Source organism: Paraburkholderia ferrariae NBRC 106233 (assembly GCF_000685035.1).
Lineage (GTDB): Bacteria > Pseudomonadota > Gammaproteobacteria > Burkholderiales > Burkholderiaceae > Paraburkholderia > Paraburkholderia ferrariae.
Genome location: NZ_BAYB01000055.1, coordinates 1 through 43,980 on the forward strand (window position 1 = coordinate 1; position 43,980 = coordinate 43,980).

Consider the following 43,980-nt stretch of genomic DNA (forward strand, 5'->3'; position numbering starts at 1 on the left):
CCGCGCTCCTGCAGGACGACGAGCTCCTCAACGCCGCGTGGCTCTCGCTCAAGATCGGCCTCATGACCGCGTTCGCCTCGGTCATCATCGGCACGTGGTCCGGCTATGTGCTCGCACGCATGGGCCGCTTCAAGGGCTTCGCGCTGTTCGCCGGCATGATCAACGCGCCGCTCGTGATTCCCGAAGTGATCCAGGGCATCTCGCTCCTGCTGCTCTTCGTGGCCATGGAGCAGTTCCTCGGCTGGCCGAAGGGCCGTGGCGTGCTGACCATGTGGATCGGCCACGTGATGCTGTGCGTGTCCTACGTGGCGATCATCGTGCAGTCGCGTGTGAAGGAGATGAACAAGTCGCTCGAAGAGGCCGCGCTCGATCTCGGCGCCACGCCCTTCAAGGTGTTCTTCGTCATCACGCTGCCGCTCATCTCGCAGGCGCTCATCTCCGGCTGGCTCCTCTCGTTCACGCTGTCGATCGACGACCTCGTGCTCTCCGCGTTCCTCTCGGGACCGGGCTCGACCACGCTGCCGCTCGTGGTGTTCTCGCGCGTGCGTCTTGGCCTGAATCCGGAAATGAACGCGCTCGCCACGCTCTTCATCAGCGCCGTGACGATCGGCGTGATCGTGGCCAATCAGGTGATGATGGCCCGCGAAAAGAAGCGCATGCGCGACATGCAGATGGCTTTCGCGCAGCCCGATCCCGCCGAAGCCGAAAAGCCCGTTGCACCCGTGGGTGCCGTGGGCTCGCCGCTCGGCCGCAAGGCGGCTTGAGAAGCAACGCAACGACGCTCGAACCGGCCGGCCTGTGACAGCAGGCCGGCCGCCGGCGGAGCCTGAAAGACAGCCGGAACAGTATCAGCCTCAGCACCAACCTCAGCACCAAGCACAACCCGAAGCACAACCTGAAGTAGAACGCGAAGCGACAACGCGCGATCAACGTGAGAACGAATGGCGTGCGGACCGTGGGGACGGGCCGTGCGCCAACGGGGTTTCCGAAAACCACACGCCGATGTCTTTGCAAAAACGACCCACAAGGAGAATTTTGATGAGGAAGAAGTTAATCTGTCTGCTGGTGGCCGGGGCCCTGCCGGGTCTCGCGATGGCCGACACCACCAGCGATCAGATCAAGGCCCTGCAGCACGAGCTCAACGCGCTGCAAAAAGAAGTGAAATCGCTGAAGTCGGAGCTGGCCGAATCGAAGAGCACCAGCGGCACGGCCAAAACCGCGGCGGCGGCCACCGCCACGGCGGCAGCGCCTGCGCAGGAAGTGGATGTGTCCTCGCCCGACTACGGCAAGGCGCCGGCGCATCTGACGAACGACGAACTGGACTCGATCAAGCAGCAGGTTGCCAACCAGCAGCTGAAGGTGGACTCGCTCTCCGACGCGGCCAACACCGGTCCGATCGCCGGCCTGTCGATCACGGGCTACATCGACCCGAGTTACATCTACAACCGTGCGCCGGGCACGTCGTCGTTCCTGTTCGCGAACCACGAAAGCAATTACAACTACTTCAACAGCACGTTCGGCGACCTCTACCTCGACATCAAGAAGACCTTCGGTGTCGGGCCGATGGCGCCGTCGGCCGAAGTCACCCTCATGCCCAACCGCGGCAACGGCATCACGCTGCTGGCCAACGAGCATGGCGACATCGGCAACAACATCCTGAACACGGCGGTCATCACCGTGCCGGTGACGGCCACGGGCACGTTCGTGGCCGGCCTGATGCCGAGCTTCGGCGGCTACGAGGTGCAGCAGTCGAACCAGATGCTCACCCTCACCCACAACCTGCTCTACGACTTCTCGGATCCGGGCAGCTACGTGGGCGTGGGCTGGAACTGGTCGCCTGACGGCAGCAACTGGGCGTGGAAGTTCATGGTCGGCAACGAGCAGTACCGCACCTACGGCGCGGTCACGCAGACGGGCCAGAACGCGCTGGGCGACCCGATCACGACGAGCAACAAGATCCCGACCTTCACGGCCCGTACCGACTACACGTGGTCGAGCGCGCTGGATATCGGCGGTTCGGTCAACATCGGCCGCCAGACGCTGCCGAGCGCGTTCAACGCCGGGACGGGTACCACGAGCTACGGTATCGGCGGCCAGGCGACGGGTTCGGGCGGCTACTTCTTCTTTGGCGAAGCGGACGCGACCTACACGCTCGCGGACACCCAGTACAACGCCGAAGTGGACTACGGCCAGCAACAGCGTGCAGCGTTCAACGGCGGCAACGCGCAGTGGTACGGTCTCTCGCTGCTCGCGCACCACAAGTTCAACGCACCGGTGGTGGGCCGCATGGGCGTGACGGCGCGTTACGACGTGCTCTCCGACGGCAAGAACGGCGGCGGCGGCGGCGGCATTGCGCTCAACAGCAACGGCATGGACCCGTACAACGGCTTCGGCATCGGTTCGCAATGTATCGCGGATGCGCAGGCGGCCGGCACGTCGAGCTTCAACTGCAAGGGCGCGACGCACCAGGACGTGGCGCTCGACCTGCTGTTCTTCCCGACGCAGCAGATCACCGTCAAGGTCGAATACCGTCACGACTGGGCCACGCAGAAGGTGTTCCTGCGCGACGACGGCTCGTACACCAAGAGCAACGACCTGCTGGGTGCGCAGTTCATCTACTCGTTCTAATGAGGTCGCGGCGGACGGCGGCTTGTGCGGCGCCGTCCGCTTTTCATTTGCAATCCTATTTTTATGCTCAAATTCGCCAATCAGCCACACGCTCCGTCTTACTACGCCGCCACCGTCAACGACACCACCCGCCATCCGGTTCTGGAAGGCACGATCGACGCCGATGTCTGCGTGATCGGCGCCGGCCTCACCGGCGTCTCGGCGGCGCTCAACCTCGCCGAACGCGGCCATAAAGTCGCGCTCCTCGAGGCGTCGAAGGTCGGATGGGCAGCCAGTGGACGCAACGGCGGGCAGCTGATCGGCGGCTTCGCGTGCGACATCGATACGTTCAAGCCCTTCGTCTCCGATGCCGAACTCAGGCAGATCTGGGACATGGGCCTCGAAACGCTCGACATCGTGAAGGCGCGCGTCGCGAAGCACAACATCGAATGTGCGCTCACCCCCGGCTACTTCACGGCCGCGAACAAGCCGCGCGACGTCGATGCGCTCAAGGCGTGGCGCGACGAAGCGGCGTCGCGCTTCGGCTATGACAAATTCCAGTACGTCGACGGCAACGGCGTGAGCGAGTACGTGCAGTCGTCGCGCTATCCCGGCGGTCTCTACGATCCCGATAGCGGCCACCTGCATCCGCTCAACTACACGCTCGGCCTCGCGCGCGCGGCTGCCGAAGCCGGCGTGCAGATCTTCGAGGACAGCGGCGTCACGCGCGTGCGCGACGAAAACGGCGGCCACGTGGTCGAAACCGCACGCGGCAACGTGCGCGCGAAATTCGTCGTGCTCGCCTGCAATACCTACCTCGGCGCGCTCGCACCGGAGCTCTCGCGCAAGATCATGCCGGTGGGCACCTATGTGATCGCCACGTCGCCGCTCGGCAAGGCGCGCATGGACGCGCTCATGCCCGCGCAAACCGCCGTGTGCGACAGCCGCTTCGTTCTGGACTACTTCCGGCCCGCGCCCGACACGCGCCTGCTGTGGGGCGGCAAGGTCAGCTATTCGACGTTCGCGCCGCCGAACCTCGGCGAGGCGATGCGCCGCGACATGCTCAAGACCTTCCCGCAGCTCGCAGACGTGAAGGTCGATTACGCGTGGGGCGGCTACGTGGACATCACGATGAACCGCGCGCCGCATTTCGGGCGCCTCAAACCTACGGTGTATTTCGCGCAGGGCTTCTCGGGGCACGGCGTCAATACGACCGGCCTCGCGGGCAAGCTGATCGCCGAGGCGATCGACGGCCAGGCCGCGCGCTTCGACCTGTTCGGCAAGATTCGCCACCGCGATTTCCCCGGTGGCGCTACACTGCGCACCCCGGCCCTCGTGCTCGCGATGGCATGGTATCGAATGAAGGACCTGCTCTGATGACCGCTAATCTCGACGCCCAGGCGGACGCGCTCGCCCGCCACTCCTACTACGAAGCCACGGCCACGCGTCCCGCTGCGGACGACCCGGTGCTCGAAGGCGTGCAGGAGGCCGATGTCTGCGTGATCGGCGCGGGCTTCGCCGGCCTCTCGGTCGCGCTGGAATGCCGCGCGCGCGGCCTCTCGGTGATCGTGCTCGACGCGCACCGGCCCGGCTGGGGCGCATCGGGGCGCAACGGCGGCCAGACGCTCGTGGGCTTCGCCAAGGACGAGGTCCTCGAAAAGCAACTGGGCGCGGAGGGCGTGCGCGCCGCGTGGGCGCTTTCGATCGAAGGCGTGGGGCTCGTGCGCGAGCGCATCGCGCGCTACGGCATCGACTGCGATTTCACGGCGGGCTACCTCACGGTCGCGACGAAGGAGAAACGCGTGCCCGGCCTGCGCGCGTGGATGGATGCCGCGCGCACGCGCTGGGGCTACGACCGGCTCGAATGGCTCGACGCCGGGGCCACGCGCGAGCGTGTGGCCTCGGAGCGCTATCTGGCCGGCGTGTACGATCCGTTCTCCGGTCATCTACATCCGCTCAAGTATTGCCTTGGCCTTGCCGACGCGGCACGGCGCGAAGGCGCGCGGCTCTTCGCGCACACGCGCGCGGTGGAAGTCGTGCGCGGCGAGCGGCCTCTCGTGAAAACGCCGCGCGGCGAGGTGCGCAGCCGCTTCGTGGTGTCGTGCTGCAACGCGGTGCCGGGCGGCGTGCTGCCCGCTGCTGTCGCGGCCCGCATCGCGCCCATCGCTTCGTACATCATCGCCACCGAGCCGCTTGGCCGCGAGCGTGCCGATGCGCTGATCGCGCAGCGCGCGGCCGTGTGCGACAACAACTTCTTCCTCGATTACTTCCGGGTTTCCGCCGACGACCGCATGCTGTTCGGCGGCCGTGCCGATTCCACGGGCGCGGCGCCCTCGGAACTGGCCGAGGCCATGAAGAAGCGCATGATCGGCGTGTTTCCGCAGCTTGCGGGCACACAGGTGGAGTATGCGTGGGGCGGCTTCGTGGACGTGACGCGCAACCGCGCGCCCGACTTCGGCGCCATCGATCCGAACTACTACTACGTGCAGGGCTTCTCGGGCCATGGCGTGGCGCTGACCGGCATTGCCGGGCGCGTGGTGGCGCAGGCCATGGCGGGCGAGCCGGCTTCGTTCGATCTCTTTGCACAACTAAGGCATGCGCGCTTTCCGGGCGGCCCGGCGTGGCGCCGGCCTGCGCTCGAGATCGGCATGCTGTATCACCGCGTGCTGGAAATGCTGTGAGATTGCGCGGGGCGGGTTGCCCCGCCTCTGCCGCCCACCGGTTCAGCGGCGCCGGATAGCCTCGATCTCGCGGATGGCGGTTGCCGTACCTGTCTCCGCCGCCATTCGTACATCCAGGTCCGCGGCCCGTGCCTTTGTATCTGGCCGGCCCAGCCTGAGATCAGTGCAGCGTTGGCGCGGCCTGCAACCAGGCGTCGGCGGTGGTTTGCGCAACGATCCAGCGCATGGCTTCGGTGTCGTACACCATCCAGTTTCCGTCGCCAGCCTGATGGCGCTTGAGTGTCGCCATGTTGGGCTTCGCCGTCTGCAAGGCCGTGTCGAGGGTGCGCAGGAACGTGACGTTGTCCATGGCCTCCATGCGCCGGATCGACTGTTCGTATGTGTGCGCACCGATCTGTGCCCATTGCGCACGCATGTCTTCGAACACCCATTCGCCGAAGCCGAAGCTCGCCTCCACATCGCGGCCGGCCGCGCCCCGCTCAGGCAGGTCGAACGTGAGTTCGAAATACCGCAAGCACGGCGCGCCGCCCGTGATGATCAACGCGCCCTCTTCGTCGCAGGCCAGGCCGAAGGCCACGGCGCAGTCCACGGTGCCGTTCAGTTCCCGAACCAGGGCGTACAGGTCGAACAATTGCAGCGGCATGCACTGCCAGCTGTTCGGGCCGCCATCGGACCCATGCGCATTGCGCAACGTGGCGTAGATTTGCGCGTGCATGCGCGAGACGAACAGGGCAACGCCGCTATGTTCGCCAGTCCCAACCCATGCGGGCTCGAACAGACCCGAACCGTCGGGACGATGGTGTCGGCGAAGGACGACCCAAAGGGTCAGCGGTGCAGTGTAGTCTGTCGGCATGGAACCACGTGGAGAAGTTTGGGCAAAGACGTACCGGATGCGCGGCAATTGCTATGGATTGCGAATTATTCGAGTCGGAATCCGAAGTTGAATTCGACCTTTCATATCTCGTTTGAGATAAAAATAGCTACGCGCAAATTAACATGGATTTCACCCGGCGCACGCGCCTCGCGCACCATGTTTGATCTATGTCCAGGTTTTCTGCCTCCGGACCGGCTTTCTGCGCATCCTGGCCGGCTCGGGTACGCTTGAGGAACGTCTCGCTGCGGCCCGGCCGGCGTCACGCGGCGCCGGGCCGCAACATTCCGCACCCATCTGGCATCATCGGCTTTCGCACAAGGAGTAACAGCAATGGACTACGTCAGGTTCGGCTCGACCGGGTTGGAAGTTTCGCGTTTGTGTCTCGGCTGCATGACTTACGGCGTGCCCGAGCGCGGCACGCATCCGTGGACACTCGGGGAGGACGCGGCCCGCCCGCTCATCCGCCAGGCGCTCGACGCCGGCATCAACTTCTTCGACACCGCCAACACCTACTCGGACGGCACCTCGGAAGAAATCGTCGGCCGCGCGCTGCTCGACTTCGTGAAGCGCGAGGACGTGGTGATCGCGACCAAGGTGTACAACCGCATGCGTCCCGGCCCGAACGGCGCGGGCCTTTCGCGCAAGGCGCTCTTCGCCGAAATCGACAACAGCCTGCGCCGCCTCGGCACCGACTATGTCGATCTCTACCAGATCCACCGCTGGGACTACTACACGCCCATCGAAGAAACGCTCGAAGCGCTCAACGACATCGTGAAGGCGGGCAAGGCGCGCTATATCGGCGCGTCGTCGATGTATGCGTGGCAGTTCAGCAAGGCGCTCTACACGTCGTACCTGAACGGCTGGACTCCGTTCGCGAGCATGCAGGACCACCTGAACCTGCTCTACCGCGAGGAGGAGCGCGAGATGCTGCCGCTGTGCGCCGACCAGGGCATCGCCGTAATGCCCTGGAGCCCGCTTGCGCGCGGCCGCCTCACGCGCGACTGGAATGCCACGAGCGAGCGCGAGAAAACCGATGCGTACGGCCGCAAGCTCTACGAGGCCACGGCCGACCCGGATCGCGCGATCGTGGAAGCGGTCTCCGCCATCGCCCAGGCGCGCAACGTGTCGCGCGCGCAGGTGGCGCTCGCGTGGGTGCTGCAGAAGGAGGAGGTCACCTCCCCCATCATCGGCGCCTCGAAGCCGCAGCATCTGGACGACGCCGTGGCGGCGCTCTCGCTCGAACTCACCGACCAGGAGGTCGATGCGCTCGAAGCGCCCTACGTGCCGCATGCGGTTGCGGGACACGAGTAATCAGACGGCGCCGCCCGCAGGCCCCCGCATGTCCCGGATGATCCGGGCGAGCGTGGCCATCAAGGCATCGGCAACGCGCGGCGGCGTTTCCGCATAACCCAGCAGAAAACCGTTGTACGCCACCGCGTCCGCCGAAGGCAGGCAATACACGCTGAGCGGCGACAAATGCAGGCCATGCGAACGCGCGGCCGTGCTGACATCGACGTCGCGCAGCGGCGCGTCGAGGCGCACGCTCAGATGCATGCCGCCGGCATCGGCGGAAATGGTCATCGCGCCCGCGAGATGGCGGCCGATGGCCGCCACGAGACCGTTGCGGCGCTCTTCGTAGAGCTTGCGCATGCGCCGCAGGTGCCGCGCGTAGCGGCCGCTTTCGATGAACTCCGCAAGCGCCATCTGCTCGGCCACGCGACCCTGGCGTTCGAGCGTGCCGACGGCCATCGACACCTGGTCCGCCACGTCCGGCGGCACCACCATGAAGCCGAGGCGCAACGCCGGAAACATCGTCTTGCTGAAGGTGCCCAGATAGACCACGGGCGTGTCGTCGGCGAGCCCCTGGATGGAGGGCAGCGGCGGCCCGTCGTGGCGCAGTTCGCTGTCGTAGTCGTCTTCGACGATCCATGCGCCGCACGCCCGCGCGTGCTCGATCAGCGCGAGACGGCGCTCGAGGCTCAGCACGCAGCCGAGCGGATATTGATGCGAGGGCGTGAGATACACGAGGCGCGGCGGCGCTTCGTCCCAGTCGGTGGCGCGCGGCGCCATGCCGGCGGCGTCCACGGGCACCGGCACGAGTTCAAGCCCCGCCGCGAGCAGCGCCGAACGCGCGCCAGGATAGCCGGGATTTTCGATCCAGACGCGCTCGCCGTAATCGGCAAAAAGACGCGCGCAGAGGTCGAGGCTCGCCTGCGTGCCATTGGTAATGAACACCTGCTCCGCCCGGCATCGCACCCCGCGCGACACGCGCACGTACTGCGCAATCGCCTCGCGCAACGCCGGATGGCCCGCACTGTCGCCGTAGCCCAGATCGTTCGCGCGCAAGCTTCGCATGGCCCGTTCGAGCGAGGTGCGCCATTGCACGAAGGGAAACGCGTCGAGCGCGGGCACGCCAGGCCGCAGCGCGATGGCCCCGTCGCGCGTGCGGCGCCGCGGCGGCAGCGCGCGCACCCGGCGCGCGAGCGTGCGCGAAGCCGCGGCCTGTTGCGCCTCCTGCATGGCGGACACCTGCTGCGCGCCGCCGCCCGGCGTCACCGCATTGACGATGGAACCGTGGCGCGTGGCCGAAACGAAGCCCTCCTCCACCAGACGTTCATAGGCGTACAGCACCGAATTGCGCGCAATGCCCAGTTCTTCGGCGAGCGCGCGGCTCGCCGCCAGCCGCGTGCCGTCGGCGAAGTCGCCGTCGAGGATCGCGCGGCGCAGGCTCTCGTAGAGCAGATCCTGCTGCGTGAGCCTGCGCGCCGCGCCGCGCGCGTACGTGGCCATCATCAGGGCGTAGTCCAAGCGGTGGCTCCAGATTTTTTCGCTGTCGTGGGACTAACAATGGTGCCACAGTTCGCTTACGCTGGGAGCCCGCATCGAGTGGAGAACGGCATCATGGCAACACGGCTCACGGCGGCGCGCCCATACACAGCGAGCACCGCGCGACGGTTTGGCGTGGCTGCCGCCCTCGTACTCGTGGCGGCCATCGCTGCCTTCGCGTACTGGCAGGCGAATCCCGTGAAAGCTGCGCGTGCGGCCTACGCCGCCTGTGCCGGGCACGCCGCCGCCGAACTCCACGCACCCGATCCGCGCGTGCGCCAGCAGGCCACCGACACGCTGGTGGAATGCGCGTCACGGTCGTGACACGGCTCGCGTAATATGCAGCTACCCTGAACAGAGGAGAACGAACTTGTCTGCAACGCTGGAAGTCCGCCCGGTCACCCCCGCCGACTACGACGCATGGCGTCCGCTCTGGGACGGCTACAACCGCTTTTATGGCCGCTTCGGGCCGACGGCGCTGCCCGAGGCGCTCACGCACACCACCTGGTCGCGCTTTTTCGACGGCATCGAGCCCGTGCATGCGCTCGTCGCGCTGCGCGGCTCGCGCGTGGTCGGGCTCGTCCACTACATCTTCCACCGCAGCACCACGCTCGACGCTCCGATCTGCTATCTGCAGGATCTCTTCACGGTCGAGGAGGAACGCGGCAAGGGTGTGGGACGTGCGCTGATCGAGGCCGTGTACGCCGCCGCGAAGGCCGCGAATTCGCCGCGCGTGTACTGGCACACGCACGAAACGAATCGCACGGCCATGCGCCTTTACGACAGCGTGGCCGAGAAGCCGGGCTTCGTCATGTACCGCAAGAACGTGTGACGCCGCGCGCGATCACGCGTGCGGCTCAGTCGAGATCGGCGACGAGCGAGGCGCGGGCCTCGCCGTCGATCGTCCGTGTCGGCACGCGGTAGTTCGGGTGATCGCACCCGAGGGTCAGCGCCGCGCCTTCGCGCAGGCGCGCCTTCATCGCGGGTGTCAGCTCGAAGCGCACGAAATGGACCGCCGAGGTCTTCTCGGCGTTCTCGCGTTCAAGGTCTTCGTCGGCGATCGCGTAGGCCGGCGCTTCGCCTTCCACCTGCACGAACACGCGGTCTTCGATGCCGATGAGCCGCGCCAGCGCCGCGCGGCGCTCGACCTCGTTTTCGTACTCGATCTGCAGCGTGGCCTTCAGGTTGCTGCCGCTCGGCACGAGCGGCAGATACGCGTCCAGTTCGCTCTGGATGCCCGCTTCGTCGAAAATCTTCTCGATGTGCAGCATCTCCTGGATCTGGTAGCGGATCGTCGCCTCGTCCTCGAAGAGGAACGTCAGGTGATTGCCGAGCGTGACGGCACGCCGCTTCTTGTGTTCGATGATGCGGTTGCGCATGTCGTTGCGCACCCTGGCGTACGCCTCCAGGGTCAGCAGCGAGTTTCTCGCGATAGTCATCGTCAGGACCTCTTGCAATGTATGGGGGCGTTGCTTCGTATGCCTCGGCGGTAACGCGGATCAAATACCGTAGGCCCGGCGCAGCAGCGTGAGCGGATGCGCAAGCGGCGGATCGCCCAACTGGTTTTCCGCCATGCCCTGCGCGATGTGGTGGCCCGCCAGCGCGCAATCCGAGGAAATGAAGCTCGGCTTGCCGTCCGCTCCGCTGCCCGCCATCTGCTTGAACACGGGCAGGCCGATCTTCATCGACATCGCGTGAAACTCCTTCTTCACGCCGAAGGTGCCCGCGTGCCCCGAGCAGCGCTCGACCACGTTGACCTTCGTTTCGGGCACGAGCGAAAGCAGATCGGAGGTCTTGCGGCCGATGTTCTGCACCCGCGCGTGACAGGGCACGTGATACGACACCTTGCCGAGCGGCGTGCGGAAGTCGGTCTTGAGCAGGCCGTCGCGGTGGCGCGAGACCAGATACTCGAACGGGTCCCAGAACGCTTCGCTCACGGCGCGCGTGTCGGGGTCGTCGGGGAACATGAGCGGCAGTTCGTGCTTGTACATCAGCACGCAGCTCGGCACCGCGCCCAGCAGCGCGTAGCCTTCGCGCGCGTACTGCGCGAGCACCGGCATGTTCTGCGCTTTCTTCTGCGCCACGCCGTCCAGATTGCCCTGTTCGAGCAGCGGCATGCCGCAGCACGCCTCGCTCTTCACGAGCACGTAGGGAATGGCGTTGTGATCGAGCACGGCCAGCAGGTCGTGGCCGATGCCCGGTTCGTTGAAGTTCACGTAGCAGGTCGCGTAGATCGCGACCTTGCCCGGCGTGCGCTCGCCGTCGCGCACCTCGGTGGCCAGCGCGCGCGGCGCCGCGCTGCGGAACCTGCGCGGCGCGAAGTCGGGCAGCCACGCCTTGCGGTCCACGCCCAGCGTGTCTTCCATCAGGCCGCGCATGGCCTTCGTATGGTTCACGGCATTGACCGTTTGCGTAACGACCGGGATGCCGGCGAGATGGCCCAGTGCGTCGGTATTCGACAGCACGCGGTCGCGCAGCTTCACCTCGCCTTTGCGGTACTCGATCGCCTTCGCGCGCAGCATGAGGTGCGGGAAATCCACATTCCACGGATGCGGCGGGACGTAGGGGCACTTCGTCATGTAGCAGAGGTCGCACAGATAGCATTGATCGACGACCTCGCCGTAGCGGGCCTTGTCCACGTCGTGCACTTCGCCGCTGTCGGTTTCGTCCACGAGATCGAAGAGGGCGGGAAATGCGCCGCATAGCGACACGCAGCGCCGGCAGCCCGCGCAGATGTCGAATACGCGGGTCAGCGCCTCGTCCAGTTTTTCCTGGTCGTAAAACGCTTCGGACTGCCAGTCGAGCGGATGACGCGTGGGCGCTTCGAGACTGCCTTCCTTGTGGGGCATGACGTCTCCCGTTCTAGTTATTTATTGAGGGCGCGAGCGTAGCCGCACAGGCACGCCCGCGCTGCGCGCCGGTTGTGGGTCCGGCGCGCGAGCGTCGTTGCGCTTCAGTCCACCAGCGCTTCCAGCGCCTTCGAATAGCGGTTCGCGTGGCTGCGCTCCGCCTTCGCGAGCGTTTCGAACCAGTTCGCGATTTCGTCGAAGCCTTCTTCGCGCGCGGCCTTGGCCATGCCGGGGTACATGTCGGTGTATTCGTGCGTTTCGCCCGCCACCGCCGCCTGGAGATTCAGGCGCGACGAGCCGAACGGCAGGCCGGTGGCCGGATCGCCCACGGCTTCCAGATATTCGAGGTGACCGTGCGCATGGCCGGTTTCGCCTTCGGCAGTCGAGCGGAACAGGGCGGCCACGTCGTTCTGGCCTTCGACATCGGCCTTCGCCGCAAAGTAAAGATAGCGGCGGTTTGCCTGCGATTCGCCGGCGAATGCATCCTTCAGGTTTTGTTCCGTCTTCGAGCCTTTTAGCTGTGACATCTGTTCCTCCATCCATCGTCTGATATGTGGGGACGCAGCGCAGCGTTTCGTGCGATGCAGCAGAACAAAGCAGGACAACAAAGCGGGCGCGCTGCATCTATCAATCTAGGAGGTGGCGAACGCCTTTCCCCAATTGTCATTTTCAATCCCCCCGATAGCCGGCGGCGCGCGCCCTACCGCAATTCGCATGCCGTCAACATATGCGTCGCGCAGATCCGGCGCAAGGCGGCATGCAAATTGCCGCCTTGCGTTCGCCCACAGGCGTTCTACAGTGAGGAATTGCCCCCTGACATGCTCTCGCGGAGCTGACATGCGACTTACGATCCTGATCAACGGTCCCGATCCCACCGTCAATCACGACTACGCCGTTCTCTGGCTGGACACCGATCAGCGGCGCTGGTCGCGCGAATCGCACGATGGCATCGAACTACCCGAATGGGGCGAACTGCACGACACCGACGGCGTGACCTCGCTGCGCGCGCCGCTAGGCGACGCGGCGGTCTGCACGCTGCGCGGCCTGCACGTGAACCGCCGCCAGGAAATCAGTTCGGCACACGGCGACGCCACCTGGTCGTGCGAGGCCACCCACGCACCCATGGAAGGCCAATGGCGGCTGCAAGCCGTGGACCGCCAGGCCGTGCGCGCCGAACACGCCTTGTTCGCAGGCTGAATACGCAGCGCGGCATCGGCGTCATTCGTCCTGCTTCGATTCCTCCCGGAATCGTTTTCTCCCGATTGCCCACGGTGCGGCGAACGCCGCGCCGTGGCGCGCCACGCTACGCCCCTGATCCGAACTGGGCGCTGCACTGAGCACTGAACCGGGCACCGAACCGGGCGCGCGCCGCATCGCTGGCTGCGCGCGAACGCGCCCGCTATACTTTCGGGCCGCCTACACCTGCCTCCGTTTTTCCTGTCTTGCCGATGAAGAAGCTGTTTGCCTCACTGCTCATGGCCGTGGCGAGCCATGGGTTCGCCGCGCCTGCCTGTTCCGGATTCGTCCCCGACGGCCAGTTCCCTACGCTCGCGAATCCGCGCATGGCGCCGCAAACGCGCATGCTCTGCTACTCGGATTTCGTCGTGCTGCATTCGGGGATCACGCACGGCCCGCTCTGGTCCGCCGAGCACCTCACACGCGATCACCTCGAAGCGGCGAAGGACATGACGCGCACCAACCGCTTCTTCGAAGACGACCGCCTGCCCGAAGGCGAAGGCGCGACGCTCGCCGACTACAAGCGCAGCGGCTTCGATCGCGGCCACATGAGCCCGGCCGGCAACCGCTGGAATCCGCAGGCGATGGCGGAATCGTTTTCGCTTGCGAATGTCGTGCCGCAAAACCGCGAGAACAACCAGCGGCTGTGGTCGCATATCGAAACGGCAGTGCGCCGTCTCGCGACCCGGTACGGCGAAGCCTATGTGGTGACGGGGCCGCTCTTCACGGGCGCGCAACTGCAAACCATCGGCCCGACGCGGGTGCTCGTGCCCACGCAGATCTTCAAGGTGGTGTATGTGCCCTCGCAGCAACTGGCGTTCGCCATCGTTGCCGACAACACGAGCGCCGACCATTACGAGGTGCGCTCCGTGCGCGCGCTGGAGGAGCAAAGCGGCATCCGCTTCCCCGGTATTCCCGCGGATGCGGCCGCCGAAACGAAGGTGTCGTTCAACGGCCGTGCGTTCTCCGTGCGCAAAGGGTTCTGGTAAGCGCGGCGTGGGCGCCCACGCGCGGCTGACTGAAGGCCGGGCGCGAGTTTCTATAATGCGGGGGCGCGGCCGCGTTGCCCGCGATGGCCGCTCGAGGAGGATCAGAAGGTGTTCAACGCATACGCAAACGACGACGATGTCCTGAACATTCAGGGCGACGCGTTCACGCTCGCCAACGGCACGACCCGCGTGACGCTCTCGGGCACGCTCGAACTCACGCGCGACAAGCGGGGGCTGGCAGCCGCGCTCGCGCTCAAGGCCGCGCTGGACGACGTCGTGCAAAAGCTCCAGGCCGACGCGCACCTGCCCGCGAAAATTGCCGGCGAGCCCGATCAGAAACCAGGCGTCGTCGATAACCCGTTCCGCTGAAAAGCGCGCTTACGGGCAGTCGCTCGGCGCTTCGTCGATCGAGCGGCCCGACCGAATAGATCGAGCCGCCCCCCATCTGCCCCCAATCCGCCTGTGTTCCCGTTATCTCAATCCCGCCTGGCGTGTTGTTTCGCCAGGTGAGGCACCCCGCCACCCGCAAGACTTTGCGGTATAGCGGGCGCGCACGGTTGCATGTTGTCGCCGGCCGACACCATCGCTCAAGCAACCGGAACGAATACCGACGATTCCCCTGCCTGCGCAATACGCAAACCCGGCCTGCCGCTCCGACGCCCCTTCTTTCGGTAAAGCCGCCCAACCTGAGCCCAGTGACAAAATGATCGATTCAATCATTTATAGGGGTTTTCACCACGCTTGAAATGACCGATTCAATCATATATTCTTCGCCAGGCGATCGAGGAATTCGGCCCGGCCCGCCTGGCAGTGCGCCTCAATGATCGATTCAATCAACGACAAACAACCACCCTGGAGACGAAACAGATGAAAAGATCGGCAGCCTTGCTGGGTTTGTGCGGAATCGCGATGGGCGCTCATGCGCAGAGCAGTGTCACGCTCTATGGCTTGATTGACACCTCGATCGTCTACACGAACAACCAGAAAGGAGCAGCGAACTATCAGATGTCGAGCGGCGTCGAGTCCGGCAGCCGCTGGGGCCTGAAGGGCGCTGAGGATCTGGGCGGCGGCTATGCGGCCCTCTTCCAGCTGGAGAACGGTTTCAGCAGCACGGTCGGCACACTCGGCCAGAACGGTCGGGAGTTCGGCCGCGCAGCCTGGGTCGGCGCGGCCACGCCCTTCGGCAGCATCACGGTCGGCCGGCAGAACGAGCCGTCCGCGGACTTCGTCGGTCCGCTTGTCGCTTCGAACCAGTGGGCGGGCGGTATCGGCGCGCATCCCGGCGATACCGACAACCTGTACATCAACTCGCGCATCAGCAACAGCGTGAAGTTCACGAGCCTCAAGTACGCGGGCTTCAGTGCGGGCGCATTGTTCAGCTTCGGCGGCACGCCCGGCGACTTCAGCAACAACCGTATCTGGAGCGTGGCAGCGGGCTATACGCAGGGGCCGCTCGCGCTCGGCGCGTCGTATATCGACACTTCGCGCCCGAATACCGCCCTGTGGGACGGCACTGCCGGCGCGGCGCCCATCTCGCCGAACACGTCGCCCATTTTTTCGGGTTATACGTCTGCGCGCACCCAGCGTGTGGCGTCCATGGGCGGCAACTACACGTTTGGCAGTGCAAAGTTCGGGCTTGTCTGGTCAAACTCGCGCTTCGAGAATCTCGGCTCGGGCGCGGCCTCGGCGCCCATCGCAGCGTACGCAGGCAAAACCGCCGTATTCAACAACGCCGAAGTCAACTTCAGCTATCAGTTCACGCCGGCATTCCTGATGGGCGTAGCGTATGAGTACACGGACAGCAGCGGCGCCGGTGACGCCCACTACAACCAGGTCAACCTCGGCGGCGACTACTTCCTGTCCAAGCGCACCGACATTTACCTGACGACGGCCTGGCAGCGCGCAAGCGGCATCGATTCGACCGGCAAGGCGGCAGTCGCGGCGCTCTGGCCGATCACGGCTTCCAGCGATTCGCATCAGATCGTCGCGGCACTGGGCTTGCGCCACCGGTTCTGACCGGTCCGCGCAAGGTAACAACGATGACGGAAGGCAGGCGCCAGCCGTCAGGCCGCCTGGCGCAGCAGACCGGCGCCGGCGGCTGCATGGAGATATTGAACATGTCTGTCACATTCAAGGGCATCATCCCTGCCCTGATCACGCCGATGACCGCCGACGAGGAAATCGACGAAGCCGGCCTGCGCACCCTGGTCGACCGCCTGATCGACGCGGGCGTGCATGCGCTCTTCGTGCTCGGCACCAATGGCGAATTCATTGCGCTCTCCGAGGCGGAGAAGCTGCGCGTCGCGCGCATCGCCGTCGATCAGGCCCGCTCGCGCGTGCCGGTGATCGCGGGCACCGGCGCCTACGCGACGCGCGACGTGATCGCGCTCAATCAGAAGATGCGGGACGTGGGCGTCGATGCGGTTTCGGTGATCACACCGTACTTCAACGGTGCATCGCAGCCGGAGCTGTACGCGCACTACGCGCGCATCGCCGCTGCCACGCCGCTGCCCGTGATGCTGTACACGATCCCGGCCAAGGCGGGCGTGACGCTGGCGATCGACACCGTGCGCCGTCTCGCCGAGATCCCGAACATTCGCGGCATCAAGGACAGCGGCGGCGACTTCGACCGCCTGCTGCAGCTCATCAACCTGCGTCGCGACGACTTCGCCGTGTTCACCGGCACCGACTCCATGATCCTCTGGACGCTGATCGCGGGCGGCGACGGTGCCGTTGCGGCCACAACCAACGCGGTCCCGAGTGTCGTGATGTCGATCTGGAACAGTTTCCAGGCCGGCGACATCGACCTCGCGCGGCGTGCCCAGGAATCGCTGCGCCCGCTGCGCGACGCCTTCGCGCTCGGCACCATGCCAGTCGTGCTCAAAACGGCCGCTGCGCTGCTCGGCATGCCGGCCGGACCGGCGCGCGCGCCCGCCCAGCCGCTCGACGCGGCCACGCGCGAGCGGCTCGTCAAGGCGCTCGAGATCTACCCGCGCGTGGCCTGACACGCATCGCTTCAAGACCGACCGAAACAGAGACTTCCGACATGAACGCCGTCTACCACTTCCAGACCGTCAAGCACATCGTGCACGGCGCCCACAGCCTCGATCAGCTGCCGGAAAAGCTCGCGCTGCTCGAGCGCCCCGTGCGCCGCATCGCGTTCATCACGCAGCCCGTGATGGAAGAGAAAGGCGTGGCCGCGCGGGTCGTGGCCGCACTCGAGGCGAAGGACATCGAGGTGCTGATCGTGCGCGACGTGCAGCCCGAGCCCACCATCGAAAACGTGGAAACGGTGTTCCGCGGTCAGATCGAACCGTTCGCACCCGACGCGGTGCTTTCGATCGGCGGGGGCAGCGTGCTCGACGCGGCCAAGCTATTCGCGGTTCGCCTCACCAATGCACAGCCGCTGCGCGAGTGGCTCGGCATCGACCTGATCAAGTCGCCCGGCGTGCCGCTGATCCTCGTCCCGACCACGTCCGGCACCGGTTCGGAAGTCACGCCCAACGCGATCGTCACGCTGCCCGACGAAGAACTGAAGGTCGGCATCGTGAGCCGGCATCTGCTGCCGCAACTCGTTATCCTCGACGCGACGCTCACGCTGGACCTTCCCAAACCGATCACGGCGGCAACCGGCATGGATGCCTTCATCCACGCGCTCGAATCGTATATCTCGACCAAGGCGAACCCCATCAGCGACATGTTCGCGATGGAATCGATGCGGCTCATTGGAGCGAACCTGATCGAAGCGTACGAAACGGGTCATTCGCTCGCGGCGCGCGAGGCGATGCTGCTCGGTTCGATGTACGGCGGACTCGCGCTCACGGCGGCCGGGACGGCGGCTGTGCATGCTCTCGCCTACCCCCTCGGCGGCATGTTCAACATCACGCACGGCGTGGCCAATTCGATGTTGCTGCCGCACGTGATGGAGTTCAATCGCGATGCGATCGTCGGCCGTCTCGCGACGGTTGCGCGCGCACTCGGTCTTGCCCGGCACGACGACGGTGACGATGCCGCGGCGGACCGGCTCCTCGCGCGTCTGCGCGAGTGGACCGCAGCGCTCGCCATCCCGCAGGATTTGCGCCAGTTCGGCGTGGCGGAGACGCATCTCGACGCGCTCGCCGTCGCGGCCTCGAAGGTCAAGCGCCTGCTCGGCAACAATCCGAAGCCGTTGAGCCTCGACGACATCAAGGCGATCTACGGCCGCCTGCTGCCATGACAACCGCACCGGAGCGCAGCACGCGCCTGCTGATACTCGGCGACGATCTCTCCGGCACGGCCGACTGCGCCGTGAAGTGCGCCCAGCGCGGGCGCACGAGCGTCGTGTGCCTCGATGCGGCCCAGACCGGAGCCGCCCGCGACGCCGACGTGCTGGCGATCGACACGGACACGCGTCGCGCCGCGAGCGCGGATGCGGCGCGCGCGAATGCTCGGGCGTGGCATCGGCATGGGGCGTCGCGGCGGCTGTACAAGAAGATCGACTCGACGCTGCGCGGCAATGTCGCCGCCGAAGTGGCGGCATTGGGCGCTGCGGGCATGGCCATCGTCGCGCCGGCGCTGCCCGCGGCCGGCCGGACCACGCGGAAAGGACGCCAGTTCGTGTCAGGCGTGCCGGTCGAAGCCTCGGAGGTCTGGCGCAACGAACAACTCGGCGGCACCGCCGACCTGGCGGCGATGCTCGAAGGCGCGGGCCTTCGCGTTGTCCGCCTCGATCTGGAGGCGGTACGCGAAGGCGTGGCGCCGTTGCGCGCGCGGCTTGCCCGCTGGCGAGACGCGGGCGAGCAGGCCGTCGTCTGCGACAGCGAGACCGACGCGGACCTCGCTGCGATCGCCGACGCCTCGGCGACGCTCGATGGCGTGTTCTGGGCCGGCTCGGCCGGCCTCGCGGAACCGCTCTTCGCCGCCTTGCCGAGCGATACGCCGCCGCGTGCCAATACCGATGCGGATGCCCTCCGACACGTCGGCACCGCCCATCCGCGAGGTGTGCTGGTTGTGGTCGGCAGCATGTCGAGCGTGTCGCATGAACAGGTCGCGGCCCTGCACGCAGGAGCCGGCGCCGCCCTCGACGTGTTCGACGTCGAAGCGGCCTCGCTGCTGGGTCCGGTCAGCCCGACCTCGCTCACGCTCGGCACGCGCGTCGCCCAGGCGCTGCTGCGCGGGCGCCATGTCGTCGTTGCGCTGAGCCAGGCCGAACGCCTGAGGGTCGCCGACGGTGACCTGCTCGCAAGACAGCTTGCCGAGCGGCTCGCGCCCGCGGCCGTGCATGCCGCCGCGCTTGTCGCGACGGGCGGCGAGACGGCGCGCGCGTTGCTCTCGGCCATGGGCGTGGCGTCACTGCGCGTCATTGAAGAAGTCGAAAGCGGCGTGCCGCTGCTCGCCGCCGCTCACGCGGCGCGCGTACTGCCCGTCGTCACCAAGGCAGGCGGCTTCGGCCGCCCCGACACCCTGTATCGCGCATGGCAGCGTCTCGCCGCCATGCCGCACGCGGATGCCCAGGCACCGCGCCACTCCAGCAACGAGGAAGCCATGACATATCGTCCTGTAATCGGCATCACCATGGGCGATGCCGCCGGCGTCGGACCGGAAATCATCATGAAAAGTCTCGCGCACCGCTCGGTCTACGAAGGCTGCCGCCCGCTCGTCATCGGCGATGCGAAGCGCCTCGTGGATGCGGGGCGCCGCACCGGCGCGACGCTGGCCGTGCGCGCCATTGCGGCGCCGAACGAGGCTCGCTTCGAGTTCGGCGTGGTCGACTGCATCGATCTCGGGCTGATCCCCGAAGCGCTGCCGTATGGCCAGCTCTCGGCCATCGCGGGCGACGCGGCCTACCAGTACATCGCGCGCACCGTCGAATTGACCTCGGCCGGCTCGCTCGATGCGATCTGCACGGCGCCCCTGAACAAGGAAGCCCTCCATGCGGGCGGGCACATCTTCCCGGGCCATACGGAAATGCTCGCTCACCTCACGGGCATTCCCGAGGTGTCGATGATGCTGGTCGCCCCGAAGCTGCGCGTCATTCACGTAACGACGCACATCGGCCTGATCGACGCCATCCGCAAGATCGAGCCGGGCCTCGTGCAACGCACGATCGAGCGTGCCCACGAAACGCTCGTGCGCGCCGGCATCCCGCAACCGCGCATCGGCGTGTGCGGGATCAACCCGCATGCCGGCGAAAACGGCCTGTTCGGCTATGGCGAGGAAGAGGAAAAGATCATGCCGGCCATCGCGGTACTGCGTGAGCGCGGCTGGGACGTCGAAGGGCCGCTGCCCGCCGATACGCTGTTCTTCCGCGCCGGCCGGGGCGACTTCGACGTGGTGGTCGCGATGTACCACGACCAGGGCCACGGCCCCGTGAAGGTGATGGGACTCGAGGCAGGCGTCAACGTGACCGTGGGCCTGCCGGTGATCCGCACCTCGGTGGACCATGGCACGGCTTTCGACATCGCGGGCAAAGGCATCGCAGACGAGCGCAGTCTGCTCGAGGCGCTCAGGCAGGCACAAGACCTCGCCACGCGCCGCGCCGTGCAGGCCGCGTAACGGCGTCGCCCGGGAACGGGCACGGCGCCGCCGGCATACAACCATCGGAGACATCAATGAACCGCTTCACCGTGTGGGACACGACCATCATCGTCGCGATGGTGGTCGCGTATATCGTCGTCACGGCCTGGATCAGCATCCGGCTGCGCAGCAGGACGACCGAGCAATTCATGGTCGCAGGGCGCTCTACGCCGGTGGTCGTGATCGCCATCCTGCTGATGTCCGAGTACATCGGCGCCAAGTCGACGATCGGCACGTCGCAGGAAGCGTTCAACGCGGGCATCGCGGCGGCGTGGTCGGTGCTCTCCGCCTCGGTCGGCTTCGTGCTCTTCGGCCTGTTCATGGCGAAGCGGCTTTACCGCTCCGGCGAGTTCACGATCTCCGGCTTCATTGCGCAAAAGTATGGGAATGCGGCGCGGGTCGTGGTCTCGGCCATCATGATCTATGCGCTCTTCATCGTGAACGTGGGCAACTACGTGAGCGGCGCCGCAGCGATCTCCACCGTCATGCGCGTGAACCTCCCCACGGCGGCATTCATCACGGCAATCGTGAGCACGATCTACTTCGCCTGGGGCGGGCTCAAGAGCGTCGCCTACGTGACCATCCTGCACAGCGCCGTAAAACTGCTCGGCATCGGCATTCTCGTGTGGGTCGCATTCTCCATGTCGGGCGGCCTCGCGCCGATGATGCAGACCATGCCCCCGCAGTATTTCACCTGGAGCGGGCTGCTGGGCGGCGGCACAATCGGCGCCTGGATCATCGGCACCGCGGGCGCGATCTTCTCGACGCAGTTCATCATCCAGGCGATCTCGGGCGCGAAGTCGGCCGACGACGCCCGCAACTCCACGCTGATCGCCGGCGCGCTATGCATCCCCATCGCGCTCGCGCTGGGCTTCCTGGGTGTCGCGGCAAAGTTCCTGTTCCCGCATATCAAGAGCCTCTACGCCCTGCCCATTTTCCTGCAGCACATGAGCCCCCTGCTCTCGGGCGTCGTGACCGTCTCGCTGGTTGCCTCGATCTTCGTGAGCGTAAGCACGGTGGCGCTTGCGATCGCTTCGCTGATCGTCAAGGACTTCTACGTTCCGCGTTACCGCCCGACGCCCGAGCGCGAGCTCCGGGCCACGCGGACGATATCGTTCGTGGTCGGCTTCCTGCCGCTCATTTTCGTGCTGTTCGTGCCGCAGATTCTCGCGCTCTCGTTCTTCACGCGCGCCTTGCGTCTCTCGATCACCGTCGTCGCCCTGATGGGCATCTATCTGCCCTTCTTCAGGAGCAGCCGCGGCGTGATCGCGGCGCTCGTCGTCGCCACGATCGCCACCACGCTCTGGTATCTGCTCGGCAATCCGTTCGGCATCGACAACATGTATGTCGCGCTCGTGACGCCGGCCATCGTGATGTGCCTCGACAAGCTCATGTTCCATTCGCCGGGCGGCAACGGCTCGTCAGTCGAGCACGGCCGCGTCGCCCACACAGATTCCTGATGGCCCCGTCGCGCGCGCCATCACGTTCCATCGCATCAGGATTTCATCATGACGACCCAATCGACCCTGCCTGCCGAGGCAACGACCATACCGGGCCAACTGCATGCCGCCTCCGGCGACGAAGCGCGCATCGACGCCTACCTGCCGTCGGCCACCGTGCAGAATCACGCCGCCAATCTGATCGCGCTCGACAACGGCGATCTGCTGTGCGCCTGGTTCGGCGGCACCCAGGAAGGCGTGCCCGATATCTCCATCTATCTCTCGCGGCTCGCCCAGGGCACTACCGTCTGGAGCGCGCCCGTGCGCCTCTCGGAAGACGCCACGCGCTCCGAGCAGAACCCCGTGCTGTTCGCCGCCCCCGACGGCAAGCTGTGGCTCGTCTATACCGCGCAGTTGTCAGGACATCAGAACACCTCGATCGTGCGGCGGCGCATTTCCGCCGACAACGGCCACACGTGGGGGCCGATCGACACGCTCTTCGACACGCCAGGCACCTTCGTGCGCCAGCCGATCGTCATCGCACCCGACGGCGCCTGGCTCTGTCCGGTCTTCCTGTGCCGCGTCGCGCCTGGCGAGCGCTGGTCGGGCAACGACGACATCAGCGTCGTCATGCGTTCGACGGACGCCGGCGCGAGCTGGCACGAGCACGAGGTCCCGGGCAGCGTGGGTTGCGTGCACATGAACATCCAGCCGCTTCGCAACGGCTCGCTCGTTGCCCTCTTCCGCAGCCGCTGGGCCGATCACATCTACATCAGCCGCTCGGACGACGGCCAGACGTGGAGCGAGCCGCAGCCGCTCGAACTGCCGAACAACAACTCGTCGATCCAGTTCGTCGCGCTCGCGAACGGGCATCTCGGCCTTGTGTTCAACAACAGTAGCGCTGCGCAAAGCACGGAGCGCCGTGCATCGCTGTATGACGACATCGAGGATTCGGAAGACAGCGGCGTGCTGGCAACGCAGTCGGCATCGGCACGCGGCACCGCCTTCTGGGGCGCACCGCGCGCGCCGATGACGCTCGCCATCTCGAGCGACGGCGGGCGCACGTGGCCTGTTGCGCGCAATCTGGAGACGGGCGACGGCTACTGCATGACGAACAATTCGACAGACAAGCTCAACCGCGAGTTCTCCTATCCGTCGATCGCCCAGTCCGCGGACGGCCGGCTGCATATTGCCTACACGTACTTCCGGCAGCGCATCAAGTACGTCTGCGTGACCGAGGCGTGGGCCACGGCGGACGGGCGCGGCGCGCGCTGATCGGGCGCACGGGCTCGGGACGGCGGGAGACGCGGGTATCGGGAATGGGTAAACTACGCTCGCATTCACGCCCGTCCCCTGCCGCACGCCCTGCGTGCAGGCGGCGTCCCGAACCCGTCATCGATCAAACCATGAAAGTTGCCCGCCGCCGCGAAGCCATGCTCCAGGCCGTCCTCGCCGGAATGACCGAGGTTGCCGAACTGTGCGAACACTTCGGCATGTCGGAGGCCACCGTGCGCCGCGATCTGCGTGCGCTGGCCGACGAACGCCTCGTCCTGCGCACCTATGGCGGTGCGGCATCGGTGAGCACGCACGCGCCGGAAGAGTCGCTCGACGAGCGCCGCCAAAGTTTTCAGGCGGAAAAAGAGGCGATCGGACAGGCGGCTGCCGAACACGTCGCGCCAGGCGACACGATCTTTCTCGACAGCGGCACGACCACCGCGGCACTCGCGCGTTCGCTTGTGCTCTCCAACCGGCACGACGTTCATGTGGTAACCAACAATCTGCTTGCGGTTCCGATACTCGCGGGCAGCAAGGTGCGCCTGACGCTGATCGGCGGCGAGGTGCGCGAATCCAGCATGAGCACCCTCGGCCCGATTGCGCAGCTTGCACTGGCTCGCATCACGGTCGACAAGGCCTTTCTCGGCGCAGATGGCGTCGTGCCCGGACGCGGCCTGTGCGAGGCGACTGCCGAGCAGGCTTACCTGAAGGAGTGCCTGATGCACCAGGCGGCCAGCATCTTCGTGCTCGTCACCGCCGACAAGTTGAACCGGGACAGCCAGCAGCACTGGGCGCCCATCGAAAAGCCGTGGACGCTGATTACGGATGCCGTCGCGCCGCACCCGGGACTGCATGAATTCGGGCACCTGACGGGCCTCATGGTCGAATCGGTTGCGGTCCCGCGCGGTCTGTCGAATTGAAGAACTGAACAATACGCAAAGGGAGCCGGGCGGCTCGACGAATTATGGTCAAGGAAGCGACAAGACGCATCGTGGTGACAGGCGCGAGTTCCGGCATCGGACACGCCATTGCGGCTCAATTGCTGAACGACGGCCATGCCGTCATCGGCATGAGCCGCAACGAGCCCGACTTCGACCATGAGCGGTTCACCCATGTCGGCGCCGATCTGGGCGACATCGACGCCATTGCCGCACTTGCCGCCAAAATGGGCGTCGTGGATGGGCTCGTGCACGCAGCCGGCTTCATGAAAACCGCTCCGCTGGGTGAACTCGACACCGCGAGCGGGGAGGCCATGTGGCGCATTCATGTCGCCGCCGCCGCCGCGCTCGCCGATGCGCTCGTACCCACCATGCGCCACGGCGGCCGCATCGTGCTGATTGGCAGCCGCGTGTCGGGCGGCGCCGCGGGCCGCAGCCAGTATGCCGCAGCAAAGGCCGCAATGGTCGCAATGGCGCGCTCGTGGGCCATGGAACTGGCGCCGCGCGGCATCACGGTCAATGTGGTCTCGCCCGCGGCCACCCAAACGCCCATGCTCGCAGATCCTCAACGCACGTCGAGCGCCCCGGTCATGCCGCCGATCGGACGTTATGTGACGGCGGAGGAAGTGGCATCGATGGTCGCGTATCTGCTCGGCCCGCAGGCCGGCGCAATTACCGGGCAGCAGATCTTGATCTGCGGCGGCAGTTCCCTATAGTTCGCTTTACTAATTAACGTGACAATATCTGGGATAGCTGCGAGGCATCTGTTATGGAATCCTTATTGCATTGCCTCGGCCCGACGTAGCACCACGGCTCCGGCACCAGGTTCGCGGTCTTGAAGAAAGCGCGTCGACCTGTTCATCAACCTCAACGCAGGGATAATCCTTTGAAACCTGTCGAATTATCGGTCAAGGCACGTCTTGCCATCGTGCTTGGCGGCATTTCATTTGTGGGCGGGGTCATTGGCGCACTGGGGTTGAGTGGATTGGTCGCTGCGAAGCATGCACAGGATGACACGTACCATAATCGTCTGGCTTCCTCGATTGCGATCAGCAAAGCCAGCATTCTCATGGTGCGTTCCGCTCTGGCGGTCGAGCAGGTCAGTGCAGATCCGGAGGCCACCAATGCCTCGCAATTGCTGACGGACTCCGAGACTTACCTCGATAATTCGAACACGTGGTGGGACCGGTATGCGGCGCTACCCAAACGCGACGAACATGAAGCGCAGCTCGCAGCCGCCACGCACGAACAGCGTGTTGCGCTCGAACACGAGGGACTGAAGCCAGCCATCGCTGCTCTTTCGGGTTCGCACGGTGCGATTATTGACAAGGCAGTTTTGCGCAGAATCGGCGTATTACTGCTGAAGATGAACGAGGCTAACACGGCGCTCAATAATTACCAGAATACGCTCGGTGAAGCCAACTACCAGCAGACCTCGGCGGCAGTCCGGCTCTCCATGACGAGCACGGCGCTCGCCCTCCTCGTCGCTCTGTCCGGTGCGATGTGGGCATGGTGGTGGTTAAACCGGTCTATTTCGATGCCGTTGGACGAAGCGCAACGGCACTTCTCGCGTATTGCCGTGGGCGATCTCACCACTGAGTTCGATGTCCATCGGCACGATGAGTTTGGAACGATGCTGCAGGCGCTGGCTGAAATGCGCAACGGCCTGCGCGATACCATGGGCCTGATGCTCGGCGGAGCCGATGCGATAGCGAATGGGTCGAACGAAATCGCTGCTGGCAATCAGGACCTCTCGGAGCGCACTCAGTCACAAGCGGCATCGCTGGAGGAAACCGCGGCCGTGATGGAAGAGCTCACTTCGACCGTCCAGCAGAACGCGGTCAACGCAAGGAAGGCCAATGATGCCGTGCAATCAGCGTCCGGCGTCGCGTCGAGAAGTGGCGAGATTGTGGCTTCGGTCGTCGATACGATGGCGTCGATCAACGGCGCATCGAGTCGGATTGTCGAGATCATTGGATTGATCGACGGCATTGCGTTCCAGACGAACATTCTCGCCCTTAATGCAGCGGTCGAGGCTGCCCGGGCAGGTGAACAGGGGCGTGGTTTCGCCGTGGTCGCAGGCGAGGTGCGCAGCCTCGCCCAACGCGCCGGTGCCGCGGCAAAAGAAATCAAGGTGATGATCGACGAATCGGTTGGCAAAATCCAGGCGGGCTCCGTACTCGCGGAGCGCGCGGGAACGGCGATGCGGGAAGTGGCGACGAGCGTGGAGGGGGTGGCGGCGATCATCGCCCAGATTGCCGACGCGAGCGAGGAGCAAGCTGCCGGTATCTCACACGTCAACGCGGCCATTGCGCGTATGGACCACGATACGCAGCGGAACTCGGCGTTCGTTGAAGAAGCGGCAGCGGCAGCACAATCGCTAAAGGAGCAGTCGGTCGAACTCGCAAGCGCCGCGATGCGATTCCGGATCAGTTAAGCGCGCAGCATAGGTGCCGGTATTCGCGTTCTCGATTGATCAGTGATCCGATCTAAACATGGCAATCGCAATGCACAGTTGCTCGGCGCTTCGTCGATCCTGCGGCGCGGCCAATGAGCTCAAGCCGCCCCAAATCCGCCCGTGGCCGCAAGCGGCGGCAGCGGCGCAGTACCGCGTATCCATGCGTGGTTCGCGAGTTCGGCCATTTCGCGGTCGCCGCGACTGTCACCGTAAGCATAGAGCGTGGACGGCGCGCGCTCGCCCCACCACGCGCGCAGACGCGCCACCTTTTCCGGGCCCCAGCAGTTGCGGCCCGCCAGCCGCCCGGTGTACACGCCGTCACGCCATTCCAGTTCGCTCGCGAGCACCGTCTCGATGCCGACCGTCGCGGCCCATTTGCGCAGATACAGCGAAGGCGAGGCGCTCACCAGCACCACCTCGTGACCCAGCGCCTGATGCTCGCGCACGCGCGCGAGCATCTCCGGGCGCAGCAGCGCGGGCAGCCCGTGCGCGACGAAACGCTGCGCCGCGGCATCGAGCGTCTCGTGCCGCACGGCCCCGAGCGCGGCGTACAGAAAGCGCGCCTTGGTGCGCCCCCGCTCGGACCATCCGGGCGCCACGCCCGCGAGCCATGGCAGGCAGCGCAGCACGGCAAACGCAAAGCGCGCGGGGCCGGCGGTCTCCAGCATGAAGGCGCGAAAGCTGTCCGAGGTGGTGATGGTGCCATCGAAGTCGAAGGCGGCAACAACGCGGTCGGTCATGAAGACAATCGGGGAAAGGAGGTGGGGAAAGGCGCTGCGGCGCGGCGGGATAAAACCGGCGTCATTGTGCGGGCAAAGGAGTGGCGGGGCAAATAAACAAGCAGATAAACAAGCAAATATATTGATCGATTCGATCAATATCGATCGACATTGAGCGATATTGATCCACTCAGATTTCAGGCTGCTGCGCGCTCCGCTCCAGCCGCGCGGCATCCGCAATCTCGATCTCGCCGTAGCGCAGCAGCACCAGTCCGTCGCGCTCGAACTGCCGCAGGATCTGGTTCACGGTTTGCCGCGAAAGCGCCAGCATGAGCGCCAGATCTTCCTGCGGCACGCTCACCACGCGGCGGCGCTGGCCGAAACGGGCCACGTCGGGCGCCCTTTCGTCGGGAACCCCGTAGCTCGCGAGCAGCAGAAGGCGCCGCGCCACGCGCGCCGCGGCAGGCAGCAGCGCCGCGTCCTCGATCGCCTCGAACGCAAGACGCAGCTTTTGCGTGAGCAGCAGGCCGAACGCGTGCCACCAGGCGGGTGTCTCGGCCAGCAGCACCGCCAGCGCGGCGCGCGGCACGTGAAAGAGCGTGGCGTCGCGCTCGGCGTGGGCGTCGTGCGTGCGCGGGCCGCCGTCGAACAGCCCGATCTCGCCGAACCAGTTCACCGGCCCCATCACCGCCAGCAGCGCCTCGCGGCCGCCCGGGCTCGCCGCGCCCACGCGCACGGCACCTTCCAGCACGCAGTAGAGGCCGTCGTCGGGATCGCCGCGCATGAAGAGGCGCTCCCCCGCGCGCACGGTGCGCACGCGGCCCGCCGCACGCAGGGCCGCGCGCAGCGGGTCGGGCAAGCGGTGGAACCACGCGCTGCGCTCCAGCGCCGCCGCAACGGCGGGCGGCAGCGAAGCATCGGCAGGCATGGAGGACGAAACGGGACGCACGAAGCAATTAAGGAATTAAGGAACCCAAGGAATCCGCAGCAAAATGGAAGCAAGCGCGAAGATTGTCGCCCAGGCGAAGGTTGGATCGCGGGCACCCGACGATCATAATGATTTTGGAGATACCGGGGCATCCATGAGAAACCTGACCGAGCAACTCACCCAATACGCGGCCTATCACCGCGACACCCGCAACATCGCCACGCATTTCGTGGGCATTCCGCTGATCGTGGTGGCGCTCGCGGTGCTGCTCGCGCGGCCCGCCGCAAGCGCAGGCGCGCTGCCCTGGCCGCTCTCGCCGGCCTGGCTGCTGTTCGGCGGGGCGACGCTCTACTATCTCGTCCTCGATGTGCCGCTCGGGCTGATGATGGCCGCGATTTCGGCGGCGTGCGTCGCGTTCGGCATGTGGGTCGCCGCGCAGACCACCGGCGTATGGCTCGCCAGCGGCATCGGCCTGTTCGTGGTGGGCTGGGTGTTCCAGTTCGTCGGGCATGCGGCCTACGAGCACCGCAAGCCCGCTTTCGTCGACGACCTGATCGGCCTGATCGTCGGCCCGCTGTTCGTGCTCGCCGAAGCGCTCTTCAGCGCAGGCTGGCGTCCTGCGCTGCGCGAAGCGATCGAAGCCAAGGCGGGGCCGACGCGGATCAATCCGCCGCGCGAGGCCGCCCAGCGGGGATCATAAGCGGCGCGCCCGTCCTTCGTCAGCACACCTTGGCGAGCCTCAGCGCGACAACCGCACGAGCCGCGCCCCGTGCACGGCGGTCAGGCCCACGGCGAGCCAGATCGGCGCGTAGGTGGCGAGTTCGCGCGCGCCCAGATGCTCGCCGAGGAGCGTCACCGATACGATCACCAGCAGCACCGGTTCGACGTAGCCGAGAATGCCGAAGAGCGCCATGGGCAGCAGGCGGCTCGCCTTGAGGTAGGACGCGAGCGCCACGGTGCTGAGCACGCCCAGCCCCGGCAGCAGCGCGAACGCGAGCAGCGGCCGGGCGTCCAGCAGGGCGAACGAGCCGCCCGCCCAGGCCTCGAACACGGCAACGGGCGTGAGCAGGATCATCTCCACCGCGAAGGTCACGAGCGAATCCGCATGAATCTTGCGGCGCAGCACGAAGTACGGCGGATAGCCGAACGCGACCAGCAGCGTCGGCCACGAAAACGCGTGCGTGGCCCACAGTTCGTGCGCGACGCCCACCGCTGCGCACGCCACGGCCAGCCACTGCAGGCCGTCGAGCCGCTCGTGATAGTAGAGGCGCCCCACCAGCACCATGACGAGCGGCAGCAGGAAATAGCCCAGCGACACCTCCAGCATGCGCCCGTGCAGCGGCGCCCACAGGAACAGCCAGAGCTGCAGGCCGAGCAGCACCGCGCTCCCCGCGAGCATGAGCGCCGTGCGCGGTGCCTTGACCATGCGCGCGACGAGCTCGCGCAACTGCGCGCCGCGGCCACGCAGAAACAGCAGGGCCAGCGCGCCAGGAGCGGTCCAGATCACGCGCCACGCGAAGATGTCGAGCCCCGTGAGCGGCTTGAGCAGCAGCGTATAGGCGGACAGCAGCGCAAACAGCGCCGACGCTCCCACGGAAAGCGCAATGCCGCGCCCGGGTTCGTACGGGTTCATTGCGCGGCGATCCCCGAAATTACGCGGTGTAAGCGGCAGGAATCGATCGGGCGGGAACGAAAGGCCCGGAATAAGCGCGAAGCGCGGGCAACCCGCACAATGGCGGGCAGCACGGGTAAAGACGTTGTCATCTGAATCGGTTATGGACTGAGAGGCAGCCGTTGCTCCGGTGCGCGAGGCGCCATTTTAGTCGGATGCCCGCGCCCGGGTGCGGCGGGCACGCCCGATGCTCGCCTCTGCCCGAACAGCGAAATACGCGATTTAGTCCGTGCAGATCGCACCGCCGTAGTCTAGAACGTAAGTCTCGCTACGGAACCGCCCTCCGGCCGCGCCGCCTTCGCCCTGCACCTTGCTGTGGGCGAACTGCGCGCCGCCGCCTGCCGTCCCACGCATCTGGAGCCCGCATGTCCCGCCCTGCGCACCGCCCCACCGCCCGTCCCGCAGCCGTCCCGCCACACCTCGCCGCCTTCGCCGCCGAGGTTCACGCGGGCCTCACACACACGCCGCAGAAGGAATTGCCGTCGAAGTATCTGTATGACGAAGTGGGATCGGCGCTCTTCGAAGTGATCACCGTGCTGCCCGAGTACGGCGTCACGCGCTCGGAGGAGCGCCTTCTCACGCGCTATGCCGCGGAGATCGTCGAAGCACTGCCCGCGGACGTGACCGTCGCCGAGCTCGGCAGCGGCAGCGGCCGCAAGACGCGCCGCATTCTCGAAGCCCTGTGCCGCAAGCGCCCCACCTCGTATTGCCCGATCGAGATTTCGCGCTCGGCGCTGCAACTGTGCCGGCGGGAGCTGGCCGACATCGAGCGCATTTCCATCGTGGGCTACGAGCGCGACTATCTGGCGGGCCTCGCCGAAGTGAGCCGCAAGCGCGCGAGCGGCGAGCAACTGCTGGTGCTGTTTCTCGGCAGCACCATCGGCAACTTCGCGCGCCTCGCGGCCACGCGCTTTCTGCGCGACATCCGCGCGATGCTCAAGCCCGGCGACACGCTGCTGCTCGGCACCGACCTCGTGAAGCCCGTGCCCACGCTGATCGCCGCCTACGACGACGCCATCGGCGCCACCGCCGCGTTCAACCTGAACCTGCTCGCGCGCATCAACCGCGAACTCGACGCCGACTTCGACCTCGCCGCCTTCGAGCACGTCGCGCGCTTCAATCCGGACGCGCGCAGCGTCGAAATGCACCTGCGCGCGAAGCGGCGCGTGGAGGCCCACGTGGGCGCGGCGCAGCTCCCGGTCGCGCTGGAGGCGGGCGAAACGATCTGGACCGAGAGCAGCCACAAGTACCACGCCGACGAGATCCCGGCGATCGCCGCCGATGCGGGCTTCACCTGCGCGCATCAATGGGTCGAGAAGGAATGGGGATTCGCGGAAAGCCTGCTCGCGGTGAAGTAAGGCGCAAGCGCGGCGCGCGCCCTCGCGCCGCTTCAGTGCTGCTCGAAACGCTCGTAGCGCTTTTCGGTGCGGCGTTCTTCGCTCACCACCTCGGTCACGCGCGCCGCGGGCGGTCCGTGGCGCAGCCACGACAACATGCGGTCCACCTGATTGGCCGTGCCCTGGATCACGGCTTCCACGGAGCCGTCTTCCAGGTTGGCCACATAGCCGCGAATACGCAGCGCGTGCGCCTGGCGCACCGTCGCGTGACGAAAGCCCACGCCCTGCACCGTCCCGCGCACGCGCACGTGATACGTTTCGAGGCGCGAATCCAGATCCGGTCCGGTCATCGTTCGATCTCCTGCTCTGTCCAAATAGCCGACACTCTGCGCGGCATTGTAGTCGCCGCGGCGCGCGAGCGTGGCAGAGGGCCCTGCGTCCGGTACGCCCCGGTACACCTCTGCACGGCCGGTGCGGCCCGCGCCACCCACGCCACCCGCACCACGTACAATCCGTGCCACGCCGGCGGTCTGGCCGCCGCCGACGCACTACCCTCATCGACACAACCCCCGGGGCGCAAGCCCCGCGCCACCGGACAGGAAATCCGCCCCGTATGACCGCCAACTCCCGCGACCTCGTGCTGATCACCGGCGCCTCCGGCTTTGTCGGCTCGGCCGTCGCCCGCATCGCGCAGGAAAAGGGCTACGCCGTGCGCGTGCTGGTGCGCCCGACGAGCCCGCGCACCAACCTCGCCGCGCTCGACGCCGAAGTCGTCACCGGCGACATGCGCGACGCCGCCTCGATGCGCGCGGCCCTCGCCGGCGTGCGCTATCTGTTCCACGTGGCCGCGGACTACCGCCTCTGGGCCCCCGATCCGCACGAGATCGAGCGCGCGAATCTGGAAGGCGCCGAAGCGACCATGCGCGCGGCGCTGGAAGCGGGTGTGGAGCGCATCGTGTACACCAGCAGCGTCGCGACGCTCAAGGTGACGAGCGCGGGCACCTCCGCCGACGAAACCTCGCCGCTCGCGGCCGAACAGGCGATTGGCGTCTACAAGCGCAGCAAGGTGCTTGCCGAGCGCGCCGTGGAACGCATGATCGAGCGCGACGGCCTGCCCGCCGTGATCGTCAATCCGTCCACGCCCATCGGCCCGCGCGACGTGAAGCCCACGCCCACGGGCCGCATCATCGTGGAAGCGGCCACGGGCAAGATCCCTGCGTTCGTCGATACGGGCCTGAACCTCGTGCACGTGGACGACGTGGCGCACGGCCACTTCCTCGCGCTGGAGCGCGGCCGCATTGGCGAGCGCTATATCCTCGGCGGCGAGAACCTGCCGCTGCAGCAGATGCTCGCCGACATCGCAGGCATGGTGGGCCGCAAGCCGCCCACCATCGCCCTGCCGCGCTGGCCGCTCTATCCGCTCGCGCTCGGCGCGGAAGCCGTGGCGCGCTTCACGAAGCGCGAACCGTTCGTGACCGTGGACGCGCTGAAGATGTCGAAGAACAAGATGTATTTCACGTCGGCGAAGGCGGAGCGCGAGCTCGGCTATCGCGCGCGGCCTTACCGCGAGGGGCTCGAAGACGCGCTCGGGTGGTTTCGCGAAGCGGGTTATTTGAAGGGTTAACGGGCACGTGCGGCGCGGGGCGGGCGGCGTCCATCCCTGCCTGGCCCCGCCTGTGCCAACCCGGTCCCGCCGGGCCTCATCGCGCGAAGTACCACGCGCTCCCGCTCAATCCGGCACTTTTTTCGCGGTTTTTCGCACAGGCTTCGCATTTTGTTACAACTTTTGTTGCGACATGCGTACAACGCCTAACCGGCAAGCCTCGCGCGCAGCGGGTAAAATCGCGGGTCTTATTGAGAAGCCTCGCATGAATCTACAAGAACAGATCGGCGCGCTCGAAGTGGGCGTCGATCAGCTCCTCCAGGCCGCCACCGTACGCGCGCCGCGCAACGAAGCCGCGCCGGGTGCGCCGGCTGCATCGATTGCATCGATTGCAGACCAGCCCGCCGCGGACCATGCCGACGCCCCGGGCGCCGCACCCGCGCACGAGCCGGCCCCGCAAGCCGACGAAACCCGCGTTGCGGCCACGGCACTCGCTGCGAGCGCTGAAACGGATGCCGCGACCGCCGACGCCGATGTCGCTGTAGCCGATACCCCGGCAGCCAGTGCCGCGCAAACGGCCCAGGCCGAAGCGGCCGTTGACGAGCCGCCCGCTACCGCCGCCGAACCCGTGCTGGAAATCAGCCGCCCGGTGCAAAACGCCATCACGGTGACGATCGGCGGCCAGACGGTGGCGCTCAATCCGCTGCAGATAGGCGAGCTGATCGAGCAGCTTTCGTTTGCGCGTGCCTCGATGCAGCCCGAGCCGCCGCAGGGCCTGCCGCCCAACTGGCGTTTCGTCTCGACGAAGAATCCCGTCATGGCCGTGCAGAAGCAGGGCAACGGCGACCGTCTGCTGGTGCTGCGCCATACGGGTCACGGCTGGGTGCCGTTCACGTTCTCGCCGGACATGGTCGTGCAGATGTACATGATGCTCACGCAGCGCTAAAAGCGCGGGGCGTCGAAATGAAAAAGCCGTCGCTTTCGCGACGGCTTTTTTCGTGGCGGCGGCTGCGCTGGCGGCCGCTCCGTCAGAAGACGATCAACGCGCAATCAACGCCCCTGCACCGGCGCCTGCACGCGCGACTTCCACTGCCCACCCTTGCCGCGCCAGAAGCGCCATGCCGAAGCGAACGTCGCGCCCACGTAGAACAGCGCCACGAGCGGCAGGAACGGCGCCCACAGCGGCGAGCGGCGATAGTACGCGAGCATGGGCGCATAGGCGCAGCACATGAGCGCCCAGGCCACCCAGGCGGGCCAGCCCGCCGGACCGAGCACGAGCGCGACAACGGGCGGCGCCAGATAGATCACCGTCATGCCGACAATCGTCCCCGCCAGTTGCCACGCCGAATAGTGGAGCTGCGTGAACGCCGTGCGCGCGATCATGTTCCAGATGTCCCTCCACGAATCGTACGGGCGCAGCGAAACGCTTTTCGCGGCCACGTCGAGACGGATCGGGTGCCGGCCGTCGCCGCGGTGCTTGATGCGCGCCGCGAGACTGCAATCGTCGATCAGTTCGGCGCGGATCGACTCGATCCCGCCCGCTTCCTCCAGCGCCTTGCGGCGCACCAGCATGCAGCCGCCCGCCGCCGCCGCCGTCTTGTTGCGCGGGTTGTTGACCCACGAGAACGGGTAGAGCTTCGCGAAGAAGAACACGAAGGCCGGGATCAGCGCCTTCTCCCAGAACGAGTCGCAGCGCAGGCGCACCATCAGCGAGACGAGATCGCGCTGCTCGGCCTCGGCGCGCACCACGAGCTGTGCGAGCGCCTCCGGTGGATGGCCGATGTCGGCGTCGGTCAGGAGCAGGTAGTCGGCGGCCAGGCCCAGCGTGCGCACCGCCTCGATGCCCTGCGACTGCGCCCACACCTTGCCCGACCAGCCCGCGGGCAGCGGCCGCGCCGTAATCACCGTGAGCTTTTCCGGGCACTGCAGCGCGAGCGCGGCGGCCCGCGCGGCTTCGGCGGTGCCGTCGGTGCTGTGGTCATCGATCACGATCACGTGGAACTCGCCCGCATAGTCCTGCTGGAGCAGCGAGCTCACCGCCTCGCCGATGGCGTCCGCCTCGTTGCGCGCCGGCACCACGGCGCAGGCGGCAGGCCAGCCGCCGGCCGGTTCGACGAGCGGCAGCGGCGCAGCGGGCCGGGCGCGCCAGAAGCCGCCGCGCGCGAACAGCAGAACCAGCCAGATCAGCAGCGAGAGGCAGGAGAGAGCAAAGAGGATCGTCGTCGTCATAGATTGAGGCGGGTTCTTCAGGCGTTCATCAGGCGTTGTTGCTTTCGATCGAAGGCGTGGGCACGCTCACGCGGCGCGACAGCCACATGGCCGCCGTGCGCCACAGCACCACGGCCCAGTCGGCCGCGGCGAGCGCGGGCCGTTCGCGGAACACATCGTAACCGCTGCGCTCGATGCGCTCGAGCAGACGCAGCCCGCCATGCACGACACTGCACAGCTCGAGGCCGAAGCGGCCCGGCACGCGCAGCGCGAGCGGCGCGCCGCTTCTCATCAGCGAGCGCGCGAAGGCCACCTCGTGGCGCATCAGCGCGCGCCAGGCGCCGTCCGCCACGCCCGCGGCGATTTGCGCCTCGGTCACGTTGAAGCGTTCGAGGTCGGCTTGCGGCAGGTAGACGCGGCCGCGCCGCCAGTCCGCGCCGATGTCCTGCAAGAAGGTGATGAACTGCAGCGCGGTGCAGATCGCGTCCGAATCGGCGAGGTTCTCCGGCGACGCTTCGTCGATCAGGTGCAGCATGAGATGGCCGACCGGATTGGCCGAGCGATGGCAGAAGTCGAGCAGATCGAGCCGGTCGGCATAGCGGACCGTGTCGATGTCCTGGCCGAACGCCGAAACGAGGTTGTAGAACGGTTCGAGCGGCAGCCCGTTCTGCCGCACCACCTCCGCGAGCCGCGCGAACAGCATGGGGTGCACGTTCGCCGGCCGCCCCTGGGCCACGGCGTCCAGACCGGCGCGAAAATCCGCGAGGCGCGCGTGGCGCTCGGCGGGGCTCCAGTCGCCTTCGTCTGCTATGTCGTCGGCGGTGCGCGCGACATGATAGATCACGCCCACCGGCGCTCTCAGCGCCTTCGGCAGCAGCACGTTCGCAACGGGGAAGTTTTCGTAGTGGTCGGCTTCCATCCAGGGTGTCCAGATTGGGGTCGGGTCCGCCAGCGTCATCCAGTCCGCGCGCGAACCCCGCGGACCCGCTATTTTAAAGGTTCTGGCATCATGTTGCACCGCGGCAGAATCGGCCTTCCCGGCCCTGTCCAGGCGGCGCCCAGGCCACTTCGACGCAACTTCCGCGCAACTTCGCGCCCCGCCGGGCACGGCGGCCGGCGGGGCGGCGTCGCGCGCACGCCGCACCCCAGGTGCTTGCCGCAGCAAACGGTTGGCGAAGGGGTTAAAATGCGCGTCTAGTTTTAGTCTGGCTACGGTCAGGCCAGAGATGTGCACCTAATTAATATGATGGGCGCGGCGAGCAAGTCATTTTTACCGGCTTCTTCGGCAACCGCGTCAGTCGGAGTTCGCCACCCTATGCGAGTGATCCTTGCCCAACCCCGCGGCTTTTGTGCGGGGGTTGTCCGCGCTATCGAGATTGTCGATCGCGCACTGCAGAAACACGGCGCGCCCGTTTATGTGCGCCATGAAATCGTCCACAACCGTCACGTGGTCGAAAACCTGCGCAACAAGGGCGCGCGTTTCGTGGAAGAGCTCGACGAAGTACCCGAGGGCGCCGTCGCGATTTTCAGCGCGCACGGCGTGGCCAGGACCGTCGAGCGTGCAGCCGAAGAGCGCGACCTCGACGTGCTCGACGCCACCTGCCCGCTCGTCACCAAGGTGCACGTGCAGGGCCGCCAGTACGTCTCGCAGGGCCGCACGCTGATCCTGATCGGCCACGCGGGCCACCCGGAAGTGGAAGGCACGATCGGCCAGATTCCCGGCACGGTGCTGCTCGTGCAGAGCGAAGCCGATGTCGCGAAGCTCGACATGCCGCTCGACGCGCCGCTCGCGTACGTGACGCAGACCACCCTGTCGGTGGACGACACGCGCGGCATTATCGACGCGCTGCTGGCCCGCTTCACCGACATCGTCGGCCCGGACACGCGTGACATCTGCTACGCGACGCAGAACCGCCAGGCCGCCGTGCGCGAGCTCTCCACCGAGGTGGACGTGCTGCTGGTGGTGGGCGCGACGAACAGTTCGAACTCGAACCGCCTGCGCGAGATCGGCAGCGAGTCGGGCGTGCCGAGCTATCTCGTGGCCGACGGCTCGGAAGTGAAGGCAGAGTGGTTCGAAGGCGTGCAGACGGTTGGCCTCACGGCCGGCGCGTCGGCGCCCGAAGAGATGGTTGAGAACGTGATCGACGCGCTGCGCGCGTTGGGGCCCGTCGACGTGTCGACGATGTCCGGTCGCGAAGAGAAAGTCGAATTCAAGCTGCCGGCGAAGCTGTTGCAACCGCTCGTCGCACGCGAAGTTTAAGGAGGACACGTTTTGTCTATTCCGCTGTTACAAAAAGTCCGCGTTGGCGCGTACATCTTCCGCCAGCATTTCGGCGGCAACAAACGCTACCCGCTCGCGCTCATGCTCGAGCCGCTGTTCCGCTGCAATCTGGCCTGCAACGGCTGCGGCAAGATCGACTACCCGGATCCCATCCTGAACCAGCGCCTGTCGCTCGCGGAATGCCTCGAAGCCGTGGACGAGTGCGGCGCGCCGGTCGTTTCCATCGCGGGCGGCGAACCGCTCCTGCACAAGGAAATGCCCCAGATCGTGAAGGGCATCATGGCGCGCAAGAAGTTCGTGTATCTCTGCACGAACGCGCTGCTCATGGAAAAGAAGATGGACGATTACGAGCCGAACCCGTACTTCGTCTGGTCGGTGCACCTGGACGGCGACCGCGAGGCGCACGACCACTCGGTTTCGCAGGAAGGCGTGTACGACAAGGCCGTCGCGGCCATCAAGGAAGCCAAGCGCCGCGGCTTCCGCGTGAACATCAACTGCACGCTGTTCAACGACGCGCAGCCGGAACGCGTGGCGAAGTTCTTCGACACGGTCGCCTCGATCGGCGTGGACGGCATCACGGTCTCGCCGGGCTATGCCTATGAGCGCGCGCCGGACCAGCAGCACTTCCTGAACCGCGACAAGACCAAGAACCTGTTCCGCGAGATCTTCAAGCGCGGCAACAACGGCAAGAAGTGGTCGTTCAGCCAGTCGAGCCTGTTCCTCGACTTCCTGGCGGGCAACCAGACCTACCAGTGCACGCCGTGGGGCAACCCGGCGCGTACGGTGTTCGGCTGGCAAAAGCCCTGCTATCTGGTCGGCGAAGGTTACGTGAAGACCTTCAAGGAACTGATGGAAACCACCGACTGGGACAAGTACGGCACGGGCAAGTACGAGAAGTGCGCGGACTGCATGGTCCACTGCGGCTTCGAAGCCACCGCCGTGATGGACACGGTGGCGCACCCGCTCAAGGCCGCGCGCGTCGCCCTCTCGGGCCCGCGCACGACGGGCGCATTCGCGAAGGACATCTCGCTGGAAGGCCAGCGTCCCGCGGAATACGTGTTCTCGCGCCACGTCGAGATCAAGCTCGACGAGATCAAGAACGCGGCCAGGACCAAGAAGCCGGCCACGGTCGCGGCAAGCTGAAGGCGGCGTCCCAGGCGCCCTGGTGCGGCTGGGATGTGACGCGTCATCATGTAAAAGGGCGCAGCGGGTTGAACCGCTGCGCCTTTTTTCTTTGCAAGGCACTCTCACTGCGCTCAGAATTGTCCTAGTACCTGGAACCCCAGCGTCACGCGTGCGGTATCGAATCCGGTCGGCTTGTAGACCGGTGTGCCGGCGAAGAGGTCATACGAGAGTGCCGCATATTTCACCGGCACGCCGCCGCGAATGCCGATGACTGCGCCCGCCAGTTGCGTGCCGGCCAGCGCTGCCGTGCCCGGACCGAAAACGTGGCCGTAGTCGATGCCGGCATAGAGCGCGTGGCCCGTCTGCCCGATCGGCCATTGCAATTCGTTGCGCCAGTAGAAACCGCGTTCGGCAGCAAGCATCGTTTCGCCGTCGAAGCCTCGTACCGTGTAGCGGCTACCAATGCTCAGATCGTCGATGTAGAACAGCGTGTCGCCCGTGTACTGCCCATGCAGCGTGCCGACATAGCGCAGCGGCTGACCCGCAACTGCGAACGGCACCGAAAGATTGGCGTCGAGCGTCGCCACGTGGAAACGATAGGTAGGGCCGTCCGCGTACGGATCAGGCGTTGCGCCCAGGCCGCCGACGCCCTGGCGATACGCCAGCGTACCGTCGAACTGCGCGGCGCCGAAATAATGGCGGTCGGTCACGCCGCCTTCGATAAACGTGTTGTTGCGGGCCTGCTGCGAAATTGCGGTGTCCTCGATGAAGCTCGCGCCCCAGCGCTTGATAAGCTGGAACTCCAGACCGAGCACGTCGTTCTGGCTGCGGCTGATGACACGTTGCAGCTTCAGGCCGGCCGTCTGCGCGTTGCCGCTCGATACGAACGTCTGGTTCACGCCCGCGATCTGCTGGTAATACGTGTTCGTGTTGCCGTAGAGTGTGGCTGTCCAGTAACCCCATGGTACGGAGTACGAACCGTTGAAGCCATGCGAACCCAGTCCGTGATCGGCGAATTCCAGATCCTGGTTCGCGCCAACCGTGAAGATATCGTTCAGCCCGAGCGGATTGTCGATGCCGAGCGACACGTTGCCTTGCAGTTTGCCGGTGGCGCGCTGGCCAGAGTTATCGACCGAGGCGACGAACGTCCACGGCTTTGAGCGCTTTACGGTAATTTCCACGTCACTTTCGCCGGGCACGGTGCCGGGAGCGATCTGCATGGTGGCGTCCTGGCTCGCGGGGCGCTTCATCTGCTCGAGGCCCTGTTCGAGATCGCGCAATTGGAGTACGTCGCTATCGCGCGCGGGGAACGCGCTCTTCCAGGTGCCGCGCGTGGACGGGTCCACGAACTTCAGATGACGGATGATGCCGGGGATGAGGGAGAATTTCAGCGTTCCCTTTGACAGGTCTTGCGGTATTAGCAGAATGCGCGTGGTGATGTAGCCGCGGCTGAGGATTTCGTGTTGCAGACCCTTCGTTAGGATGTCGAGGCCCTGTTTGCCGACGCATTGCCCCTGGTAATGCCGGAGCCAGTCGTGCAGGAATGCGAAGCGATCCATCGACAGGTCAGAGGCGCCCATGGCACGCTGCGCTTCGGGCAGCGTATCGGGCACCTCGACCGCGAATGTGTCGATGCGGAAGCATGGCGTCTCGGCGGGCAGCATGGGCCATTCGCCAGCGACCGGTGCGGCCGAGCGCACAACCGGCGCAGCGACGTTGGTCGCGCGCTGCTGGGCGTCGCGTTGCTGCTGAAGTTGCTGGTTTTGCAGCGCGTTTGCGCGGGCCGCAGCTACGTCAGGCGGAGTTTCCTGTGCGTGGACGGCGAGAGGGATAAGAACCGCGAGCGGCAACCCCGTGAGTCTTTTTTTATTTTCCATTCCTGACTAAATCAATGCCCCGCTCTTTAAACAGGGCAAGACAAGTTACGTTACGTCCTGGATGCCTGTCGTAGGGTAGCGCTCGCTGCCCCGGCAATCTCTAATCACTCATAGATTGAAGGAAATGACAGGACATTTCTTCGACACATCAAGCAGAAACTCATGAAGCTTGGTCAATTCTTCAATCAAGTCACCCCTAGTTACCGTAGCAGTAACCGAAGAACCGTCACGTAAGCGCCGATAGACGAACTCGATTGATTGTTCTTGCCCGCATCGAATATGGTCGATTCTGACATTGATCGAGGTGGCGATTTCTTTTACAACGTCCTGGCCAACTTCGTCCTCTTCAAATTGATCGAACATCGTACCGTGCGATGAATTGAAATCACGCCAAAAATGTGTCGCAAACAGCCACTCAGACAATGCGCCGGAGAGCCGAAACTCTGCATCTTCAGCAACCTGAGATTCGGACAACCAGCCAACGATAGTCGATTCTTTCATCTGCATATTTAACACCACTCACCATCAATTCATGTAGTCATATTGGCAACTGAAATCGACCGGCAAACCATGAGTCACGGTTGCCGGTTTGCCATATGCCCTATTCAAAAAGACAAAAATAGCCTGGGAAATCAGTTTCTCAATAGGCTACGCATTAAAGACTGAAAATTTTCTTTTGAGTCGACCGACATAACAGGGTCTTCGTAGCCTTCGATGTTGTCACTCAGCCAGCGCTCACCATCGCGCCGGAGATGAAATCTAGCAACGACACTAAACTCGTCAGCACTGAGAATTGCAACAAGTGTGGCGACCGATTCCCTAGCATTCCAATGACGAAATACCTCCGTCACGAAGAGAATTGCCTGTGCAACTGGCGACACCGAGTCATAGTCTTCTACGTGAAATGAATTAACGAAAGCTTCGTAGCCTGTTCGATCCGGAAAGCTGGACATTGTGGGGGTCGTAACTTTCGAGACGCCACGAAAAACATAGCATCCGTCGTCAATGGCGAAGCCGTCGCTAGCAATTCGCGCAAGCGGCGAAGCCAGCGTACAGTTCACGCTAGTACCACCTAAAAGAGCTGCCATAGCCCGATTCATGTCCATCAATTACCCCCAAGGTATTTATTGAGACCCTTCTGAATTGCCGCACTAAAACTAGGGTCATTCAGTAATTTGTTCACAGAATTCGGTGCATCAGGGAACGAGTTTGTGCTTGGGTCATAAAGATACTTATTCCCTTGGTTGTCTTGATAGTGAATTTGTCCGGGGCGCTGTCCTGGATTAGGATTCTCCACATCGATGCGCTCGCTCCCATCACCCTTCCAAAGGGTTTTACTCGCGACTTGAGGGCCATTCGCTCCCAACATATCGCCGGATTGCTGATTGCCCCCTTTCGCAAGGGTAGCGTTATCCGGCACATATCCCGGCGCAGCATTTACCGACTGCCCCGCACTGTCCGCCATTGCCATACCTGGCGCAACCGGCGGCCCACCTGCCTCACCTGGCACTATGGCAGCCAGCCCGTTGCGTATGCCCTGCAAAATCAGGTCCAGCGGCGACTGCGCAAACGGGTTGCTGCTCTTGCTGTCCCCCGTCAATTGCCGCTCATCGTCAATCGACTGGTTATACAGTTGCACCGCCGAGCCGGTCGCGGCGCCTGCCGTCCCACCGACAATCGCTCCACCAAGCCCCGCAGCAAGATTGCCTGCGAGATTGCCAATGAATTGCGAGCCCGTACCTAACGTTACACCGTTTTCGATATCTGCCAGTCCCTTGGCTGCTCCCGACGCCACGTATGCGCCTGCTGCCCCACCAATCGTGCTGAACGCCGTTCCGCCACCCAGGGCGCCAATCAGTGCGCCACCCACAACATGCAGCGCCGTCCGGTTGTCACCGCCCTCATCCCATGCGTCATAGGTGGCCTGGTTGGTCGCCGTGTCGCGTTTGTTGTCCGCATACGCGCCAATACCCTGAGCCACAACCTGGCCCGCCGCCTGCGCCGCCTGCATCGTGTCGGCCTGCTGGTTAAGCAGGTTGTTCACATCGGGCGTTTGCGACACCGTACCGTTGGTGTTCGACGTGTCGCGGCTCAGGCCCGCCACGTCCTGCGTCTGCGCGGCCGGGTTGGTGATGTTGATCGTGCCCACGCTGATCGCGCTGCGCGTCGTCGCGTTCTGGTCGCCACTGTCGCTCTGCGAGATCATTGGCGAGACGCCAGGATGGCCACTGACTGAACCCGGCCCCGTTGCATTACCTGTGTTGCCCCAGCCCACACCCGCGCTAATGCCGTTGCTCCTCGCGTCGTAGTGCGACTGGTTCTGGATATCGCTCCAGGTCAGCGTACCGGTCGTGAGACTGTTCTGCGACGGATCCGCCGTACTGGATATCACCGCCCCCGTCAAACCCGTATTGCCCTTGACGTTGATATCAAAGCCGCCAGTACGCGCCGCGATACCTGCCTGCTCGTTGACCTGCGCGTAACTGCCATCCGCATGTCCGTTCTGCGCACTGAAACTCGCGCTGCCGCCTGCCGTGCTGATACTGAACCCACCACCCGCGCTGCTCTGGTGCGCCGCGCTCGTCGTCGTGTCCTGCACGCTCGCGATATTGAGGTCGCCACCCACGACCGCCGTCACCCGGTCGCCCGCAACCTGCGACCCGGTAATGTTCGTATCGCCGCCACTCACAATCGTCACGCTGTTCGTACCGGTGACGTGCGAGGCATTCTGGATCGCCGCATCGCTGTTCGCGTCGCCATGCGCGTTCTGCATCGAGGCCGACACGCCGAAGCCGTTCGTGGTGATCGACACGCCCACGCTCGAACCGGACGACGAATTCGAACTGCGCGTCGAATCGGTGTCGGTCGTGTTGACGATGTTCACCTGGTTCTTCGCGGCCAGCACCACATCGCTGGCACTCACGTTCGAACCGGCAATCGTCACGTTGCCGCTGCCCGGCGTGCCGTCGCCTGTCGCGATGAACGCAGTCGTGCCGCCTGCCTGCACATTGGAACCACGCTGGATCGTCTGATCCTCCGACGACTGGCTCTGGCTGTGGCTCGACCCGACGCTCACCTGCACGCCAATGCTCGGCGCGTTCGCCGCAGACGAGATACCGTTTTTCGCCATGTCGTAGGCACCATAACCGGCCAAAGCCGCGTCGCCGCCCGCCGCTATCGCGTGCAGCGCCTCCGCGCGGCCATTGCTGTTGCCGCTGGCAAGCGCCTGGCCCTGCTGGTACGCGCCGTTGACTGCATCGCCAATGCTGCCGCCCAGGCCAATCGTCAGGCCGCTGCTGCTCGTCTGCTGCGTCTGGCTCGTGTGGCTCGTATCCGTGGCCGAATTGATGGTGACGTTCGCCGCCGTGCCGGTGATGTCCTTCGCAGCGATCAGGTTGCTGCCTGTCACGGTCAGGTTGTTGCCCGCATTGATCGATACGCTGCCATTGAGCGAACCCACCACGCTGGCGTTGTTGGTCACGCTCGATTCCTGGTCGGTCTGC

The 43,980-nt window shown here is 65.5% G+C and carries 40 protein-coding genes; 25 read left to right on the plus strand and 15 right to left on the minus strand.

The genetic code is table 11. From position 1 onward, the window contains the following. The 4 genes from BFE01S_RS41455 to BFE01S_RS34720 all read left to right on the plus strand — a co-directional run. Positions 1 to 764 (plus strand): ABC transporter permease subunit (locus BFE01S_RS41455; protein WP_042339771.1); only part of this gene is annotated, 764 nt, incomplete at its 5' end. A gap of 274 nt (positions 765 to 1,038) precedes the next feature. Next, positions 1,039 to 2,628, plus strand: a complete 1,590-nt coding sequence (locus BFE01S_RS34710) for a DUF3138 family protein (RefSeq protein ID WP_028229444.1) — start codon at positions 1,039 to 1,041, stop codon at positions 2,626 to 2,628. Between the two features lie 63 nt (positions 2,629 to 2,691). Next, the gene (locus tag BFE01S_RS34715; RefSeq protein WP_028229445.1) at positions 2,692 to 3,984 is read left to right on the plus strand and encodes an NAD(P)/FAD-dependent oxidoreductase; all 1,293 of its coding nucleotides are present in this window, start codon (positions 2,692 to 2,694) and stop codon (positions 3,982 to 3,984) included. Further along, positions 3,984 to 5,288 (plus strand): NAD(P)/FAD-dependent oxidoreductase, encoded by a 1,305-nt coding sequence (locus BFE01S_RS34720; protein WP_028229446.1) that lies wholly within the window; start codon positions 3,984 to 3,986, stop codon positions 5,286 to 5,288. The genes BFE01S_RS34715 and BFE01S_RS34720 overlap by 1 nt, the downstream gene beginning before the upstream one ends. A 160-nt stretch (positions 5,289 to 5,448) precedes the next feature. On the opposite strand, the gene BFE01S_RS34725 is transcribed toward BFE01S_RS34720, so the two are convergent. Then, positions 5,449 to 6,141 carry a hypothetical protein gene (locus tag BFE01S_RS34725; protein ID WP_156967268.1) on the minus strand — a complete coding sequence of 231 codons (693 nt, stop codon included), beginning with the start codon at positions 6,139 to 6,141 and terminating at the stop codon, positions 5,449 to 5,451. A gap of 351 nt (positions 6,142 to 6,492) precedes the next feature. Between BFE01S_RS34725 and BFE01S_RS34730 the strand changes: the two genes are divergently transcribed. Then, on the plus strand, positions 6,493 to 7,473 hold the full coding sequence (locus BFE01S_RS34730) for an aldo/keto reductase (RefSeq protein WP_028229448.1): 981 nt from the start codon (positions 6,493 to 6,495) through the stop codon (positions 7,471 to 7,473). Here the strand turns inward: BFE01S_RS34730 and pdxR are convergent, their stop codons facing one another. Then, positions 7,474 to 8,970, minus strand: a complete 1,497-nt coding sequence (gene pdxR / locus BFE01S_RS34735) for a MocR-like pyridoxine biosynthesis transcription factor PdxR (protein WP_028229449.1) — start codon at positions 8,968 to 8,970, stop codon at positions 7,474 to 7,476. A 93-nt stretch (positions 8,971 to 9,063) separates the two neighbouring features. Between pdxR and BFE01S_RS34740 the strand changes: the two genes are divergently transcribed. Continuing rightward, entirely contained in the window at positions 9,064 to 9,312 is a 249-nt protein-coding gene (locus BFE01S_RS34740; RefSeq protein WP_028229450.1) for a hypothetical protein, read from the plus strand. 46 nt (positions 9,313 to 9,358) lie between these two features. Further along, entirely contained in the window at positions 9,359 to 9,820 is a 462-nt protein-coding gene (locus BFE01S_RS34745) for a GNAT family N-acetyltransferase (RefSeq protein WP_028229451.1), read from the plus strand. 25 nt (positions 9,821 to 9,845) lie between these two features. On the opposite strand, the gene BFE01S_RS34750 is transcribed toward BFE01S_RS34745, so the two are convergent. From BFE01S_RS34750 to BFE01S_RS34760, 3 genes are all read right to left on the minus strand, one after another. Then, a complete protein-coding gene (locus tag BFE01S_RS34750) occupies positions 9,846 to 10,427 on the minus strand; it encodes a DUF3501 family protein (protein WP_028229452.1) in 582 nt (193 codons plus the stop codon). A 60-nt stretch (positions 10,428 to 10,487) separates the two neighbouring features. Continuing rightward, entirely contained in the window at positions 10,488 to 11,837 is a 1,350-nt protein-coding gene (locus BFE01S_RS34755) for a heterodisulfide reductase-related iron-sulfur binding cluster (RefSeq protein ID WP_028229453.1), read from the minus strand. 104 nt (positions 11,838 to 11,941) lie between these two features. Further along, the gene (locus BFE01S_RS34760) at positions 11,942 to 12,364 is read right to left on the minus strand and encodes a rubrerythrin family protein (protein ID WP_028229454.1); all 423 of its coding nucleotides are present in this window, start codon (positions 12,362 to 12,364) and stop codon (positions 11,942 to 11,944) included. A 310-nt stretch (positions 12,365 to 12,674) separates the two neighbouring features. Here BFE01S_RS34760 and BFE01S_RS34765 point away from each other — a divergent pair, with 310 nt between their 5' ends. From BFE01S_RS34765 to BFE01S_RS46335, 12 genes are all read left to right on the plus strand, one after another. Further along, positions 12,675 to 13,034, plus strand: coding sequence for a DUF3564 domain-containing protein (locus tag BFE01S_RS34765; RefSeq protein ID WP_028229455.1), 360 nt, complete (start codon positions 12,675 to 12,677; stop codon positions 13,032 to 13,034). Between the two features lie 251 nt (positions 13,035 to 13,285). Continuing rightward, positions 13,286 to 14,062 carry a DNA/RNA non-specific endonuclease gene (locus BFE01S_RS34770; protein WP_042339775.1) on the plus strand — a complete coding sequence of 259 codons (777 nt, stop codon included), beginning with the start codon at positions 13,286 to 13,288 and terminating at the stop codon, positions 14,060 to 14,062. 108 nt (positions 14,063 to 14,170) lie between these two features. Then, complete coding sequence (locus BFE01S_RS34775; RefSeq protein WP_028229457.1) at positions 14,171 to 14,431, plus strand: hypothetical protein; 261 nt, start codon at positions 14,171 to 14,173, stop codon at positions 14,429 to 14,431. Positions 14,432 to 14,929: 498 nt separating this feature from the next. Beyond that, positions 14,930 to 16,078 (plus strand): porin, encoded by a 1,149-nt coding sequence (locus BFE01S_RS34780; RefSeq protein ID WP_028229458.1) that lies wholly within the window; start codon positions 14,930 to 14,932, stop codon positions 16,076 to 16,078. 101 nt (positions 16,079 to 16,179) lie between these two features. Further along, a complete protein-coding gene (dapA, locus tag BFE01S_RS34785; protein WP_028229459.1) occupies positions 16,180 to 17,067 on the plus strand; it encodes a 4-hydroxy-tetrahydrodipicolinate synthase in 888 nt (295 codons plus the stop codon). Positions 17,068 to 17,108: 41 nt separating this feature from the next. After that, positions 17,109 to 18,278, plus strand: coding sequence for an iron-containing alcohol dehydrogenase (locus BFE01S_RS34790; protein WP_028229460.1), 1,170 nt, complete (start codon positions 17,109 to 17,111; stop codon positions 18,276 to 18,278). Continuing rightward, entirely contained in the window at positions 18,275 to 20,596 is a 2,322-nt protein-coding gene (pdxA, locus tag BFE01S_RS43725; protein ID WP_084170412.1) for a 4-hydroxythreonine-4-phosphate dehydrogenase PdxA, read from the plus strand. The genes BFE01S_RS34790 and pdxA overlap by 4 nt, the downstream gene beginning before the upstream one ends. A gap of 56 nt (positions 20,597 to 20,652) precedes the next feature. Then, the gene (locus tag BFE01S_RS34800) at positions 20,653 to 22,077 is read left to right on the plus strand and encodes a sodium:solute symporter family protein (protein WP_028229462.1); all 1,425 of its coding nucleotides are present in this window, start codon (positions 20,653 to 20,655) and stop codon (positions 22,075 to 22,077) included. Between the two features lie 48 nt (positions 22,078 to 22,125). Continuing rightward, a complete protein-coding gene (locus tag BFE01S_RS34805; RefSeq protein WP_028229463.1) occupies positions 22,126 to 23,331 on the plus strand; it encodes a sialidase family protein in 1,206 nt (401 codons plus the stop codon). Between the two features lie 131 nt (positions 23,332 to 23,462). After that, the gene (locus BFE01S_RS34810) at positions 23,463 to 24,251 is read left to right on the plus strand and encodes a DeoR/GlpR family DNA-binding transcription regulator (protein WP_028229464.1); all 789 of its coding nucleotides are present in this window, start codon (positions 23,463 to 23,465) and stop codon (positions 24,249 to 24,251) included. 44 nt (positions 24,252 to 24,295) lie between these two features. Further along, positions 24,296 to 24,985, plus strand: coding sequence for an SDR family NAD(P)-dependent oxidoreductase (locus BFE01S_RS34815; RefSeq protein ID WP_028229465.1), 690 nt, complete (start codon positions 24,296 to 24,298; stop codon positions 24,983 to 24,985). Positions 24,986 to 25,155: 170 nt separating this feature from the next. Next, on the plus strand, positions 25,156 to 26,706 hold the full coding sequence (locus tag BFE01S_RS46335; RefSeq protein ID WP_028229466.1) for a methyl-accepting chemotaxis protein: 1,551 nt from the start codon (positions 25,156 to 25,158) through the stop codon (positions 26,704 to 26,706). 119 nt (positions 26,707 to 26,825) lie between these two features. Here BFE01S_RS46335 and BFE01S_RS34825 read toward each other — a convergent pair whose 3' ends face one another. Together BFE01S_RS34825 and BFE01S_RS34830 are read right to left on the minus strand one after the other, a co-directional pair. Next, a complete protein-coding gene (locus tag BFE01S_RS34825; protein WP_028229467.1) occupies positions 26,826 to 27,467 on the minus strand; it encodes an HAD family hydrolase in 642 nt (213 codons plus the stop codon). A gap of 169 nt (positions 27,468 to 27,636) precedes the next feature. After that, positions 27,637 to 28,374, minus strand: coding sequence for a Crp/Fnr family transcriptional regulator (locus BFE01S_RS34830; protein ID WP_042339779.1), 738 nt, complete (start codon positions 28,372 to 28,374; stop codon positions 27,637 to 27,639). A gap of 154 nt (positions 28,375 to 28,528) precedes the next feature. On the opposite strand from BFE01S_RS34830, the gene BFE01S_RS34835 reads away from it, so the two are divergent. Next, complete coding sequence (locus BFE01S_RS34835) at positions 28,529 to 29,074, plus strand: Mpo1 family 2-hydroxy fatty acid dioxygenase (protein WP_028229469.1); 546 nt, start codon at positions 28,529 to 28,531, stop codon at positions 29,072 to 29,074. 39 nt (positions 29,075 to 29,113) lie between these two features. On the opposite strand, the gene rarD is transcribed toward BFE01S_RS34835, so the two are convergent. After that, the gene (gene rarD / locus BFE01S_RS34840) at positions 29,114 to 30,007 is read right to left on the minus strand and encodes an EamA family transporter RarD (protein ID WP_028229470.1); all 894 of its coding nucleotides are present in this window, start codon (positions 30,005 to 30,007) and stop codon (positions 29,114 to 29,116) included. A gap of 404 nt (positions 30,008 to 30,411) precedes the next feature. Here rarD and egtD point away from each other — a divergent pair, with 404 nt between their 5' ends. Further along, positions 30,412 to 31,404, plus strand: a complete 993-nt coding sequence (egtD, locus tag BFE01S_RS34850; RefSeq protein WP_028229471.1) for an L-histidine N(alpha)-methyltransferase — start codon at positions 30,412 to 30,414, stop codon at positions 31,402 to 31,404. 32 nt (positions 31,405 to 31,436) lie between these two features. Here egtD and BFE01S_RS34855 read toward each other — a convergent pair whose 3' ends face one another. Next, positions 31,437 to 31,733, minus strand: a complete 297-nt coding sequence (locus BFE01S_RS34855) for an acylphosphatase (RefSeq protein ID WP_028229472.1) — start codon at positions 31,731 to 31,733, stop codon at positions 31,437 to 31,439. A gap of 263 nt (positions 31,734 to 31,996) precedes the next feature. Between BFE01S_RS34855 and hpnA the strand changes: the two genes are divergently transcribed. Both hpnA and BFE01S_RS34865 read left to right on the plus strand, forming a co-directional pair. Then, a complete protein-coding gene (hpnA, locus tag BFE01S_RS34860; protein WP_028229473.1) occupies positions 31,997 to 33,007 on the plus strand; it encodes a hopanoid-associated sugar epimerase in 1,011 nt (336 codons plus the stop codon). Positions 33,008 to 33,251: 244 nt separating this feature from the next. Continuing rightward, positions 33,252 to 33,932: a hypothetical protein gene (locus BFE01S_RS34865; RefSeq protein ID WP_028229474.1), complete on the plus strand. Its 681-nt coding sequence runs from the start codon at positions 33,252 to 33,254 to the stop codon at positions 33,930 to 33,932. Between the two features lie 104 nt (positions 33,933 to 34,036). Here the strand turns inward: BFE01S_RS34865 and BFE01S_RS34870 are convergent, their stop codons facing one another. Next, positions 34,037 to 35,215 carry a glycosyltransferase gene (locus tag BFE01S_RS34870; protein WP_028229475.1) on the minus strand — a complete coding sequence of 393 codons (1,179 nt, stop codon included), beginning with the start codon at positions 35,213 to 35,215 and terminating at the stop codon, positions 34,037 to 34,039. A 28-nt stretch (positions 35,216 to 35,243) separates the two neighbouring features. Beyond that, positions 35,244 to 36,113, minus strand: a complete 870-nt coding sequence (gene hpnC / locus BFE01S_RS34875) for a squalene synthase HpnC (RefSeq protein ID WP_028229476.1) — start codon at positions 36,111 to 36,113, stop codon at positions 35,244 to 35,246. Between the two features lie 396 nt (positions 36,114 to 36,509). Here hpnC and ispH point away from each other — a divergent pair, with 396 nt between their 5' ends. Then, positions 36,510 to 37,454: a 4-hydroxy-3-methylbut-2-enyl diphosphate reductase gene (gene ispH / locus BFE01S_RS34880; protein WP_028229477.1), complete on the plus strand. Its 945-nt coding sequence runs from the start codon at positions 36,510 to 36,512 to the stop codon at positions 37,452 to 37,454. Positions 37,455 to 37,466: 12 nt separating this feature from the next. Further along, positions 37,467 to 38,618, plus strand: coding sequence for an adenosyl-hopene transferase HpnH (gene hpnH / locus BFE01S_RS34885; protein WP_028229478.1), 1,152 nt, complete (start codon positions 37,467 to 37,469; stop codon positions 38,616 to 38,618). Between the two features lie 113 nt (positions 38,619 to 38,731). Here hpnH and BFE01S_RS34890 read toward each other — a convergent pair whose 3' ends face one another. The 4 genes from BFE01S_RS34890 to BFE01S_RS34900 all read right to left on the minus strand — a co-directional run. Next, positions 38,732 to 40,477, minus strand: a complete 1,746-nt coding sequence (locus BFE01S_RS34890; RefSeq protein ID WP_028229479.1) for a ShlB/FhaC/HecB family hemolysin secretion/activation protein — start codon at positions 40,475 to 40,477, stop codon at positions 38,732 to 38,734. 108 nt (positions 40,478 to 40,585) lie between these two features. After that, positions 40,586 to 40,984: a hypothetical protein gene (locus BFE01S_RS34895; protein ID WP_028229480.1), complete on the minus strand. Its 399-nt coding sequence runs from the start codon at positions 40,982 to 40,984 to the stop codon at positions 40,586 to 40,588. 125 nt (positions 40,985 to 41,109) lie between these two features. Further along, a complete protein-coding gene (locus BFE01S_RS43730) occupies positions 41,110 to 41,565 on the minus strand; it encodes a hypothetical protein (protein WP_245621275.1) in 456 nt (151 codons plus the stop codon). 17 nt (positions 41,566 to 41,582) lie between these two features. Continuing rightward, positions 41,583 to 43,980, minus strand: a 2,398-nt coding sequence (locus BFE01S_RS34900) for a hemagglutinin repeat-containing protein (protein WP_028229481.1), incomplete at its 5' end; no start/stop codon positions are given.

Coding starts and splice junctions, on each gene's coding strand:
- ispH (WP_028229477.1), top strand. CDS start 36,510: ATGCGAGTGATCCTTGCCCAACCCCGCGGCTTTTGTGCGGGGGTTGTC.
- BFE01S_RS34870 (WP_028229475.1), bottom strand. CDS start 35,215: ATGACGACGACGATCCTCTTTGCTCTCTCCTGCCTCTCGCTGCTGATC.
- BFE01S_RS34805 (WP_028229463.1), top strand. CDS start 22,126: ATGACGACCCAATCGACCCTGCCTGCCGAGGCAACGACCATACCGGGC.
- BFE01S_RS34715 (WP_028229445.1), top strand. CDS start 2,692: ATGCTCAAATTCGCCAATCAGCCACACGCTCCGTCTTACTACGCCGCC.
- dapA (WP_028229459.1), top strand. CDS start 16,180: ATGTCTGTCACATTCAAGGGCATCATCCCTGCCCTGATCACGCCGATG.
- BFE01S_RS34710 (WP_028229444.1), top strand. CDS start 1,039: ATGAGGAAGAAGTTAATCTGTCTGCTGGTGGCCGGGGCCCTGCCGGGT.
- BFE01S_RS34895 (WP_028229480.1), bottom strand. CDS start 40,984: ATGCAGATGAAAGAATCGACTATCGTTGGCTGGTTGTCCGAATCTCAG.
- egtD (WP_028229471.1), top strand. CDS start 30,412: ATGTCCCGCCCTGCGCACCGCCCCACCGCCCGTCCCGCAGCCGTCCCG.
- BFE01S_RS34865 (WP_028229474.1), top strand. CDS start 33,252: ATGAATCTACAAGAACAGATCGGCGCGCTCGAAGTGGGCGTCGATCAG.
- BFE01S_RS34750 (WP_028229452.1), bottom strand. CDS start 10,427: ATGACTATCGCGAGAAACTCGCTGCTGACCCTGGAGGCGTACGCCAGG.
- BFE01S_RS34810 (WP_028229464.1), top strand. CDS start 23,463: ATGAAAGTTGCCCGCCGCCGCGAAGCCATGCTCCAGGCCGTCCTCGCC.
- pdxA (WP_084170412.1), top strand. CDS start 18,275: ATGACAACCGCACCGGAGCGCAGCACGCGCCTGCTGATACTCGGCGAC.
- BFE01S_RS34760 (WP_028229454.1), bottom strand. CDS start 12,364: ATGTCACAGCTAAAAGGCTCGAAGACGGAACAAAACCTGAAGGATGCA.
- hpnA (WP_028229473.1), top strand. CDS start 31,997: ATGACCGCCAACTCCCGCGACCTCGTGCTGATCACCGGCGCCTCCGGC.
- BFE01S_RS34855 (WP_028229472.1), bottom strand. CDS start 31,733: ATGACCGGACCGGATCTGGATTCGCGCCTCGAAACGTATCACGTGCGC.
- BFE01S_RS34755 (WP_028229453.1), bottom strand. CDS start 11,837: ATGCCCCACAAGGAAGGCAGTCTCGAAGCGCCCACGCGTCATCCGCTC.
- hpnC (WP_028229476.1), bottom strand. CDS start 36,113: ATGGAAGCCGACCACTACGAAAACTTCCCCGTTGCGAACGTGCTGCTG.
- BFE01S_RS34790 (WP_028229460.1), top strand. CDS start 17,109: ATGAACGCCGTCTACCACTTCCAGACCGTCAAGCACATCGTGCACGGC.
- BFE01S_RS34740 (WP_028229450.1), top strand. CDS start 9,064: ATGGCAACACGGCTCACGGCGGCGCGCCCATACACAGCGAGCACCGCG.
- BFE01S_RS34830 (WP_042339779.1), bottom strand. CDS start 28,374: ATGCCTGCCGATGCTTCGCTGCCGCCCGCCGTTGCGGCGGCGCTGGAG.
- BFE01S_RS34770 (WP_042339775.1), top strand. CDS start 13,286: ATGAAGAAGCTGTTTGCCTCACTGCTCATGGCCGTGGCGAGCCATGGG.
- BFE01S_RS34765 (WP_028229455.1), top strand. CDS start 12,675: ATGCGACTTACGATCCTGATCAACGGTCCCGATCCCACCGTCAATCAC.
- BFE01S_RS34890 (WP_028229479.1), bottom strand. CDS start 40,477: ATGGAAAATAAAAAAAGACTCACGGGGTTGCCGCTCGCGGTTCTTATC.
- BFE01S_RS34815 (WP_028229465.1), top strand. CDS start 24,296: ATGGTCAAGGAAGCGACAAGACGCATCGTGGTGACAGGCGCGAGTTCC.
- BFE01S_RS34730 (WP_028229448.1), top strand. CDS start 6,493: ATGGACTACGTCAGGTTCGGCTCGACCGGGTTGGAAGTTTCGCGTTTG.
- BFE01S_RS34780 (WP_028229458.1), top strand. CDS start 14,930: ATGAAAAGATCGGCAGCCTTGCTGGGTTTGTGCGGAATCGCGATGGGC.
- BFE01S_RS34800 (WP_028229462.1), top strand. CDS start 20,653: ATGAACCGCTTCACCGTGTGGGACACGACCATCATCGTCGCGATGGTG.
- BFE01S_RS34725 (WP_156967268.1), bottom strand. CDS start 6,141: ATGCCGACAGACTACACTGCACCGCTGACCCTTTGGGTCGTCCTTCGC.
- rarD (WP_028229470.1), bottom strand. CDS start 30,007: ATGAACCCGTACGAACCCGGGCGCGGCATTGCGCTTTCCGTGGGAGCG.
- BFE01S_RS43730 (WP_245621275.1), bottom strand. CDS start 41,565: ATGGCAGCTCTTTTAGGTGGTACTAGCGTGAACTGTACGCTGGCTTCG.
- BFE01S_RS34835 (WP_028229469.1), top strand. CDS start 28,529: ATGAGAAACCTGACCGAGCAACTCACCCAATACGCGGCCTATCACCGC.
- BFE01S_RS34825 (WP_028229467.1), bottom strand. CDS start 27,467: ATGACCGACCGCGTTGTTGCCGCCTTCGACTTCGATGGCACCATCACC.
- BFE01S_RS34720 (WP_028229446.1), top strand. CDS start 3,984: ATGACCGCTAATCTCGACGCCCAGGCGGACGCGCTCGCCCGCCACTCC.